This window comes from Chitinophaga sp. S165, from assembly GCF_003182155.1.
In the GTDB taxonomy this organism is placed as follows: domain Bacteria; phylum Bacteroidota; class Bacteroidia; order Chitinophagales; family Chitinophagaceae; genus Chitinophaga.
The window spans coordinates 461,372-519,042 of record NZ_QGTG01000004.1 but is presented as its reverse complement, the minus strand read 5'-3'; the positions used below and the strand labels follow the sequence as shown (position 1 = coordinate 519,042).

The following is a 57,671-nucleotide window of genomic DNA, read 5'->3' as shown; positions in this document are numbered from 1 at the left end:
TTCTTATCCAGGTGCATTGGCCGCAGGATCAGCGTACATAATGCCGGTGTGAGGGACAATGCCACGAATGCGGAGATCAGTACGGAGATCGCGATAGTGATCGCAAACTGTTGGTACAGACGACCTACGATACCCGGAATGAACCCTACCGGTACGAATACCGCGGCGAGGATCAGCGCGATGGCTATTACCGGTCCGGAGATCTCTTTCATCGCTGCGTAGGTAGCTTCTTTCGGCGACATCTGTTCATGGTCCATATTGTGCTGGACCGCCTCCACCACCACAATGGCGTCATCCACCACAATACCGATGGCCAGTACGAAACCGAACAGGGTCAGGGTATTAATGGTAAAGCCGAGTGGTATGAAGAAGATGAACGTAGCGATAATGGACACAGGAATTGCCAGTACCGGGATGATGGTTGCCCTCCAGCTTTGCAGGAAGAGGAATACCACGACAACCACCAGCGCCAGGGCTTCCAGCAGTGTTTCCACCACCTCATGAATAGATACCTCGATCACGGATACGGACTCGAACGGTACTACATACGCCACATCTTTAGGGAAAGTCTTCTTCAGCTGTTCCATGGTGGCATATACTGCTTCAGCAGTTTCGATCGCGTTACTACCCGGTGCCTGGTATACCAGCAGGTAGGAAGCTCTCTTACCATCCACGTATGAGTTATTGCTATAGCTGAATTTACCCAGGTTAATACGGGCAACGTCTTTCAGATATACAACAGCACCATCTTCCGGACGGGTTTTGATAATGATATTACCAAATTCTTCAGCAGTAACGAGACGGCCTTTCACAAAAATGGTATACTCATATGTCTGACCCACTTTCTGCGGAGGAGCACCTACAGTACCTGCAGAGATCTGCGCATTCTGCTCGGTGATAGCAGCTCTTACTTCCTCAGCTGTTACACCCATCTGGGCCAGCTTGTCAGGTTTCAGCCACACACGCATACTGAAGTCATCCGCACGGGTGAAGATATCACCCACACCTTTTGCACGCAGCAGGGCGTCTTTAATATATACGTTGGTATAGTTATCCAGGAAGGTTACATCGTGTGTACCGTTAGGAGAATACAGCGCCACCAGCATGAGGATACTGGGGTTACGTTTCCTTACGGTCAGACCTAAACGTTGTACCTCCTGAGGCAGGGTTGGCTGTGCAATACCCACACGGTTCTGCACATCCAGCGCCGCAATATTGATGTCCGTACCTACTTCAAAGTTCACAGTTAAGCTCATCGCTCCACTGTTGGTACTGTTACTGGTCATATAAGTCATACCAGGCGTACCGTTCACCTGTACTTCCACCGGAGTGGCAGTCGTTTGTTCAACGGTCTGCGCATCGGCGCCAATATAGGTACCGGTCACCTGTACGGTGGGAGGAGAAATTTCCGGGTACTGACCAACCGGAAGGGTTGTCATGGCCAGCAGCCCTACCAGTACCAGCACAACAGATATAACTATTGCGGTAACCGGTCTGCGTATAAAAGTATTTGCAATCATGTTTCTTCTTCTATTGATTCAAACTCAAACTGTTATCTATTTCTTGGCTGCATCAGGAGCCTTCTTTACGGTTGTGGTGTCAATCTTACCACCATCACGTAAACGGTTCAGACCTTCGGTTACGATCAGATCGCCCTGTTGTACACCGTCCAATACTACGATCCTGTCTCTCATACGAGGACCAAGATGTATTTTACGCTGCTCGGCAACTGTATCTTTCGCGATGAATACGAAGAATTCACCCATTTGCTCAACTACTGATTTGTAAGGAATGATCACGCGCTCGCCTGATTCATCGTTCAGCACCTGCATTACACCGCTCATACCTTCTTTCAGTTCACCCTTTGGATTGTTGAACTCAATACGCACTTTAATGGTAGCGGTCAGGTTATCCACACCACGGTCAATTACAGCAATACGGCCTGGTTCAGAATAAGCCTGACCATTAGGCAGCTGCAAACGGAATGTAGAATCGCCCGGAGTGATTGCTCTACCCTGTTTAGCAGAGAAACGGGCGATATCTGTTTCGTTCACCACGAAATCTACCGCGATCGGGTTCTCTGAAGACATTGTATTCAGCAGCGTGCTTCCCTGACTAACCTGGGCGCCCAGTTTCACCTGGGATATACCGATACGGCCAGTAAAAGGTGCTTTTATTATGGAGTAATCCAGATCTGTACGTGCTGCCAGCAAAGAGGCTTCAGCTGCGGCCAGCTGACTGCGGCTTACGTCCAGCGCTGCATCAGCGTTGTCGAGTGTCTGGCGGGCAATCGCATCCTGCTCTGCCAGTTTATGATAACGGTCTGCGTCTTTCTGTGCTTTGGTAAGATTAGCCTTTGCCTGGGCAATGCTTGCTTCTGCCTGACGGTAAGCGGCTTCATACTTACGACGATCTATTTCATAGAGTGGTTTTCCTTTCTGTACCACTTCACCTTCTTTGAAGAAAATGCCGGTAATATATCCTGTTACCTGTGCACGCAGTTCCACCTGATTCAGTGCCACCACAGTTGCGGGGTATTTATCGTAATAGACAGCGGTGCCCGTTACTGCCGGAACAACGCTTACCGGTGTAGGAGGCAATACCAGGGCTTGTTTCTGAGCCGGGCCTTTACAGGAAGCCAGGTAAAATAAGCCTGTAGCGCCAATGAGGAGAATGTGTTGCTTTGTTTTCATCTGAAAATATTTGTCCTTTCAATGACCAGGCTGATAGTCTGGCCAGTTTCCTTTTTAGTAGTTAGTTGATATTGTTCCTAATGCACGTTGCAGATCTATCTTACTTGACAGTACAGTGTACATCGCATTATAATAGTTCAGCTGCGCCGAGCGGAGATCTGTTTGTGCAGTGATCACCTCCAGGTAGGTTTTTACCCCCTCCCTGTATTGTAATTCAATAAGGCTGTACACTTCCTGGGCCAAGTCCACATTCTCCTTCATCACATAAAACTGGTTGAGATTAGCCTTATACGTAGCCATTGCCTGGGTATATTCAGTATTGATCTGGTTCCGCAGATTTTCTACATCCAGGTCTATACGTTTCACCTGTAACTCCGACTGACGGATATTATAGATACGCTTAGAGCCCTGGAAGATGGGTAGCGACAATTTCAAACCGATCTGTGAGCTTGGAAGGTTGTTGCTGTATAACTTTCCAAAATCGGGATGCAGATAAGAGAAGCTATAATTCGCAAAGGCTGACACGGTAGGCAGGAAACTCCACTTGTTATATTTCAGTTCCGCCTCCTGCAATACCTTCTGCGTTTGCAGTAACTGCATTTCTATCCTGTTGTCGTAAGCTACTGTAAGAAGGGTGTCCAGTTGTACGTTCTGAGCCATGGCAACAGTATCGTATACCAGGGGCAGCGATCCGGCAGTAGGATATCCCATCAACTGACGCAGATAAGCTTCACGGGCTTTCAGCTGCTCTTCCCCGGTCTTTTTCTGTGCACGGGTATTGTTCAGGGAGATGGTAGCCCGTTTATAATCGGTCTTATCCACCAATCCACCCTGGTATTGATTATAGGCATCTTTCAGGCTGCGTTCCAGGCGGGTAATGTCTTCAGTCAGCACATCGATCTGCCGCTGGGTCAGCAACAGGTCATAATAAGCCTTGGTTACGTTGGCCACGACATCTATCCGGTAGCTTTCTGTATTCTGTTTAGCCTGTTTACGAACATCATGGGCAGTTCTGCCAGCCAACAGGAGGTCGCGGTTAAACAGGTTCTGGTTCCATGTAAATAATGCGGCAGATGAATTTGCGACACCGATCTGGGCATAGTTACCATTAAAATAGGAAGTGGGTATCTTTAAATAATGGTACAGGTTGTAGTCCAACCCAACCTGAGGATACCAGTCTGCAAGCTTACCCTTAATGGTATATTCAGTGATATCTTCATCCAGTCTGGCCTGTTTTACAACGGGCTGATGGTTGAGCGCGTACTGAATGCAAGCCTGTAAGGTGGCCTGAGGAAGCAATGAATCGGAGACCTTTTGCGCATAAGAGGGTGCGTTGTACAGCACGGCACTTAGTACGGCGGTCAGATAAAATACTCTTTTCATAAAAGGTTTTGACAATCAGATTCTTCTTTACACCAATCGGCGGACATCGACGATATATGTCCGTTATATATTATAATAATGATTTCTTGATCTGATGCTAATGTGAATCTTAGTATAAGATGGGCACAGTTTAGCACATGCACAAACTGCAAACAGGTAGGTTCAGGTCGTTAACGGTAGATTACAATTCTTGGGATAAAAGCTGACAGACGGGTTAACTATAGCTCCTTTTGCGGGAAATTATAGTTAACCCTTCCCGTAATTGCACGGCAAAGATAATGACTCGCAGTTAGAAACATGTTACCACTGATGTAAATTTAAACAACAGTTTAACTTTATTTCATTGAGCGTCCACTGTGTATATGTTTTTCTGCATGGTAGGAGGATCTTACCAATGGTCCAGATTCTACATAATCAAGACCCATGTTATATCCTATTTCACGCAATTCTGCGAACTCGTCAGGATGAACAAAACGGACAACCGGTAAATGTTTCGGGGTAGGTTGAAGGTATTGTCCGAGTGTCACCACATCACATCCGTTATCGTACAGGTCCTGCATAGCCTGTACCACTTCTTCTTTAGTTTCACCAAGACCGAGCATGATACCGCTTTTGGTACGCATGCCTCCATCTTTGAGGCGGCGGATCACTTCCAGGCTGCGGTGGTATTTAGCCTGGATACGCACCTGTTTGGTGAGGCGTTCCACTGTTTCGAGGTTGTGGGATACTACTTCCGGCGCTACATCAATGATGCGCTGGAGGTTTTCCCATTGACCCCTGAAGTCAGGGATCAATGTTTCCATTGTCGTATCTGCATTCAGTGCTCTTACAGCTTTGATCGTATTGGCCCAGATGATAGAACCACCATCTTTCAGCTCATCCCTGTCTACGGAAGTGATCACTGCGTGTTTCACTTTCATAAGGTATATAGCCTCTGCAACACGTTGAGGCTCATCCCAATCCACTGCTTCCGGTCTGCCGGTGGCTACCGCACAGAAACCGCAGCTACGGGTACAAATATTTCCGAGGATCATAAAGGTAGCGGTGCCGGCTCCCCAGCATTCTCCCATATTAGGGCAATTCCCGCTCTCGCAGATCGTATGTAACTTATGTGTATCAACCAGGTTGCGTACCTGCTTATAACTCTCTCCTATTGGTAACTTCACTCGCAGCCAGTCAGGCTTTTTAGTCCTCGGAGCAGCTGTAGCAGGCGCTGTGCTGCATGGCGTTGCGGTTGTAATCGGTGTTTCTTCCATCTCTGATCCTTTCTTTAAGAACACAAATTTAATACTTCTGAACTATTTCTTATCCCACCGCTTTCCAAACTGAAGTGCTATGTATGCATTAAAGAAGAATTTTTTGGCGTCCTGCTCTATCATAATAGCTACATCCTTGGTGTAATATTCGGCATTAACACCTACTTCAAGGGCGCTTACCACCTCATTGAAGCGAGCCCAGTCAAACCGGAGGCCTGTTTTGGCGTGAACACCGGGAACGATGCTCAATTCTCCCCAGCCTTTGCCGAATCCAGCCCCACCTATAATTGACGCCCTGTTCAGGAATGCCTGATCATATAGTGGATCCTGACCATATTTAACCTGGATGCCTTGTTCGGTATTGGGATCTATAATATTAAGGTAATAGGGCTTCAACATGCCAACTGATACGCCACCATAGTAGATCGCGTTCACGAGTACCCCGTTTTTATTGCCTTTACCACCGATGAGCCTTTGTTGCCCAACGCCCAGTTTTACCTGGTAGAAATTATTTTGTTTACCGTATATGTAAGGTTTTTCTGAGTAGATAAATCCATAAGGGTCAACACCTTTTGGCTGTCCTGCTTTTTTATCTTCCTTAGGGTTCTTTTTTTCACCAAATTCAAGCTGAAAATAATTCACCTTGTTCCTGCTTTTCCGGTAACCCAGTTCAAAAAGTCCGGTCCAGCCATCCGTATTGATCCTGGCGCCCATTGAGAATTCTCTCTCATACAGGTTCTCACCCTCCTCCATTTGTTTGAACAATGAAATACGCTTCAGTTTCCGCTGTTCCCGCTGTTCTTTTTTGGACAGTCCGTCATTCTTTGAGTCCTGGGCATACAAACTACCCGCCGCTATAACCAGTAAAAGCAAGGATGAGTATAGTCTTTTCACCTGTATAGATTTGTTTTGTTAAGGGAGTATAGCCTCCGGGCTATACTATATAAACGTAAGGGGCATCATATTGGTATGCCTGCTGTTACAAACCTACACGTTTTTTCCGTCATGTGTAAATTTGTTTTTGTCTGTAAACCCACGTCCGTGTATATATAACGCCCTAAACCGGAAATGGTTACAGAATTGCGATCTGGCTGTTTTACACCCTGTCCGGAAGAAGGTATTATCCAGTTGTAACGCTTCTTTTGAAACCGGAATATGTGCTCTTTTATAGTATGCCAGAACGCAGCAGCCTGACGCCGACAGCACACCCGAGGCAGCGTTTCTCGTCACAATAGGCTTGTTTTAGCTGTAATAGCGCCTGGGTATCTCCTGCTGATTCCGAATTGATATTCAACGCATTCCAGCCCGAAATAACACGATTTTCCTCCGAGGCAAGCTCCCTCATGAAAGAGATGGCTTTCTCCTGGTAACGGCTATCCCCTCTCTCCCTTCCGTACAGGTACAGAAGTGGCAATACAGTATTGATCAGGATATTGTGGATAGCGCGGGTACCCGGCGCCTGTGTTCTGCTCACCGGTTTGCCAAACCGGTAATGCGTGTGCCAGTACTCGGAAGGCCGGACCTCCAATAGCCTCTCCAGGCCTACAACATCATTGGCTTCCAGTATCCGGGAGAACAGGTGGGTATTTTTGTTATACAGCGCAGCGAGAAACGCGATCTTCATACTTGGGAAAGAGGCTGGACGCATCCGCAGCCATTTAAAGTGTTGGGCTTCCAGCGGCGTGAGCTGGTATTTGTGCCTTAGATAGCTGTATTCCTGTTGAAGCCTTGTCGTATGATCGTCGGTAGCTATACCATCCAGCATTCCAGCCTGACCGAATAACAACACCTCCAGCCGGAACAGGTCTGATTGATGGCGAAGCACCAGCTTATAAGGCAATGACTGGGCTAACCGCAGGAAAACATCCCCATTTACAGGCATACCCGCCGCCCTGGCGATTGCACAGAAGCACACCTCTTCCCAGTCATATTGTGTTTGCAATAACCAGGATTTCAGGATATCGGCTTTTTGCTCCAGCCGCTCCACCAGGAGGCGGTCTTTCCATCCGGTCCAGATAAGCGCCGGTACGGTTGACACAGAGCCTGCACAAGGAACAAATGCCGCCGACCGGCGTAGCAATTCATAACGCTGCAACAACAGCTTCGGGATGCAATGCTGCAATTCAAGGACAGGGATACCATTAGTGGTACATCCTTCCATATCATGCTCAAACACGACATGCAGGATCACATTCCGGTATTGCAGATTGTACTGATGCCCATGCCGGAACCAGTCGGATGTTCTCATATGCAGCTCTACATTGCCTGCCCATAATGTTCCACCGATATGGAGCCGGGCGGCGGTAAAATCAGGTCCTGCATGCCGGTTATGCTGACCGGGATGATCGATGTGTACAGGCTCGCCTTCTAATGTTTTAAGGCCGGATTGCGTAAATAAGCGGAACTGCCAGATGTGTTGAAATAGCTCTTCTGCGAAAAGCGGATCAACATTCACAATGGTCATAAATGGTTGGTTAACAGAATGATCAAAGATTATTCAGAAAGGAACAAATTAGCAAAAAAACAAGTACGTGCAAAAAATTAAAAGTATCCTTTTTGGAAATTTGATGAAAGTACCTTTAACTTTGCACCCAGTTCTTACACATGACTTATCCAGAAAGGCGGAGGGACTTGGCCCTGCGATGCCTTAGCAACCAACCTGCAGTAATGCAGGGAAAGGTGCTAATTCCGGCCCCGGTTATACGATAACCGAGGGAAGATAAGTTGGCAGAGATTGATATTCATCGTAATAAAATACTTGAAGGCTCTTCCAACTACGGAAGGGCTTTTTTTATGCCCCTTAGGCTGGTTGTCATTGAAAGTATGAATGTCTGATTGAGCATTTGCCAACCAGGGTATGATAACAGTATAATTGCTTTGAAGATTGAAAATAGCTACTCAATTATTGCATAGTATCCCGGTGGATGAATTGACGGGCGCCATCTCCGTCCCCATCTACCAAACCTCCACTTTCGTGCAGGAATCTCCCGGGATCAACAAGGGATTTGAATTTTCCCGTGCCAATAATCCGACACGCAAAGTGCTGGAAAATATCATCTGCAGCCTGGAAGAAGGGCATGCAGGTTTTGCCTTCGCCAGTGGTATGGCAGCTATTGACGCTGTAATGAAACTGTTGAAAAGCGGCGATGAGATCATGGCAGTGGAAGACACCTATGGCGGTATTTTCCAGATGTTCCAGCATATGTTCGAACGCTTCGGCATCAAAGCAAATTTCGTTGATACCAGTAATACAGATAAAGTATTGGCAGCTATGACGCCCAATACAAAGATGATCTGGCTGGAATCTCCCACCAATCCTACCTTACGCGTATCAGATATCAAATCCATCAGCAAAATAGCTAAACAGCATAATGTATTGCTGGTAGTGGATAATACGCTGTGTACACCGCTGATACAGCAACCCATGCCTTTAGGCGCCGATATCGTGATACACAGCGCTACCAAATATCTTGCAGGTCATACAGACGTCATCGCAGGACTGGTAGTAGTGAATTCGAAAACACTGGCAGATCAGCTGCGCTTTAACCAGAACATTTCCGGTAGTATACTCAGCCCGTTTGAGGCCTGGCTGACCATCAGAGGTATTGAAACACTCTGTCTCCGGCTCGATAAACAATGTAGCAACGCTATGGCGATTGCAACCTGGCTGTCCACGCATCCTGCGGTGGATAAGGTTTATTACCCGGGACTGAGCACACATAAGAATCATCATATCGCGCGTAAACAACAAAAACAATACGGGGGACTTGTCAGCTTCTCTCTGAAGAGCGACAATATCAAGAATGCGATCCGTGTAGTAAACAGCACGAAATTATTCAAACTGGCCGAAAGCTTCGGCGGTGTAAAAAGTATGCTGGACCATCCGGCAACAATGACACATCGTAATATCCCGGAAGACTTCCGCAGGAAGACCGGCTTGCAGGATTCATGCATCCGCCTCTCCGTAGGTATTGAAGATGCAGAAGACCTGATCAATGATCTGAAACAAGCGTTGGACAAGCTGAACCTGCCCGCAGGAAAACAGATCACTGTATTGCAATAACTATCATTTATTAAAACATAATGCGGCTTGATCTATCAACCGGCCGCATCTAAAGGAGTACATAAGCACTAAGTATAGAACATGGAAAACAAGATCATTAATTTAGGCATTTTCGGATTTGGTTGTGTGGGACAAGGGTTATACGAGGTACTGAACAGAACAAAAGGTATCAATGCCCGCATCAAAAAGATATGTATCAAAGATCCTAACAAATCGCGTCCTATTGATGCAAGTTATTTTACTACCGATAAGAACGAAATCCTCAACGACCCTACTATTGACGTAGTCGTAGAGTTGATCAACGAAACAGAAGCAGCATTCGAAATAGTAAGCACTGCACTGCGTAATGGCAAAGCTGTTGTAAGCGCCAGCAAACGCATGATCGCAGAGAACTTGCCTGCATTATACCAGTTGCAGGTGGAAAATAAAGTTCCTTTCCTGTACGAGGCATCCAGCTGTGCAAGTATTCCTATCATCCGTAACCTGGAAGAATACTATGATAATGACCTGCTGAATGCTGTGGAAGGTATCTGCAATGGTTCTACCAATTACATCCTTACCAAAATATTCGAAGAGAACCTGAGCTTCGAAACTGCGCTGCAACAGGCACAGGATAAAGGTTTCGCAGAAACAGATCCTACCCTTGACATCGAAGGTTATGATCCTAAGTTCAAGATCGTGATCCTGTTGTTACATGCATTTGGTACGTTCGTAAAACCGGAAGAGGTATTCAACTATGGTATCCATCATCTGAATGATTTTGATATCCAGTTCGCCAAACAACGTAACTGTACCATTAAGCTGATCGGTAACTGCCGCAGGCAGAACGGGCATGTGAATGCATATGTATTACCGCATCTGATCAGGGAACATAACCTGCTGTACGATGTATACAACGAGTACAATGGTATCCTGCTGGAAAGCGCATTCACCGATAAACAGTTCTTTGTTGGTAAAGGCGCAGGTGGTACCGCTACCGGAAGTGCTGTATTATCAGACATCTCCGCTTTGCTGTACAACTACCGTTACGAGTACAAAAAGATCAAACAGTCTAATCAGCCTGCCTTTACAAATGATGTACAACTGAAAGTATATCTGCGTTACCGCACTGCGGACCAGGTACATCTGGCAGACTTCTATAACATCTCTGAAAAATACGAATCAGCTACCTATAGCTATGTTGTAGGTGTGATCAACCTGGAAAAGCTGAAAGAAGCAACCTGGTTAAAAAATAAGGATGTGAACCTGTTGGTACTGGGAGAAGATTCCGTACGCTAGTCTTCATTAATCAGCCATATAACGTGAGGGTATCAGTAGTACTGATACCCTCTTTATTTTTCTGGAAAAATCTAAAAAAGATGAAGCCGTAGTAGTTAGTTTCTTCCGGCGATAGCTTCCAAAGCTTCTACTACGTTGCTTACCGGTAATCCCATCACATTGTAGAAACAGCCATCGATACGATCTATACCCACCGCTCCTATCCATTCCTGTATAGCGTAAGCGCCGGCTTTATCATAAGGCTTGTAGTTATCTACATAGTACGTGATCTGTTCCGTAGTCAGTGGCTTGAAATGTACTTCGGTTTCTTTGGAGAAAAACTGTTCTTCGCCATGCTGTTTGATAACGACACCGGTGATCACACGGTGAACCCTCCCACTCAGGGCCGACAAGATACGGATAGCATCTTCCCTGTCTTTGGGCTTGCCGATGATAGTATCATCCAGCACCACAACTGTATCTGCTGTAATGATGATATCATCCGCAGCACACAGCTCCGCTACAGCGGCAGATTTCTGTCTGGCTATGTGAACAGGCACTTCGGGTATGGCCATATCAGCAGGAAAAGTTTCAGCAGTATCTACCACTTTCACTTCAAAAGGAATACCTGCCTGTTCCAGAAGTTGTTTTCTGCGCGGCGACTGCGAAGCCAGGATCACACGTTTTCCGGTATACATCAGAGGAATATTTTAAAGAAGATCATAGACAAGATACCTGTCAGCATCAGCCATTTTACTAAAGAACTGACTTTGTGATAATGCTCTGGTAAATGTGCCTTTTTCAACAATGTATAAATATAATAAGAAGGCGCCTGTACAAAAATTACCAGGTAGATAACAGCCGGCCACCAACCTATCAGCCCGATCCTTATTTCCACAAGTATCATCAGGACCTGTACTCCCAGCAGCAACATATAACAGATGCGTTTAGCCGGTTCCACTCCCCATACGATGGGGATAGTACGGCAACCGTCTTTACTGTCGCCGATCATATCTTCCAGGTCTTTTACGATCTCCCGCACCAGGGAAATGATAAACGCGAAGATGGCATATACGCTGATGATCTGGATCAGCTTTCTGCCTGCCGGAGAGAGGATAGCCTCGAAGCTTTCGTATATCTGCTTTTCGTAAAAGCCGACCACCACTACTGCCAGCGCTGTGAGTAAAGAGATCAGCACATTACCGATCAGGATCTGGCGCTTGAAGGAAGTGGAATAGAACCAGAGTATCAGTGAACAGATCACCTGGGTGAAACCCAGATAGATCTGACCGATACGCCAAGCCACGATAAAACCGATCGACACACCTGCCATATTAAATATTGTGTGCCAGGCCATGGCCCATCGGCGGTTGATGATCTTGTCAAGGACCATCTTTTCGGGTTTGTTAATAATATCTATGTTGATGTCGAAGTAGTCGTTGATGATGTTCCCTGCAGCCGCGATCAGTACGGTAGAAAGTGACAGCAGGAAAAAGGAAACCCAGGATAGGGACGGCCCTTCTCCGTTATACGCCAACACAGGCGCTACTACACAATATTGCAGCAGGAACTGGGTCAACGCTATGTAAATCAGATTCGGATATCGGACCAGCCTGAAAAAGGCAATCAGCAATTTCATAATTCAATAATTGCAGTAAATGTAATTCCACTTATATATAATACGGCCGCACCTGTTACCGGCTGGCGATCTCCTCGTCCATCATCCAGTGATCGTTCAGTTTGAGGACCTTTTCGATGATCTCCCGTACACAGCCATTGCCGCCGTTGATGGGCGACACATACCGGCAGATGCTCTTGATCTCGGGAGCGGCATCTGCAGGACATACCGGCAGGCCTACCAGCTGCATAGCCCTGTAATCAGGAATATCATCTCCCATAAATATGATCTCTTCCCAGCGCAGGTCATTTTCAAAGACATAGTCCTGCAACTTCTCCTGTTTATCCAGCACGCCTGTATAAATGTCTTTTATTCCCAGGCCCTGTAAGCGGCTCACTACACTTTCCGATCTTCCCCCCGAAATGATAGCAATACGGTAGCCCTTCTTAACTGCCAGTTGTAACGCATAGCCATCCCTGATATTCATCTTCCTTGACTGCTCACCGTTAGGTAGTAACTGTACAGTACCATCGGTCAGCACGCCATCAACATCAAATACAAAGGTGGAAATAGGTTTGAAAAGAGATAAAATGTTCATTGACGACAAAAATTAGATATCAGGAATTAAGGAATGAGAATCTGTGAGCTGTATAAGCCTCCGGTTTCCATGCTTAATTCCTGATTGAATTCGGCAAAAGTACCACAGATTTTTATATGTCAGCTGCGATGAAGATCATAAATACTATCTGACATGACCTGGTAGATCAATTTCAGGTAATCCTCATTTTCCAGCAAAGCACGGTGCCTGGACATGGTACTTTCATCGTTACGTACCGCCGGGCCAGTCTGAACAGCCTCGGGAGGAAATTTCTCCAGGCGGTCGAAGGTCTCCTTTATAATAGGTTGCAGTAACGTAAAATCCAGTCCCTCCTTTTCACAATAGCCTTTAGCCCTGGCTATCAGGTGGTTAGTGAAGTTATTACACAGTACGGCGGCCAGGTGCAACTGGAGGCGCTGATGTGAGTTAACTTCCTGAATGTCAGTACTTATACTTTGTGCTACCGACTTCAGCCTGCGCATTACCTCATCATTGGCAGCTTCCAGCAACAGTGGGATGGCAGGATAGTTCCGGATCTCCTTCCGGAGTGATTGTAACGGGTAAATTACGCCCGTATTGAGGGAAATTTTCTTAATGGCATCGAGGGGTACAGCTCCGGCAGTATGCACTACAAAACGTTTTCCCAGTCTCAGCTCGTCATTCAGTTCAGGGATAGCGGCATCATTGACGGCCATGATATACACATCTGCTTCCATATTAATGTCCAGCAGGTCGTCCGTACCGGTAGAATGCAGTGATTCCGCCAGCTCTACAGCGCTTTCCTTCCTGCGGCTGATCACCTGTAAGATCTGGTGACCGTGCAGCTTCAATAAATGACCAAAACAATGCGCGACATTCCCTGCGCCAATAATTACTATATCCATTCGGTTAAGGTTAAATATATATTATGGTGTATACCGGTTATTAGAAAGCAATGCGGAGGTATCGCACTCATATCTTTATATGGTTAGGCTACTTCCCGTTTCAGCAACGTTCTTATCCAGCAATTTAAGTATTAAACTGTTAATGGTTCATTTTTAATGATTTTATCAAAAATATTACATTTACCTTCAATGCGTTAAAACAGTCTTATTTTTTATTCTCAAGCTACTTTTATATACTTGCAAAATTCGTATTGGTATTTTTTATACGGAATTTTACGTATCTAGTAGCTCATAAAGACGGCATTCATGGCAAAAAATCTAGTAATTGTTGAGTCTCCGGCGAAAGCCAAGACTATCGAAAAGATACTGGGCAAAGACTTCGAGGTGAAGTCCTGCTTTGGTCACATCCGTGATCTGGAGAAGGACGATATGGGTATCGACATCCAAAACAACTTTAAACCTAAGTATACTGTACCTGAGGATAAAGAGAAGATAGTTAAGGAATTAAAGAAACTTGCGAAGGAAACTGACGAAGTTTGGTTAGCAACGGATGAGGACCGTGAGGGGGAAGCCATATCATGGCATTTATGTGAGGTACTGGGTCTTGATCCTGAAGTTACCAAGCGTATCGTTTTCCATGAAATTACCAAGCCTGCCATCGAAAAAGCCGTACAACAACCCCGCCTATTAGATATGAACCTGGTCAATGCCCAGCAGGCCAGACGTATTCTTGACAGAATTGTAGGTTTTGAATTATCGCCTGTGCTCTGGCGTAAGATGAGCATGCGTAATTCATTGTCTGCAGGCCGTGTGCAATCTGTAGCTGTGAGATTGATCGTTGAGCGGGAGCGTGAAATCAATACATTCAATGCCGTTAGCAGTTTTAGAGTAGAAGCTTTCTTTACTGCTAAAGATCTTCAGGGCAAAAATATTACTTTTAAGGCTGAAGGACCGACCCGTTTCAAAACTGCGGAAGATGCTGAAAAGTTCCTCCAGCAGTGTGTTGGCGCCGCTTATACGGTGAAGGACATACAGGTGAAACCCGGTAAGAAATCGCCGGCAGCCCCATTCACTACCTCTACCCTCCAGCAGGAAGCCAGCCGTAAACTGGGCTACAGCGTTTCCAAAACAATGTTGCTCGCCCAGAAGCTTTATGAGAGCGGTAAGATCACGTATATGCGTACTGACTCTGTGAACCTGTCAGATACAGCACTCGCAGATATTCAGAATGCTATCAATACGAACTACGGTCAGAAATATCATCAGCACCGTAAGTTTAAGAACAAAAATGAATCAGCACAGGAAGCGCACGAAGCCATCCGTCCTACCTATATGGAAAATGCGTCTGTTGACGACAGTGATACCAAAAAGCTCTATGAACTGATATGGAAACGTACCATAGCCAGCCAGATGAGCGATGCGGAACTGGAGAAGACCATTGCCAAAATAGACATCTCCACCAACCACGACGAACTGACTGCCAGTGGTGAAGTACTGAAGTTTGACGGATTCCTGAAAGTATATATGGAAGGTAAAGACGATGAAGATGTAAGTGATGAAGACGAAGATGATGGTTCTTTGCCGCCATTAGCAGTAAAACAGGTGCTCGACCTGAAAGAAATGAAAGCTACCGAACGCTTTACCCGTCCTGCCCCACGTTATACGGAGGCCAGCCTGGTAAAAAAACTGGAAGAACTGGGTATCGGACGCCCATCTACCTACGCTCCTACCATTACCACCGTTCAGAAACGTGGTTATGTAGAGAAACGTGATAAAGAAGGTATTAAGAGAGACTTCCGTATCATGACCCTGAAAGCTGACAAGATCACTAAGGTTACTGATACTGAAAATACAGGCGCTGAGAAATCCAAACTGTTCCCGACAGACCTCGGTATGATCGTGACAGACTTCCTGAACCAGTATTTTGGTTCCGTGATGGATTATGGATTTACAGCGAAGATCGAAGGCGAATTTGACGAAGTGGCGCACGGGAAAAAGATATGGAACAAAATGCTGAATGAGTTCTATACACCTTTCCATAAAGACGTGGAGAACACCCTGGAAAAGGCTGAAAGAGTGAAAGGCGAACGCCAGCTGGGTACTGATGCCGAAACCGGTAAACCGATCGTAGCACGTATGGGCCGTTATGGTCCGATGATCCAGATCGGTAAAGCGGAAGACGAAGAGAAGCCGAAGTTCGCAAAAATGAAGTCCACTCAAAGTATAGAAACTATTACTTTAGAGGAAGCAATGGAACTGTTCAAACTACCCCGCAACCTGGGTAAATTTGAAGACGAGGATGTACTGGTGAACATTGGAAGATTCGGTCCCTATGCAGCACATGATAAGAAGTTCTATTCCCTGAAAAAAGAAATGGACCCTTATACAGTGGAGTTAGATGAGATCGCGCCGCTGATAGTGGAAAAAAGAGCGGCTAAAGACGAACGTACGATAAAAATCTTCGAAAAAGAGAAGATCCAGATACTGAAAGGCCCCTACGGACCGTATATAAAACAGGGACTGAGAAACTATAAGATACCGAAAGAGAAAATTGACACCGCCGCCGATATAACACTGGAAGAAGCCAAAGCCATCATCGAAGATGTAAAGGCTAATCCTCCGAAGAAGAAGGCGCCACCGAGAAAGAAGAAGGCGGAATAAGTGAACACCTGTAGATTCATTTTATGCACGAGACCAAGGAAATAAATGCTTTGTTCCACCTGTTGGATGATCCTGATCAGGAGGTATATGATACTGTTGCCAACAAGATATTACTGTTTGGAAAAGAGATCATTCCTAACCTCGAGCACTTATGGGAAAACACGGTTGATGAATCTATCCAGGAAAGGATAGAACAGCTTATACACCGGGTGCATTATAAAGATCTGCAGGTATCCCTTCAACAGTGGAGTAAGGCGGAAACGCCCGACCTGCTTCAGGGTTCCATACTGGTAGCACAATACCAGTTTCCCGACATGCAGCCGAATAATGTTGTAGCCGAAATTGAAAGGATCAAACGGAACATCTGGCTGGAATTGAATAATTATCTTACGCCACTGGAACAGATCAATGTGCTGAACAGCATGATCTATAATTACTTCGGACTGAAAGGAGAAGAAGTAGCCTACGTACGTAAGAACCAGTTCTTCATTAACCAGGTCATAGAGTCCCGCAAAGGCAATCCGCTCACCAACGGCATCGTTTATCAGAGTCTTTGCGCTATGCTGGACCTGCCTGTATACGCTGTAAACATCCCCCGGCAGTTCATACTGGGTTATTTCGATACTTTCTATGATTTTACCGAAACGCCTAAACCTGACGACTACCGGATCCTGTTTTTCATAGATCCTATACAGGGTCAGATCTATTCACACCAGGATGTGGAAGGATACCTAAAGCGGATGTCTATTCCCCTGACACCATCCTATTATCAGCCGCAGTCTAACACAAGGATTATTCAGTTCCTGCTGGAAGAACTGCTGAAATGTTTCCAGGATGAAAAGGACGAATATAAGCGGGACGAGTTGAGAACGCTGATAAAGCAACTGGGAGATAAGGATAATATTGATTGAGCATTACCAATAACATTATAAAAAAGGCGGTCTGTTTAAAACAGACCGCCTTTTCATTTATACTTTAGTGTATGATTATTTGTTGGCTGGTTTACCCTGTAATTTAGGATAAGACAACGCGATCAGGTCATTCATCACATTTACCGCTTCATCCAGGTAGATATCTTTCTGTCTGAATTTCAACCAGTCTTTATTACGGGCCAGTTTCGCAGAATCAGCAGACAGTCTGTCCAGATCTACTTTAAGACTTGCGATGTTGAGTTCCTTTACTTTATCGTTCACGGCATCGTAACGTTTCAGGGCATTATTGTTAGTTTTCTGCTCTGTTTTGTACGTCTGCAGGTTCAGAGAGTAAGACTCCTGACCTTCCAGCTTTTTCAGGGTGCTGATGTTATCGTTCATCATCTTGAAAGCCTCGCTGGAAGCCATACGTTTTTCGCTATTCTTTTTCAGTGCTTCCACGGGAACTGGTTCGTACCACGGAGTGAAAGAAGCTTTCGGAATTTCATCCCATGCCAGTGCGTCATCGTCTTTACGTTCTGCCACTTCATAATATGGGTCCGGGAGCTGAATATCGGAAGCTACACCTTTCAGCTGGGTAGAACCACCGTTTGCGCGGTAGAACTTCTGCTGGGTCAGTTTAATAGCTCCCAGAGCGCCTATTTCTTTATTGGAGTAGAAGTCGTCCAGGTTCAGCATACGCTGTACAGTACCTTTACCGAAGGTATTGCTACCGATGATCACGGCACGTTTGTAATCCTGCATAGCAGCAGCCATGATCTCAGATGCGGAGGCGCTGTACTCATTCACCATAATGGCCAGCGGACCACCATACTGTACGCTCTTATCGCGGTCGCGGAGTATCATTGGATCACCACTGCGTGACTTCACCTGTACGATAGGGCCTTCCGGAATAAACAGGCCGGCCATCTGCACAACATCCTGCAGGGAACCACCACCATTGAAGCGCAGGTCAAGGATGATGCCCTCTACATTTTCTGCTTTCAGTTTAGTGATCTCTTTTGCTACGTCTTCAGCACAACGTGCGCCATTCCTGTCATTGAAGTCTGCGTAGAATTCAGGCAGGTAGATATAACCAAGTTTATGCTGACCGTTAATAATGGCTGATTTTGCGAAGGTGTCGTCAAGTACTACTTCGTCACGGGTGATGTCTATCACTTTTACCGTGCCGTCCACGCTCTTCACTGTCAGTTTAACAATGGAGCCTTTGCTACCACGGATAATCTTAACAGCATCTTCAACAGCGTAACCAGTAACGTCTACAGGTTCTTTATCGCCCTGTGCTACCTTGAGGATAGCATCGTTAGCTTTCAGACGGCCATCTTTCCAGCTGGCGCTACCTGTTACGACATTGGCAATCTTGATCTTGCCATCTTCTTCTTTTAACTGTGCACCGATACCAAAGAACTTACCGGCCATCTGCTCTTCAAAAGCCCTCTTTTCAGCGGGTGGGAAGAAATCAGTATGCGGGTCCATTGTGGTAGTGATGGCATTGATGAACATGCTGAAACGCTCATTATCGTCCTGCCTGTTTTTCAGACGGTCGAAATAACGGTCATATACTGTTTTAACTTTAGCCCTGGCTTCTGCTTCCAGGTCAGTATCGGTCTTTGCCTTTTCGGCTGGTTTATCCTTTGCGGCTTTATCGCGGGTTTCCTGCAACTCCGTAAATTTCTCCAGGGTACGGTACTTCAGTACTTTTCTCCAGGCTTCTCTACGCTCTTCCGCGTTTGCCGGGAAATCGACCTTGTCGGGGTCCAGCACTACCTTTTCATCTTTGCTGAAATCAAACGGTTTGGAAAGCAGCTCCGGATAAATGGAAGCGGCTTCGGTAACACGCTGTTTGATAATAGCATTAATGGCGTTAAAACAATCGAGTGGAGCACCCTGCAACTCGTCGTCGATATGCGTGGATACGGATTTAAGTCCGTCAACATCACTTTTCAGGAAAAACTTCTTTTCACTGTCCAGACTCTTCAGGTATTTATCGAAAACTTCTTTTGAGTAAGCATCATTAATTTCCTTCGGTTGGTAGTGTCCCTGAGTTAATATTTGTCCTACCAGGCCCATGATCACTTCGTATCTGCCTGGAGGATCTTCTTTATGCAGTTTGCTGAAAGCCAGAACCCCCATTGAGATCGTAAGCAGTGCAACTGGTATAATCACTTTCATTCTTCTCATAGAATCCAAAATTGAACGTCATCAAATATAGCATAAAATAGCCCATCCAACCAGAAGGGCAATTTGCTTTTAACAAAAGATTGAGAAACAGTGAGATGTAGCATAGTACGCAAGTAACTCGCATTTAACAGGTTGCCACATTTTACGGTTTACAGATGCTAAAACCAGACCAATTTCCGGAGGGGGACTTTATACATAAAAATAAACATCTTACGGGGATTTTACATTACCGTTTATCAGATTGGAATAGCAGGTAATGGGGCAAATTTTCTATTTTTGCGATGGCCATAAAAACTGCAAAGTGGAAAACCAGGAGACTACTACTATCAAGAACGACCCTTACGCATCGCTACGTTTACCAGAATTCAACTACTATCTCGTTATCCGTTTCGCAATGGTGTTTGCATTAGCTATGCAGTTCACCATTATAGAATGGAAAGTGAATGCACTGACGCATGATCCATTCGCATTGGGCCTGATAGGGCTGGCGGAGGTGATCCCGGCCGTGCTGGTGGCTCCTTTTGCCGGGCACATTGTGGACAAGCGTGAAAAGCGCGGTTTATTGATACTGGTTGTAATCGCCTATATTATCATGGGGCTGGGGTTATTCCTCCTTACCTGGGACAAAGCGGTGACCGGCATTTCTACACATTGGGTACTGAATATGATCTATTTGCTGGTATTCCTGGGTGGTGTGGCAAGGGCTTTTCTCAGCCCTGCAAACTTCTCTATGCTGGCGCTGATCGTGCCCCGGAATCTGTATGCCAATGGCTCTACCTGGAGCAGTAGCGCCTGGCAGATAGGCGGGATGGCGGGTCCGGCACTTGGTGGGCTCTTCATCTATCTTTTTGGTATTCACTGGTCTATGCTGATCGTAGTGGGCGTTTTCCTTGCCCCTTTATATAGCCTGATCAAAATCAAACCTAAACCTATTCACTATAAAGAACAGGGCGAAAGCTTCTTTGACGGTTTAACGAAAGGAATGCGTTTCGTATGGAAAACCAAGGTGGTATTGAATGCTATGGCGCTGGACATGTTTGCGGTATTGTTCGGGGGTGCGGTATCTATGCTGCCCATCTTTGCAACGGATGTACTGCATGTAGGGTCACTTGAATTTGGCTTTTTGCGGGCAGCGGTGGCGGTAGGTTCGCTCACCACTATGTTCATCCTGGCTTACAGACCCCTGGTCAATAACCCGGGACTTAAGCTATTGGCGGCCGTTTTCGGTTTCGGGCTGTGTATTATCGTATTCGGAGTTTCCACAAGTTTTGCCATCTCCTTCATCGCATTACTGATCAGCGGTGTACTGGACGGTATCAGTGTGATCATCCGACAGACCATTCTCCAGCTCAAAACGCCGGATGGCATGCGGGGACGCGTAGCAGCGGTAAGCTCCATGTTCGTAGGTTCTTCCAATGAGCTGGGTGCCTTCGAGAGCGGTCTTGCCGCCCGTTTGATGGGATTGGTACCGTCAGTCGTATTCGGCGGTTGTGTTACCCTGGGGGTAGTGATCACCACTTATATCATTTCGCCGGCTATGCGTAAGCTGGACCTGAAGCCTTAAGTGGCTATAGCTTTGTGATCTTTTTCAATCTCTCCAACACATAAAATACGGCCGGACAGATGGTACTATTCAGGTAAGTGATGTTCGGCCGCTTGATAAAATCGAAGCTGTCTGTGTAAGGATAGTTCTCACAATCACCCGGACGGGCGTCGTAAATGCTACAATAGTTATCAGCATCAAGGAATGGACATGGGCTGAATTTCACAACATAATCCCCGTCTTCATCCATGCGCAGATATTGGTCAATAAAGGCGGATTCCTTCATGCCCTTATACTTGGCAATGCGTTTGATATCGGGCATCTTAAATCTCGGGCTGATCGTTTTGCAGCAACCCGCACATTTCAGGCAGTCGATATGACTGAAAGCCTCATCGTGCAGTTCTGGCAGCAGCTTCTCCACTCCCCTTCCCCTTTTCGTTTGCAGTTTCTGCAGGAACTGCTTGTTAGTTTTCTGCTGCTCCTGGGCTTTCTGTTCCCAGTTTGTAAGTAATTCGTCCATCGGACTGCAAAGATAGGAATTAACAGATAGTTGACAGAACATCATGAGGCCTCCTGGCAATGCCTATGAACTTGGAATACCCTATCCGTATATAGAAGGGCATCACCTTACACGCTCATGACAATTGAGGTAAATTCCTTCCTGCATTTATCACCGCAATTTCTCCAACAACCGCACTGGTTTGGCCATTGCTGAAAAACGTTATAGCTTTGCACATTCTTTTCTAACATACCTGCTTTACATCATGAATCTTTTTGATATACAACAAACTGAATTTGTTGGCCGTCATATCGGGCCAAATGAAGCTGAGACCAATCATATGCTGGATACCATCGGAGTATCTTCCCTGGAAGAGCTGGTGAGCAAGACCGTACCGGGAGCTATCCGCATGCAGCATCCGCTGGCGGTACCAGCAGCGATGAGTGAGAGTGATTACCTGCGCCATCTGAAAGAGGTATCACTGAAGAATCATGTATTCCGTAATTATATCGGTCAGGGTTATTACGACACGATCACTCCCAGCGTGATCCTGCGTAATGTGTTTGAAAATCCAGGATGGTACACCCAGTACACTCCATACCAGGCTGAAATTGCACAAGGCCGCCTGGAAAGCCTGCTGAACTTCCAGACAATGGTAAGCGATCTGACAGGTCTTCCTATTGCGAATGCATCCCTGCTGGATGAAGCCAGTGCAGCTGCAGAAGCCATGGCCATGTTCTTCAGTGCGCTGAACAAAGATCATGATAAACTGAGCCGTCCGAAGTTCTTTGTAGACGCTCATACATTCCCGCAAACACTCGACGTTATATACACCCGCGCTACGCCACTGAACATTGAGGTAGTAGTAGGCAATTACAACACAGCAGCAATCGACGACACTTACTTCGGTGCACTGGTACAGTATCCGAACAGCATAGGTGGCGTAGAAGACTATCGCAGCTTTGTTGAAAGGGTTCATGCGGCAGGCGCTTATGTAGCAATGGCTACTGACCTGCTGGCGTTGACACTGCTGACACCTCCGGGTGAACTGGGTGCTGATGCTGCATTAGGTTCCGCACAGCGCTTTGGCGTACCATTAGGCTTCGGCGGTCCGCACGCTGCATTCTTCGCTGTCAAAGACGACTTCAAACGTTCTATCCCCGGCCGTATCATCGGTGTGAGCATCGATGCACAGGGCAACCGCGCATTGCGTATGGCGCTGCAGACCCGCGAGCAGCACATCAAACGTGAAAAAGCAACTTCTAATATCTGTACTGCACAGGCTCTGCTGGCTAATATGGCCGCTATGTACGCTGTTTATCATGGTCCTAAAGGGCTGAAGAACATCGCTACACGTGTAGCTATCCTGACCAATGCACTGGCTGAAAAGCTGAGAGCTAAAGGACTGGAACTAGCTGCTTCCTTCTTCTTCGACACGATCGAAGTACGTGTGAGCAACAGTGCTGCTATTAAGAATAAAGCAGAAGCGATCGGCATTAACTTCTTCTATCCTGAAGCTGGCCGCGTTGTCATCTCTCTCGATGAAACCGTAACCATCCAGGATGTGAACGATATACTCGGCATCTTCGAAGCAGGTAAATTAACCAGCAACAGTGCTGAACTGAAGGCTACCAGCGTTCCTGCCGGACTGGAAAGGAATTCTCCGTACCTGACCCACCCGGTATTCAACACACATCACAGCGAGTCTGAAATGATGCGTTATCTGAAACTGCTGGAAAACAAAGACCTTTCCCTGAACACATCAATGATATCACTGGGTAGCTGTACCATGAAACTGAACGCAGCTACAGAAATGATCCCATTAAGCTGGAGCCATTGGAGCAAAATGCACCCGTTTGCACCTAAATCCCAAACCGGCGGTTATCAGCAGATCGTGGATGAGCTGAGCGATTACCTGTGTAAAGTGACTGCTTTTGACGCCTGTAGCCTCCAGCCAAACAGTGGCGCCCAGGGCGAATATGCTGGTTTGCTGGTAATACGTGCATGGCATGAAAGCAGAGGCGAAGGGCACCGTAATGTGATGCTGATCCCTATTTCTGCACACGGTACTAACCCTGCATCTGCAGTAATGGCAGGTTTCAAGGTGGTAGTGGTGAAAGCGCTGGAGAATGGTTACATCGATGTAGCCGACCTGAAAGCGAAAGCTGCACAGTATTCACAGAACCTGGCAGGTATCATGATCACCTACCCTTCTACCTACGGTGTGTATGAAGAAAGTGTAAAAGACATTTGTGAAGCTGTACATGAACACGGTGGACAAGTATATATGGACGGCGCCAATATGAATGCACAGGTAGGTCTGACCGCTCCTGGTCTGATCGGTGCAGACGTTTGTCACCTGAACCTCCACAAGACATTCGCTATTCCTCACGGCGGCGGTGGTCCTGGCATGGGCCCCATCTGCGTGGCAAAACATCTGGCGCCTTTCCTGCCAGGTCACGTTAGCCTCGATACCAAAGCACATGCTAACGCAGTTTCTGCGGCCCCATATGGCTCCGCCAGCATCCTGCTGATCTCTTATGCATATATCCGCCTGCTGGGCACAGATGGCCTGAAAAAGGCATCCCAGTTCGCTATCCTGAACGCCAACTACATGAAGGCGCGTCTCGAAAAAGCATACGATATCCTGTACAATGGTGTTAACGGCACCTGTGCGCATGAATTCATCGTTGACCTGCGTCCATTCAAAGCCTCTGCAAGCGTAGAAGCAGAAGACGTAGCAAAACGTTTAATGGACTACGGTTTCCATGCGCCAACCCTCAGCTTCCCTGTACCAGGCACTATTATGATCGAGCCTACAGAAAGTGAGGATAAAGGTGAACTGGACCGCTTCTGCGACGCTATGCTGTCTATCCGCGAGGAAATTGCTGCAATTGAAAACGGCGCTGTTGACAAACAGCAGAACGTACTGAAACATGCGCCACATACACAGTTCGTAGTAACTGCCGATGACTGGACCCGTCCTTACACACGTCAGCAGGCAGCTTATCCGCTGGAATATGTGAAACTGAATAAGTTCTGGCCGTCTATCAGCCGTGTGAATAATACCCACGGAGACCGTAACCTGATCTGTACGTGTGAGCCAGTTAGCTCTTATGCAGAAGCAGAAGCGTAATAAGGAAATTTGAGCACTGAAAGATAAAGTCCTGTAGGTAATGCAGGCGTAAAATATAAGCGGCGGTATCGGAAGATATCGCCGCTTTTTTTTGTGATGATAACCCCGCCTCAAGAAAGCCTGGAAATTCGTACGTTTTAGTCACGGCAACGCCTATCCGCTTTTAACGTGGAACAGAAAGAAGGTATTTGTAAACAGTGAAGAGGCTTTTAGGTAAGCTGTAATTCCTTTACCGTTCGATTCCCTGGTAAATTTTTCGCTACCACAATGACCCTACCGCCTGCTGGCAGTGCAGTGGCTTTATAATGCCAGTCTACTCCATTCCAGCCCAAAAATGCACGCCCACTCTCAGTAACAACACCATCAGCGTCTACTACCTTTACCTCCACTTCTGCTACCCTAAACTCATTTTGGGTAGTCACTACAACCTGCTCACCTTCTAATCTGATATTCTGGACTTCAGGACTGCGATACGCATCCTTGACAGCTATATTATAGGCATTTTGCCCAGGCCCTGCCAGCGACTGATAGTAAGCCTTTATCTGCGGGTCTTCCATCATCAGCTGCGCCCGTGCTGAAGCAATGGTCATCTTAAGCCTTGCTTCCAGCTGCTTTTGCGTAGGCTTTTTCCTTGAAGGGCCGCGTTTCTTCGCCATAATGATCTGCCCATTCCGTTCATAGATCGTGATTTGTCTGCCCAGGGAACCCCGGACAAGTTGCATGAGGATATTGTCTTTAACAATGGCCATAAAAAGGTCGTTTTGAGGTTAGTGATATAAGTTTTCTATATCGTTCCTCAAAGGTACGTATAAGGATATTAAATCGTCATTAAAATATCATTTAAAGGGCACTTCAATATCGATTTGATATATAAATGACCTTTTGATATCCTTTTGATACCCTTTTAGTAGCCTTATATGAAGCTGATAGGAAGCCTATCAGAACACTGTAGAAGGATAACTGTGCTAAGTGAACTGCGATGCGGGAGGTAATGGGATATAGCACTTGTCTGATGGGGACGTTCTGAATATCTGCTAAACGCACCAATCGTCAGGTATTCAACCTGATCCCTCCTCCAAGTTTTCCGGCAATGGTATAAATCTTATCCAGTTTCTCCGGCTATGGTAATAAGTTTCAATCAACTTTGCCGCCGATATTCCAAGCCATGCCAACCATTATGCGTCTTCAAAACAAATTGATGATACCCAGGATTATTTATTGCCTTGCCATTACGATGATGCTTTGCAGTGCATGCGGTAAAGTATACGATCTCAATGGCATGGACTGGGAAGCTGACGTACCGCCAAGTGATTCAGCCTTTAACCGCGAAATACAGATACTCGACCTGGGCGCTCATTTGCCGGAAGGGCATGAACCATTGGACGACGAAGATCCTATGTTCTTTAGTCTCGAACGTTTTTCTTCCATTGGAATAGGATACAGAAGTACTGAGCGTTGGGATATTGCTTTCAGCGGTATGTTCCGTACTACCATCTCTGGCAATAACGGTACAAAAAGCGGCTTCGGTTATGGCACCTCTGCTATCGGAGGCATCGTTGTATTAGACGCCGCATTTGACGATGTAACTGAAATTCCGGACGACAGCCAGTTTAAATATCCCGGGCAAACAGGACTGGATGATCAGGGGGCTTTCGGGTCGCCACTGGGACATGTGGTGTATACATTCGGCGGTAATTTCCTGCGTCCCGACAAGATGAAAGATATTGATAACCCCGATCCTGCAGCACAGGCGGAAGTTGTCAAATACCAGCACATGATGTATTGTCTCTCGCAGGTAACGGTGGATACTTTTAAAAATGTACGTCAGTTAAGACCGCGGACCATCATCATCAAAACAGCCAAAGGCAACTATGCTAAAATGGAAACCCAAAGTATGTACCAGGGCATCTTGGATCCGATGGAAATGCGTAGAGATAAGAACATCAAAATGCCGGTGTACAGTTTCAGGTATGTACTTGCAAAAGCGGATGAACGGCGTTTCGGTTTCATGATCAATCGTCCAAAACTTACTATAAAGTTATAGCACCACACTTTACTCTGGATCAGGTTAATAAACAACATACAGAACTCTCCATACATGAATACGATGAAACAATCAGTAAACAGGTCCAGGCAATACTACGTGCTGGCAACCATGGTGATGATATTCACTTCGGTATTATCCTGCAAGAAAACAGAAGTGGTTCCTTACGAACGGACATCCAATAACACTATCCTGGAATATAAGGTTACCAATGCAGCCGATACTCTTTTCGGTGCGATCGATAACATCAGGAATACCATCACACTCTATATTCCCTACTATGTGGGTATTGACTATGTAGTGCCGGAGATCGTGATAGACAAAGATGCGAAGCTGTTAGATGCTGCCGGAAATGTCATCAATTTAGATGGTGGAATAGCACCTGTTCCACTTGATACTACAGGATATACTTATACTGTTTCCGGAAGTGACAGTACTAAACGTAAATACACCCTCGTCCTGCGGATTGCACCACATCCGGACAGTTTAAAAGTTGGCTACGTATTCACACAACCAGGCAGCACAGAGATAGACTACGATTCTTCTATAAGAAGGGCAGTATATGGTAGATTACCTATCTATGGTAACTTAGGTTCCACCAGCGCCAACGCAAAATTCACATTGACGAACAGGACTACCGGTCAGGTTTATACAGATATACTGAAAACATATGAAGTAACGCCGGGTGCAAATTATTACACCATGATGCTGGATATTTCTGCTGATGCTGATAGCGGATATTACAACGTAAAAATGGAACACCAGGGACGCACAGCGCAGTTACCTCCTATTCGCCTCGTATACAATAAACCTAAGTTCACGAATTTAAAATCCACATCTGTATATGCACCGGGCGACACTGTTACATTCGCAGTACAGGGGCGTAATACAAACGACACTCAGAACGGATCGCTCATTGGCCTTGACAGGGTATATATGAAATTCGTTAAGTCCGGGTTTAATTTCGGCGGCTCCTATCCTGCTACCTTCCCTGACGATCTGTTTGGACAGCAGCTGGGAATGAAGATCATCAGCAGTAGCCGTACAGAAGTAAAAGCTGTTTTCCCGGAACTTCCAGCCGGCGCTATCGGCTCTTATATATACTCCTTTACAATAGATTACCCGGGAATAGGTTTCTATTTCGATTTTAAGGATGAAACAGGCTGGGGAAAAGATAACATGCTTGCCACTATCGGCCGGATATTCACAATAACAGCGAAAAAATAAGTCCATAACAGATAAGATATGAATACCATGAAACGATTTTCACAACTCGTACCGGCGCTTTGTATAGGTGCATTTCTGTTACTGCAGGGCTGTAGCAAAACTGAATATGAGTATGAGAAACGCCCTTATAAAAATATTGAAACCTTTGCGCTGGTAGGCTATGCCGGCGACTCAATAAACGCTACTATCAATAACGGAGAAATCATCATCTATTGGGCGGCCGAAACAAACATTCCGGCTACGATCAAGCCCAATATAGTAGTCTCACCTTCAGCCACTATTTCGCCTGCATCAGGAACAGAAGTTGTTTTCAGCACGGCGACTATATATACAGTTACTGCGGAAGACGGATCTAAACAAACATACCGGCTGAAACCAGTGATCAATCACGCTGTACCACGCATTTCGCAAATAAGTCCTAATAACCTGCACTGGATCTCCGGCACTCAGGTGAACGTTAGCGGAGAATATTTCCTCTCCGGCGATACTGCCGATGTACATGTGTATGCGGAACGCCTGAGCGATGGTTTTGAATTTGACCTGCCAATAGACTACACAAAACTTACAATGACCAACATTGTTGCCAATCTTCCTGAATATTCTGATATCCTGGATACAGGTGTGCATAAGATCCGTGTAAAAATTGGCAATCGTATCTCTGATGAAAAACTGGTCAATATCCGCATGCCTGATATTGATTTCAGTGGCCTGTTACATCTTACTTTCGAAAATGCAGGTCAACAGGTTTCTGCCGGCGATAGTGTCACCCTCAAGTTCTGGGATGATTACAATGGGAATGTCAGCAAATGGTATGCGAAAAAGTTCACTAAGCTGGTGATTGAAAATTACCAATTTGAGGCAAATGCATTAATACAGACAGACAGTACGATCAAATTCAAAATACCTGATTATCCGATCGACAGACAACCAGCGAGCGTAATACTGTATCACATAAATCCATATTACGATCTGACATATCTGGCCAAGATATTGAGTTGGGATGCATGGCCAATAATTCCTGTAAAACAATAATGAAGAAGATATTTTACACAGCAGTAGCAGGTACCCTGCTACTTGCTGCGTGTTATAAACCGGAGGAAAACATTGTCAATTACGAAGACCAGCGAAGTACCGTAGTATATGATCTTCCGGGCGACACACTGGCTTCCGACGGATGGGAGAACAAATATGAAACAGGTGATACTTATATGCGCCTGCGTTATTACAACTCTTCATGGACTGACTCCATCCGTATTGTGCCGTGGAGAAATGAGAAGATCAATGCGGCAGTTGGTATAGACACCAACAGCGAAGAAGGTATTACATGGCTAACTTCTGCTGCATCACATCCTGTTAATCCCGCGGAGAACAATGCCTATAGTAACACTGCAGATGGAAAGGATTATATATTCCGCAGTGGCGCATGGTACCAGATGAATATAGATAGTTATACTCCTGAAAAAGACGGTATATCTGTTAACTGGCGAGGTTCTGCAAAACAACCTCCCATACATCCTGAAGCCAGCTGGGCCTATCATGATGGTGATAATCAACGTGTGTATGTCTATTCCGGTAAGGCATGGGCACTGCTGGTAAACAACGCTAATTACCGCAGCAATGTAGATTTCCTCCAGGTTCAATATAGCAAAAGCGGCAAGGAAACAGGCAGATATAACATGTTCCTGTTCCGCTTCAGTGATCATAGTCAGCAGTTCATTCGTGATGCGGCAGATTCTGCCCGTTATCTGAAAACGGATAAATGGGACATTGCTTTCACTGAAAACTTCAATGGCCTCATCTGGTTGAATAATGGCAGCTACAATAAGAACCCGGGATATGGCAGTCCTGTCACCAGCACATCCGTAATCATGTATACGTATGGCTATGAGTTTATGGATGAAGCACCGGCAGATAGTCTTTTTGACGCAGTACCTGCCTATAACATGCAAATGGGCTATTCATCAGAGTATGGAGAAGGTGTGAATGCATGGTATGAATACAGCACCACCACTCACGTAGCGCAGCCCTTCCCATACAGAGCATATTATTTGCGGCTACAGCACATTGACCCTGTTAGCGGCAAGAGCTCTTACAGATACGGCAAACTGCAAATGATCAGTATGTATAAAGGAGCACCGGAAGTAGTAACCGATCTCAATTGGCCTTCGCCTTATTTCACATTCCGCTATTTCATCCAGGAAGATGGGAGCCGTAATCTGAAAACAAGGAATTAAGCCTGTAAACTACTAATTGCAAATCATGAGAGTAATTATAATGCTTGTACTGTGCTTCACCGATATACTTCCATTGTGGGCGCAGGAGATCACATTACAGGGAAGGATCACCGACGCGGCAGGGAACAGTATGCCCGGCGTGATGGTAAGTATCCAACCGTCCGGAAAAACAGTAACCAGCAATGACCTGGGGCAATATCAGTTTACAGGATTAACAGCGGGTGTGGTCACCATCACATCACGGATCATGGGCTATAAGATGCACAAAGAAACATTCAGGGTATCTGCGTCCATGCACACCAAAGACATCCGGATGGAAACAGACAAGCGCGACCTGAAACAGGTAGATGTTGTTAGTCAGCGGGTAGCCAATGCAAATGCTGAAACATTGATAAAGATTGAAAACAGCATTATGCCTGTGACGATTATCGACCGTCGTACTATTGAGTTAATGGGCAGCCGCAGGCTCGATGAAGTATTGAAGGAACAAACAGGCATAGCGATCGTAAATGATATAGGAGGAGGCTCACGCTCTATTGGTGTGCAAATGCAAGGGTTCGGTAGTGAATACGTCATGGTACTGATAGATGGTCAGCCAATGATTGGACGCAACAGCGGTAATTTTGACCTCTCCCGCATCAGCGTGTCGAATATTGAACGCGTGGAAATAACCAAAGGAGCGGCTTCTAACTTATACGGCGGAGACGCATTGGGCGGTACTATCAACATCATTACGCGTCATATCGTTTCCGACCCGCAGGCAATGGCTGCCATCAGCTACGGCAGCAATGAAACAATAGATGCTACAGCGGAGGGAGAAACACCTTTCATGAATAAAAAAGGCAGTGTCTCAGTTAGCACCAACTACTATCATACAGGAGGTTTCAATACCAGTACCGGCACTATAAAAGGTACCACAGCCCCACCCTATGACAACTATGCGGCACAGGGACGTTTGCGCTACAGGTTTAATGAAAAGAACCTGTTGTCTGTAAGTGGCCGCTATGGTTTAAGGCGAAGTTTTATGACAAAAGATTATGGCGCAAGTTATATTACGAAAGATGTGCTGGATGAAAAAGACCTGAACCTGTCGGCTACATTCGATCACCGTTTTAATACCCGTTGGCGGAGTATGACCCGTTACTACTTTACCCGCTACGATGCTGACATGAGCATTGCTCTTACCCAGGGCGACAGCATTAGTCAAACGGCATTCGGACAAACACTTCACCGGCTGGAACAACAGGTATCATACACACTGAATGAGAAGCTGGACGTTGTGGGAGGTGCAGGAGGTAATATAGAACAGATAGATCAGAACATTCTGACAAACGTGAACAATATCAAATCATACTTTGCATATACACAAGCTAACTGGAAGATCACTTCTAAGCTGGAATCTACGCTCGGGCTTCGGTACGATCAGATTGTAGACTATGGCTGGCGTCTGGACCCCAGTATGGCCTTACAATATAAAATACTACCTGTATTGAGTTTAAAAGCCGCGTATGGAACAGGTTTTAAAGCTCCTGACATGAAGAAGTTATACCAGGTGTTTTACAATCCATCCTACAATTACATGGTAGTGGGTAGTGCTGTACTACGCAACATTGTGAATCAGATGATGGCTTCAGGACAGATCAGCAAATATGAACTGGAGCCGGTATACAATGAAATAAAAGGAAAAGCACTGGAAGCTGAGATGAGCAAGTCTTACAATCTCAGTCTCACCTGGGAAACACCGGGGAAAAATATAAGAGCAGAAGGTAGTGTGTTCTATCATGATATCACAAACCAGATCAATAATGTTTTAATAGGTACTGACATGAATGGCCGGGCACTTTATTCTTACCGAAATAATGCAAAGGCGTATTACAAAGGCGTGGAACTGTCTGTCAGATACACACCTGTTGCAAGTTTGAGTATCAGTGGTGGATATCAATACCTGGTTGCTAAAGATAAAACGGTAGAAGACGAGATCCGCGAGGGCGGGAAATATTATTCTCCACTGTTCGACCCTAAGACCGGTTATGTTAATTACACCCCTTCCGGCAAAGATTACTGGGGTATTGAAAACCGTTCCAGACATATGTACAATGTCCGTGTATTCTATACCTACCGCCCGTTGAATTTAAGCGCCAATGTGCGGGTTAATTACCGGGGTAAATATCCTTTCAGCGACAGGAACAATAATGGCTATATAGACCGCTTTGATACGTTTGTAAGAGGATATTATTTGCTGAATGCAGGCCTGGAGAAAAAGTTATTGGCAGATCATCAGTTATCGCTTCGTTTCAATGCAGAGAACCTGCTCAATTTTATTGATGCGAAAGTACCATCACAGCCCGGACGTGTTTTCTTTGTAGGTGCTGCTTACAATCTGCGTTGATCTGGTTGATCCGGAAGCTATTTCCTGATCTTACCTGGCCCTATGCCAAAGTGTTTTTTAAATGCACGGTTGAAATGAGATACATGTTTATACCCGATAAGATTAGTAACGACGGTAATGGAAACACCTGACTCCAGTAGCTCCTTCGCCTGATTCATTTTGATAAGATGGAGATAACCAAAAACGGTTGTGCCGAACACTTCTTTGAAGTGTCGCTTCAGATAGGCATCATTAGTCCCGACCTGGTGCGCCAGGTCTATCAATGAACATGGGCTTTGCAGGTTAGAAGCGATGATATCTCTTGCATGATGCATACGTTCAACATCAACAGAACGGAGTGCTCCCGGCTTTTCATCTCTTCCACGGCTTGTGGTGAAGCTTTGCTCGAAGGCATCCAGTTCAATGGACAGAAGCTCGCCTACCTTACTTTTGATGTATAGCTGTTTGTACCTTCCATCCAAAGGGCAATTGATCATTTTGTATAAAATGTTGTTGCTCTCGGTTTGCAGGAAGAGATTTGACTTGCTCATCGGGGTCGGTTCATTCCGCTCAATACTCTTGTGCAGCAGTGCATAAAAAGGATGTTCCTGGGGAAGATAATCAAGCATTAATTCAGGACTGATACCCAGCTCAAAGATCTCTAACCGTTCTCCGGGCTGCCAGTTAAGATGTACATGTTCTTTCGTTAAAAACAAGTAGTTATATTCTTTCTTTTTAAACGATGATAGTCGTTGCTTACCATTGTTCACTTCATAACTTTTGTTGCCGCTGATAGTATAGGTAAGCTGTATGAATGGGTTCGTATTTTCTATAATGACCTTTCCCGGTACAGTGGATGTTACGTTGTAATAACCAAGATTGATACCATCAGGAGAAGAGAGTTCATGTACAATCCCGTTATGGCCTGGCTTATTTACAGACCGGCGTCTTTCCTTTACCGGACTATTGTCCGCCTTGTATATATCAAAACTACAGAACATCATGGCCGGTTTTTTCTCTAAAAGCATGTCTTCCATTTGGCAGGGATAGATTTATCTGGGTTGACCAGTCAGATAATCACCACAATACTATGCGTTTTACCGTCATAGCATTTTACGCAATTGGGAAAATTTTACTTATTAAATCGTAACCCTCTTATTTACAACCATATATCAGAAGATGAAATTCCGTTAATGGTAATTTATTCCGTTAATGGTAAAGATGTTTTCAGATGAGGAAAATTTGAGTACCGGCGCTGCAATTTGTGCGTTGCCACACAATTCTGTATCTGCTGATTTGTCTTTTGTATGTAATATCCCGGAGTTTCTATAAAAAATCTTTTCCTGATTACCAAGATCTTAAGTCACACTAATACTAAGTTGACAGGATTCGCGTAAACATTATCATTATTTTAATAATATTTTATATAAATTAGATATAAGAAAAACCAATATACTTATGCAGGATTACTCTTTTATGACCACCGAAGAGATATTTCATCTTCAGGATGCGTTGAAAAAGAACACTAGGCAGATCTACAAATTCATTGCTATCGGCGTGTTTTTAGTGATTATCGCCGCTTTTGTACCTCAATTCTTTCTTGCCAAACGTCTCAGCGACGAAGAAATCAATCAGTCCTTGTTCTCCTATAAGAACGTGTGGTTCTGGGTTTGGCTAATGTCTTTTGTATTAGTGCTGATCTTTGCATTGATCAAGGTGACGGATGTACGTTACTATACGATCAAAAAGGATCTGACCAAATTAGAGAAAGGACAGATCCAGGTACCGCTGGAAATGATCTACCAGGGTAACAATGAGATGCAGACCAGCTTCATTGTAAAACAGGAAGGTGTACGGAAAAGAAAACGGTTGTTTTACTGGATGCGTGGCAGACTGGATGATTTCAAAGCCGGTCAGCAGGTAGAGATCGTATACGGGCGTTATTCCCGCGTGATCCTCGCTATCACCAAGCTTTAAATTCATCATAAACCAACCATATCTGCTGCATGTAGTGAACTATCAACCTCTATTTATAACAAGGGCCAATCTTCCAGAAGGTTGGCCTCTTTTTTTTATCTTTGACCGTATCTAGCTTGACTTCACATTACTACGGATATGAATATTGAACAATTCCGGGAATATTGTTTATCGTTGCCAGGCGTTACGGAAGAGTTTCCGTTCGGTGAAGAAACTCTTGTATACAAGGTAAAAGGTAAGATGTTCTCACTCACTAACGTTGATAGCTTTGACTCGATCAACCTGAAGTGCGATCCTGAAATAGCGGTTGAACTAAGGGAACGATATGACGGTGTTACACCCGGCTATCATATGAATAAGAAACATTGGAATACGGTAGACGTACATTCCAATATACCAAGCCGTTTGCTCTATCAGTGGATCAGAGACTCTTACGACCTGGTAGTAAAATCATTGCCCAAAAAAGACAGGGAGAGCCTGTCATCCTAAGAACACAGACAAACTGTCCAGACCTAACAAAATCATTAAAACGACTTATGAGAAAATTGCTATCGCTGATGATTGCAGCGTTATTCCTCCACGCTTCCTGCGTGAAAGGCATCAATCAGGACTCTGCATGGGTGCGTGAGAACTTCATCAAAAAAGAGGTGTACATCCCAATGCGTGATGGGGTAAAATTGTTCACCTCCATCTACATGCCGAAAGACAAATCGGAGAAACATCCCATCCTCATGTCCCGTACACCTTATTCGTGTGCGCCTTACGGAGAAGATAAATGGCTACCGCTGTGGGGCAGTCACTTTAATACGTACCTGCGCGAGGGCTATTATTTCGTTATGCAGGACGTGAGAGGCCGTTGGATGAGTGAGGGTACTTTCGTGGACGTACGGCCTTATAATCCCAATAAAAAGAACAAACAGGACATCGATGAAGCCAGTGATACCTACGACACGATCGACTGGCTGGTAAAGAACCTGGAAAACAATAACGGCAATGTGGGCGTATTGGGTATTTCTTATCCAGGCTTCTATTCTACTATGGCCGCGTTGAGCGGTCACCCGGCATTAAAGGCCGTTAGCCCACAAGCGCCGGTTACTGACTGGTTCATCGGAGACGACTTTCACCATAATGGCGCCTTTTTTATTACAGACGCCTTCGCATTCTATACCAGCTTTGGTAAACCAAGACCCAAACCTACTACAGTTGGCCCTACCGGTTTTGAGTACCACAATAATGACAACTACGACTTTTACCTCCGTACAGGAGCCGTAAAGAACTTCACCCGCTTAATGGGTGACAGCATTGCTTTCTGGAAGGATATCATGGCGCATCCTGACCTGGACAACTGGTGGAAAGCCCGTAACGTAAGGCAATTCCTGACCAGCGTACAACCGGCTATGCTGGAAGTAGGCGGTCTGTTCGATGCGGAAGACTGCTTCGGCGCCTGGAACACTTATAAAGCTATTGAAAAACAAAGCGGTAAAGCTAACAACCGTATTGTAATGGGGCCTTGGTATCACGGACAATGGTCTTCGAGAACAAACAATGGCTCTTCCCTGGGTAATGTACACTTTGGCAGTGCGACCTCCTATTGGTACCAGGAAAATGTAGAAGTACCTTTCTTCAACTACTACCTGAAAGGGAAAGGAACGGCGGACAGTATTGCCGAAGCCACTATCTTCTTCACGGGAGAAAATCGATGGCATAAATTGTCACAATGGCCACTGGCTAATATGCAGAACAAATCGCTGTATCTGCAGGCTAATGGTAAACTGGACTTCAGCAAACCGCTTAATGCGGGTAGCTTTACCGAATACGTAAGTGATCCTGCGAAACCGGTGCCATACACTGAAGATGTACATTTTAACCGTACCATCAACTACATGACGGACGATCAGCGCTTTGCTGCAAGACGTCCGGACGTGGCTGTATTTGAAACTTCGGTACTAACAGAAGACGTAACAGTGGCAGGTCCGCTGGTGGCCAAACTGGTGGTAAGTACCAGTGGTACTGACGCAGACTTTGTAGTGAAGCTGATCGACGTGTTCCCGAACGATTTCAAATATGAGCAGGAGGCCCCTAGCGATCACCGCAGGGTACCTTCCGCCACTTATCCGATGGGAGGTTATCAGATGCTGGTACGCGGCGAGATCATGCGTGGCAAGTATCGTAACAGCTTTGAAAAGCCTGAGGCCTTTAAGCCTAATACGCCTACTGACGTTAATTTTAATATGCCGGACATCGCTCATACTTTCAAAAAAGGGCATAAGATCATGGTACAGGTACAAAGCAGCTGGTTCCCACTGGTGGATAGGAATCCCCAGGTGTTTACCAACATCTATACCTGTGATGATAAAGATTTCCGCAAAGCAGACATCCGTATTTACCACGACGCTCAGCACGCTTCTCATATAGAGTTGCCGGTAATCAAATAGTTACTAACTTGCAGGCCATTCCTGCGGGGTGTCCTGCAGGAGTATTTTAGTACAGTTCAATAAACCATTATATGATCAGAAAAGCCCTATTACTTGGAATTTTGGGCGTGGCTACCCTTCCTGGTTACGCACAAAAGAAGAAGAAGAAATCCAAAAAAGATGAGGAAGTTCCGGTAGCTGTAGCACCGGCCCCTTTATTGCAAACAAAACTGGATACCATCAGTTATGCTATTGGCCTGGAATTTGGCAACATGCTGAAAACCCAGGGCCTCGACAGCGTTAAGACCGATATACTGGCAAAAGCGCTGAAAGAAGCTGTTAGCGGGGGCACACCATTAATAACAAAAGAACAAGGTAATATGAGTGTTAGTGATTATTTACAACAGTTAAAAGCTGAGAAAATGCAAAAAAACAAGGCTGCCGGCGAACAGTTCCTGGCGGAAAATAAAACCAAACCAGGCGTGGTTGCACTGCCTAGCGGTTTACAGTACCAGATTGTCACAGAAGGTACCGGTCCTAAACCAACCATCAATGACAAGGTAAAAACACACTATCATGGTACGTTGATAGACGGTACTGTTTTCGATAGTTCTGTAGAGAGAGGTCAGCCTATCTCCTTCCCTGTTAGCGGTGTTATCAAAGGCTGGACAGAAGCTTTACAGCTGATGCCTGTAGGTTCTAAATGGAAGTTGTTCATCCCTTCCGATCTGGCTTACGGCGACCGTCAGGCAGGTCCGAAAATCGGTCCTAACAGCACCCTGGTGTTTGAAGTAGAACTGATCGCGATTGAAAAATAGTTTTAGCTTAAAATAGAAAAAGGCGAATGAGTATCTCATTCGCCTTTTTTGTATCCTCTCAAGGGAGTAAAAGCTATTATTTAAACACTCTGCCGCTTCTTTGCTCGAGCAGCATAAAGTCAGCCAGGGCCATAGCTGCTACAGCTTCCAGCACTACCGGTACCCTCAGTGCGATACAGAGGTCGTGACGTCCTTTTACGCTGAAGCTTTCCACTTCACCGCTTTTTATATTGAGTGTGTGTTGTTCTTTAGGTGTGCTGGAGGTAGGCTTTACGGCCACACGGAATACCAGGGGATTACCGTTCGTGATACCTCCTACTACCCCACCAGCGTGGTTGGTAGCCGTTTTACCTGTTGCATCCAGGATGGCATCATTATGCTCTACTCCTTTCATGCGGGCAGCGGCAAAACCAGAACCGAACTCGATGCCCTTAATAGCGGGGATAGAGAATACGGCATGCGCGATAGTGGATTCCACAGAATCAAAGAAAGGCTCTCCGAGACCGATAGGCAATCCTTCAACAACACATTCCACGATACCACCTACGGAATCTTTAGCAGCAATTGCTGCTTCCAGTCCCTTTTCAGCATCAGGCAAACCACCTACTTCGATCAATGTAGCCTTTACGGAAATACCAGGCCCGAGGATCTTTTTAGCGATCACACCAGCTGCAACCAAGTTCAGGGTCAGACGACCGCTGAAATGACCTCCGCCACGATAATCTTCAAAGCCACCATATTTGTGGGTAGCCACAAAGTCTGCATGACCGGGACGGGGAAACTCACGCAGTTTCTCATAGTCAGTACTGCGGGTATTGTTGTTCTCAAATAATATTGTAATAGGAGCACCTGTTGTGCGATCGTTAAATACACCGGATTTGATGTAAGGCAGATCCTCTTCCTTACGGGGTGTGGTACCCTTGGCACCGGCTTTACGTCTTTCCAGGTCAGGCAGGAAATCTTCCTGTGTAAGCGGAATACCGGCAGGAATACCATCAATATTCACGCCTACGCTGGCGCCATGCGATTCTCCAAAAACATTCACCCGGAATAATCTACCAAAGCTGTTCATGCTGTTTGTGTATTTTTTCAGCGCTGACTAAAAGAGACGATCTATCCTTTTTAGTTAGCCCTGCTTCTATTAATGCGTCAGGCTTACTGATCCCTGCTTTTTTACTATACCACCGATCTTCTCCAAATGTTCATAGAACTCAGGATATGATTTGTTAATGGCTTCTGCATCTTCGATGATCACCGGCGCATCTGCTGTAAGAGCAGCTACTGCACAGGCCATCGCGATACGATGGTCATTGTGGGAACTTACAACGGCTCCTTTAATGCCAGTGCCGCCGTGTACCAACATCTCATCGCCGTGCAGATCAATGGTGATACCCATTTTACCAAATTCCTCCTGCAAGGTCTTGCCACGGTCACTTTCTTTATGCGCCAGTCTGTTCACACCAATGATCTTTGTAGTGCCTTCGCAATTAGCAGCAAGGGCTACCAACGGAGGAAACAGGTCAGGACAGTCAGTTGCATCGAAGTCGAAAGCCTGCAGTTTATTTTTCTCCACGATCACAGTAAAGACACCTGGCAACAATGATGCACCTGCTTTTTCAAGGGCCTCCAGGATGGCTTTATCTGATTGTGCAGATTGTGTATTTAGATGATGTACTTCTGCTTTACCGGCTACAGCCGCAGCTACCAGCAGGAACGCAGCACCACTCCAGTCTCCTTCCACTGTATATTCACCGGCCTTGTAAGCCTGGCGTTTACCAAAGTGGAATTTTTCAAAGTTCTCTTCTTTTACCTGTACACCAAACTGCTCCATCAGTTGCAGTGTTAGTGCGATGTAAGGTTTGCTTTTCAGATCTTTTACGGTGATGGTCACATCTTCCGCTACTGCACCATATGCCATCAGCAGACCGGTGAGGAACTGGGAGCTCAGTGAGCCATCAATGGTGATGTTCTTAGCTTTCAGCGGACCTTGTATGTTCAATGGGAGTTTCCCTTCACGGGTGGTGCATTTTACATCCAGTTGAGGCAATACTGCTTCAAAGAAGTCCATCGGGCGGGTAGTGAGACTACCATGTCCGTTGATGGTAATTGCCTGATCTGAGAGGGCCGCAATAGGCGTGAACATGCGGATACCGAGACCGGACTCCCCGCAATTGATCTCTTTATTTTCAGCAGCAGGATAGATCCCTTTGCTTATAATTTCAACATGGTCCTCATTACGTTTGATAACGGCACCCAGTTTTCCGGCCACATCCAACGCAGCCAGGCAGTCATTGCTCAGACCGGGATTGCGGATAATGCTGGTACCATTGCTCAGCAGCGCTGCCGCAACAGCACGTTGCATAGCACTTTTGGATGGATTGGCGGTCACTGTACCACTGATAGCGCCGGGTGATATTGTTACTTGCATAATTTTTAGTTTTATAGTTCATCCAGCATTTGCTTCAGTTCTGCAATAGGCACAGGCTGTGTAGTAGCCTTCCCTATTTCTTCGAGCAGTACAAAATGAATCGCATCTTTTTCCCGCTTCTTATCCAGCTTGAAGATGTTGAACACTTCTTCCTTGTTAGAGGTCAGCGTAACCGGCAACTGGTAATCATTAATGAGGCGGATCAACCTGTTGGTCTGATCAACAGGCAATCCTTTCAGCTTTTCTGAGATCTTGGCGGCAGCTACCATACCGATGGCCACTGCCCTGCCATGTGCAATGTTCTCGATCTTCTCCACAGCATGTCCGAGCGTATGGCCAAAGTTAAGCCAGCGTCTTGACGCAGTCTCAAATTCATCTTCCAGCACTACTTTGGTTTTCAGTTCCACAGAACGTTCCACCAGGTATTCCAGTACGGCCACATCGCGCTGCATAGCTTTATCACGGTTGTCTTCCAGGTAGGTGAACAGGCTGGCATCGAGAATGCACGCATACTTGATGATCTCCGCAAAGCCGTTGTGCCATTCTTCTGCCGGCATTGTCAGCGGCAGTGAATAATCAAACAGAATGAACTCCGGCTGGCGGATGGTACCCAGCATGTTCTTATGTTTACCATGGTTGATACCGTTCTTGCCACCAATAGACGCATCCACCTGTGCCAGCAAAGTAGTAGGAACAAAACCTACTGGCATGCCCCGCATGTAAATGCTGGCCGCATAGCCGGTCAGGTCAGTGGTCATACCACCGCCAATACCTATCAGCATGGTTTTGCGGTCTGCTTCCAGTTCGATCAGACCATTGATGATCTGCTCAAGGACTTCACCGCTTTTGTTCTCTTCTCCATCCGGGATCACCAGCTTTCGCCAGCCAGCCAATTTTTGCCCGTGGTGTTGATCCACATTCTCATCCACTACCAGTACTGTTCTGGATGGATCGGCATAATTGCCCAGCTGTTGCAGGCTTTCTCCCAGATAATATTTCGTATTACTATGCTGGAACTGGTAAGATAACGTTCTCATATTTTGTATTAAGTCTATTTGTCTTCGTTCATCACTCTGTTCTGCCTGTTGATGGATTCCAGGTGTACTGCATCAAAGTATTTCAGGATGAAATCTTTTGTCAGGCCCAGTTTCTCACCCTTAGAGATACCGCGTTGCAGGATCTCGTTCCAGCGGTTAGTTTGCAGGATGGTCACATTGTTCTCTTTCTTGTAGATACCGATCTTCTCAGCGATCTTCATACGGTTGCCCAGCAGCAGCATGATCTCATCATCGATCTGGTTGATCTGACCACGGAGTTTATCCAGCGCAGAGTTGAATTCTTTCTGATCTGTGCGCTCATGACGCCAGGTGATACCATCCAAAATTTCTGCCAGTCTTTCAGGAGTAACCTGTTGTTTCGCATCGCTCCATGCTTTGTCAGGATCGATGTGTGATTCCAGCATCAGACCATCGTAATCCAGGTCAACCGCTTCCTGAGAAACTTCCTGCAGAATATCGCGGCGGCCGCTGATGTGGCTAGGATCACAGATCATTGGCAGTTCAGGCATACGACGTTTCATTTCGATAGGCAGGTGCCACATCGGAGCGTTACGGTATTCAGTATTGCCATAGCTGGAGAATCCACGGTGGATCAGACCAATCTTGGTGATGCCTGAGTTGCGTACACGTTCTACAGCACCGATCCACAGTTCGAGGTCAGGATTGATCGGGTTTTTGATCAGAACAGTCGTATCCACACCTTTCAGTGCGTCAGCAACTTCCTGTACGGAGAACGGATTCACAGTAGTACGGGCGCCGATCCAGAGGATATCTACACCATGCTGCAGAGCTTCTTCAACCTGTTTAGCAGTTGCAACTTCTACAGCCAGTGGAAGACCGGTCAGTTCCTTTGCCTTCTGCAGCCATGGTAAACCGGTAACACCGATACCTTCGAAAGAACCCGGACGGGTACGTGGCTTCCAGATACCTGCACGTAATACGTCTACTTTACCTGTTTTAGCCAGTCTCAGAGCTGTGTCCAATACCTGTTCTTCGGTTTCTGCGCTGCAGGGACCGGAAATGATCAGCGGTTTCTTATCTGAAGCCGGATCAGAGAATTTTGTTTTAGCGAGAATCTGTTCCATCGTTTTGACGCTTTTCAGACCATAGACGATAGTCGTCCATAATCCAGTGATTGTTTGTTTTCTTGTTTCTGTCCGACTATCGGTTAGTGATCCATTTTCAGTTTCCCGGCAAATGAGTCACTACACGGCGACCGGCTATTTTAATATTTTCCTGATCTTATTTGATTTCTGGATCAGTTTATAGAATGTTTCGTAGTCTTCATTCTCCAGCAACTGCCTCATTTGCTGTAACTGGTGGATATGTTCATCCAGTACGTCCAGCACATTATGACGGTTATGCTTGAAGATAGGCACCCACATATCAGGCGAGCTTTTTGCCAGCCTTACGGTAGATTCAAAACCACCACTGGCCAGTTCAAATATGCGGCCCTGTTCTTTTTCTTTCTCCAGCACTGTTAGCGCCAGGGCAAAAGAAGTGATATGGGAGATGTGAGATACATAGGCAGTGTGCAGGTCATGCTCTTCCGCATTCATATACACAAGACGCATCTGCAGTTTGTCTACCATATTTTCAATGAGCTCCAGTGCATCTTCAGCACTGTTCTTCACATCGCATAACACCATGGTCTTTTGCGTGAAGAGGTTTTTTATAGCTGCTTCCGGACCGGAATACTCCGTGCCGGCCATCGGGTGGGCAGCTACAAAGCGCCCCCTGTTGGGATGTCCGGCAACGAGTTGTAATATTTTTTGTTTTGTAGAACCTACGTCCATGATCACATGTTCGGGTCCTGCTTTATCAAGTACGGAGGGCATGATCTGCAGCATACCGTCTACCGGAATAGCCAGTATGATAAGCTGTGAACGTTGCATCGCGTCTTCCAGAGTAGCACCTTCGTCAATGATCTTCAGTTCCTGTGCTTTCTTCAGATTACTTTCGTTCTGGTCCACACCAATTATCCAGTTAGCCACGCCTTTTTCTTTAAGGCTGATGGCCAGTGATCCACCTATTAATCCTGTTCCTACTATAGTTGCGATCATGACTGTTACTGCTTAAATTTTGTTTTTATCCTATCCAGCACTTCATCAAATACTTTTTCGTCCTTACATAAACTAACCCTGATGTAACCGTTGCCATTGCTGCCGAAAATACCACCGGGAGTAATGAAGACCTGAGCTTTCTGCAGGATCTCGTCTGTCAGCGAGAAACCGTCTTTGGCAGAAGAAGGGATCTTCGCCCATACGAACAGCCCTACCTGGTCTTTATCGAATGTGCAGTTTAACAGTTCCAGCAGTTCAAACACCTTCTTGCGGCGGCCTTCATAGATGCCATTCAGTTCAGCATACCATTCAGGACCTAATTCCAGTGCTTTTACTGCAGCCATCTGGAGCGGCTGGAACATGCCGGAGTCCATGTTACTCTTGAAGCGCAGTACTTCGTTGATCCATTCCTGCTTTCCTACCAGCATACCTACACGCCAGCCAGCCATGTTGGAAGATTTACTGAGGGAGTTCAGTTCCAATACCACTTCCCTGGCGCCAGGCGTTTGTAACAGGCTTTGTGGCTGCTTGTTCAGGATGAAGCTATACGGATTATCATGACAAATTAAGATATTATGTTGTTGCGCAAATGCTACCAGTTCACGGGCAAACTCTTCATTGAAGCGGGCGCCGGTAGGCATATGCGGGTAGTTCACCCACATCAGTTTCACTTTGCTCAGATCACGTTTTGCCAGTGCGTCCAGGTCAGGTAGCCAGCCGTTCTTTTCTTCCAGGTCATAATCTACCACGGTGGCGCCACTCAGGTTAACGGCAGAACGGTAGGTAGGGTAACCGGGATTAGGCAACAGGGCTTCATCTCCTTCCTGCAGGTAGGTCATGCAGATGTGCATGATACCTTCTTTTGAACCTATCAGCGGCAGCACTTCTTTTTCAGGGTCCAGGGACACGCCATAGAAGCGTTGGTAGAAGTCGGCCATTGCTTTGCGCAGTGCCGGAATACCTTTATAACCCTGGTAAGCATGCGTGTCAGGTTTCTGTGCATATTCATGCAAAGTGGCAATAACGGAAGCATGCGGAGGCAGATCCGGACTACCGATGCCAAGATTGATCACTTTCGCTCCTGCTTTGTTCATCTCGTCTATTTCTCTAAGCTTTTTAGAGAAGTAGTATTCTTCCGTTTGTTGCAGCCTTTTTGCTACCTGTAAATTCATAGTGCTCTTTTTTCCGCGTTCTGATGTATGTTATGATTAGTGTGTGTTTCCTTTTTTATAGATGCCCAGCACTTTGATATCTTCTGTAAGCGGTTCGATCTTGCTGATGCTCTTTTCAAAGTGACTCAGGTTTTCAAATTCGAAGTCCGCGTGAAAGTAATAGTTCCACTCTTTGGTAGGCATTGGAAAAGACTGGATCTTACTCAGGTTGATCCCTGCCTGTGCTACCTGTGTCAGTACCTTTGCCAGACTGCCACGATCGTGGGAGGTCTGGAAGTATACTGATGCTTTGTTAGCGTCAGGCGCAGGTGTTACTCCGTTAGGAGAGATTACCAGGAAACGGGTATAGTTATTTTTGATGGTATGGATATTTGGAGCGATGATTTCCAGGCCATATATCTCTGCCGCCAGTTTACCTGCGATAGCAGCAGTACTTTTGAGTTTTTTCTGCTGTACGTGCTTTGCACTAAGGGCCGTATCTTCTGTTTCTACCAGTTTCATATGAGGATGTTTCTCCAGGAAGTCCGTACACTGGAGTAACGCCATATGATGCGAGTGTACTTCACGTATATCCTCCAGGGTTTGGCCCGGTAATACCATCAGGTGCTGTTTGATCTGAAGATACACTTCCCCGATCACATGCAGGCCTGAATTCTTTAATAAGGTATAGTTCGGAAGAATGCTTCCGGCAATGGAATTTTCAATAGCCATTACGCCAGCGTCAGCATCTTTCTGTTTGCTTACCTTTTTAACAAGTTCCGGAAAGGATGCGCAACATTCGATTTCAATACCCTTGCCATAGTATCCTTCTGCTGCTATCTGATGAAAACATCCTTCAAAACCCTGAATTGCGATACGCATTTTTTAATGTTTGATTTTTTTTTGGTTTGTAGTTGCTGTAGCAACTACCGAATAAAACGAAAAAGGGCCCCGGTGGAGCCGGGACCCTTTTTATTTGCAATTATGTTGGAGTGCAGTTATTACAAAAGAGTCCCGGCCTTTACGACGTAAAAGAAGTAAAAGAAAAAGTAAAAGAAATAAAGGCTGAAACGCTGTAACATAAAGCTGATATTATCAAAAAAAAGAAGGCCTCCCGTTCAGGAGGCCTTTTTGTTAGTTTCTTTATATTTAAGTACTACAAACGACCTCCCTATTCCTGGTACCAGAAAAAGTAGAAACCATAAAAGTAACCAAAGGTTGTTTGCTGTATCATATTTGCTTAATTGCCTGACAAAAATACATCAGGATTTGAATTGTCCAAGCACCTTTGTCAAAAATTATAATCTATCTAATAAAATAGCTCATTTCTGACATTTTTTTCAGTATCAGAGAGCTACAAGCAGGCTTAACAAAAAAAACCGCTCCGTTTTGAAACGGAGCGGTCATATAAAAGCCTTTTATTTGCTTACCAATATAATTATTTTTTGGTAGAGTCAACAGCAGCTTTAGCTGAATCAACAACAGCAGCAGCAGAATCAACTGTAGTTGCAGCTGAATCAACTGTAGCAGCAGCTGAATCGATAGTAGCAGCAGCTGCTGTAGTATCTTCTGCTGGAGTTGAAGAACCACTACCGCAAGAAGCTGCGAATACACCAAGAGCTAAAGCTAAGAAACCAATTTTCAGAGCGTTTTTCATTTTGACTATTTTTTAGGTTTTTGAAATATTATTTATCCTTTATACCGGGTTTTAAAAAAGGTAACCCAGATTTTTAAATTTTTTTTTTCTTCCCTCTTTTTCTACCCTTTTTCTATTTCCGGCAGGATATTTTCATATATACGCAGCTAACTATATATGAAATCGGCTCATTTACGCATCTATAGCAAAACAGATGATCAGGCTGATTTGGGATTTGGATTTTTTTTCTGCTACTTTGGGTTACCAAACGCCATTTAATAGTATTAATAAGTGAAGCATAATCAGAACATAGAACGGGATCGTGAATTACTGCTGGGTTTAACCAGGAATGATGACAGGGCGCTGGCAACCATCTATACGGAGAATTATCCTTCTATATTAAGAATGGTTTTACAGTACAATGGGTCTGAGGATGATGCAAAAGATCTTTTCCAGGAAGCAATGATCGTACTATATGAGAAAGCTCAGAAAGGGGAATTCGATCTGTACAGCAAGTTAAAGACCTTCCTCTATGCGGTGTGCCGTCATCTGTGGTTAAAGAAATTGCAGACCGGTAGTTGGCAACTGGCCCTCCCTGATGAACTGAGTGAAGTGTTACCGGCCGACGATACCAATACAATGGCCGAACATGAGGAGAAAGACCACCAGTTCAGAGTGATGGAAAAGACAATGGGCAGTATGGGAGAACCTTGTAAAACGATCCTGGAGGACTATTATATCAGGAAACTGTCTATGCAGGACATTGCTGAGAAATTTGGTTATACCAACTCAGAAAATGCCAAGAATCAGAAGTATAAGTGCCTGATGCGACTAAAGAAACTATTTTTTGAACAATATAAATTTTAGGACCTGACAGGTGTAAGACCTGACAGATCTGTAAAAGCGGTTACAGGCGATGAACGACTTTACATTAATACGTGATATTGAACGCTACCTGGAGGGCGAAATGAGTGAGCAGGAAAGAACTGCTTTCGAAGCGCTGCGCCAGTCCAATCCGGCGGTCAATGAGCAGGTGCTGGCCCACCGGCAGCTCATTCAACAGCTGGAACAATTTGGGCACAGGGTAGCATTACAGGAAAAGATGGACCAGATCCATGCTTCCATGGCTGTTAATGATGTCCTATCCGTCTCGCAGGCCCCCGCACAGAAAAAAGTATTCACTATCAGCAGAAGGCTGGTAACTAATATGGCGGCAGCGGCCTGTATAGCCCTGGTCACTTCTCTGACAACTATGGCGCTGATGCAAAATGCCAGCCGCCAGAAGACCACCGCTCAATATGAGGATGTAAGACGTGTGCTGAACAATATCCAGCGCTCTCAGAACGCCCTCATCAACGACATGAACAATAAGAAGAAAGCACCAGCCAACCCTGGCACTTATGGTGGTACCGGCTTCGCCATCTCCAATAATGGATATGTAGTAACCAACTACCATGTCATAGCAGGTGCTGACTCTATTTATATCCAGAATACAAAAGGAGAAGCATTTAAAGCTGCGAGTGTATTTGAGGACATTTCAAGCGACCTCGCTATCCTCAAGATCACCGACAGCACCTTTAAAGGTCAGCCGCTCCCCTATTCCCTGAAACCGCAACGCGCCCTCCGTGGAGAAGCTGTCTTCACCCTGGGTTATCCTCGTGATGAGATTGTTTACGGTGAAGGTTATATCAGCGCTCAAACCGGTTTTAATGGCGATAGCGCTGCTTACCAGGTATCCATCCCCGTAAATCCAGGTAACAGTGGCGCTCCGCTGATGGATAGTAAAGGCGATGTAGTAGGTATTGTTACAGGCAAGCAGACCACTTCCGACGGTATTGCTTTTGCTGTTAAATCAGCGCACCTGAAACGCCTGCTGGAAGAAATGCCTAAAGATAAGCTTCCTAAAAAAGAATGGAACCATAAGAACAGACTGGAAGGAATGAGCCGTGTGGAACAAGTGAAAAGACTGGAAGACTTCGTTTATATGGTGAAAGTTTATAACTAAAAGAATATTTTTTCTATTGGCCTCTGCATGCAAACGGCCACTCTGGAAACAGGGTGGCCGTTGCTCTTTTATATTTGTTATATCTTATTTCTTCTTCCATTCCCGGTACTTATCCGTTATCCAGTAAATCAGGTCCTCCTGCTGCATTACCCTTATCGAATTATAATCAGGATAATTCTCCTTCATGAATATCATGAGCGAGTCTCCTGTCAGACTGGTCACTTTACTAACGAATTGAGGCGTATATCGGGAGTCGATATATCTTTCCTCTTCTGCTCTTGCAAAGATCTTCTTAAACTCCCTTTTTCGTTTCTCAGACTTGGAATACCGCGTAAACGGGCTAAATACGATACCTGCCCCTACAGGAGTACTTCCACCGGCTAATGGCATGTCCCTTTTGTCCAGGATATAACCAAACTGTTCCCTTCTGGCCAATGAGTCAATCTGATAAGGAGTGTATTGCGTACCTATTTCCACACTGCGGAGCTGCTTGGCTTCCACCGTCAGGGTAATATTCCTGGTCTCTGTCCCGCTGGACTGGGTTACCACCACACTGTCCGATTTATAACCAAGAAATGAAAATACCACCACATCCCTGGGGCTGGCTGCTATTTTGTAAAAACCTCCTTTATCAGAATAGGTCCTACGGCCTGTGCTTTTATTGGTAATACTGGCGTAAGGCAAAACCAGCTTGTTCTCCTTATCCATGATGCTTCCTGTCAATGTAACCTGCGCCTGGGCCTTTATTACCCCCAACAGGCTGCTACAGCAAAGCAGGAGTAACCCTGTGATGATTCTTTTCATTATCTGATGGATTAAAATCTACAGGCAATATCCTAAAAAATTAACGAAAAAATCCTCCCGGTGGTGGGAGGATTCGCATGATATCTAAAATAATAGACTCACCTGGAGCCTCTTATTATCTGTAAGAGGATGGCTACGATTGCAATTACAAGGAGAATATGGATCAATCCACCTGCTGAATATACAAAAAAGCCCAGCAACCAGCCGATAATCAGTATGACGGCGATGAGATATAACAGACTTCCCATTTTATGCAGATTTTAAGAGTTTAATAACTTCATCACGTGTCTTACCTAATTTCTGCTGGAGTTTACCTATTAAACGGTCTTCCTGTCCTTCTTCGTACAGAAGATCATCGTCTGTAAGGTCGGCGTATTGCTGTTTAATCTTGCCCTTCAACTCATTCCATTTTCCTTTGAGTTCTAAAGTATCCATAACATAATCTTTTTCGGGTGAAACAATACAGGTAAAGTTCCAAAGACTATGCCAAGCGATGCCAGAATATTACCAGCTAATAGCAGAAATGGCGGTTGTAAAGACCCTGCTTTCCGCCGCTGGAAGGAATATAAGACCAATTTCGTTATTAAAGGCATTAGGCGCCCCACTCAGGTTCTCAATAGCGATACTCCTGCGATGTGGGGGTATGTAGATCTGCAGAACGGGATAACTGTGATCAGGATAAAATGTAATAGCAATATGCTTCTTTGGGTCTCTTAGTGTACATGACGATGTATGTTGGCTCAGGTCCAGCAAAAAACTGTTATCCAGCGGAATACCTTCCAGCGGCGTCGCTTCCTGGAACCTGGTATACGGCAGCACACCACCTGTAGGTATCAGCTGCGCATTAAATTCCACTATTTGTCCTGATGCAAACTGCAGCTCCATATCATCTATAGGCGTGCCTGTTGTGAAATAAGGATGCCATCCGTCCATTAATGGTATGGTTTCAGATGAACGGTTAAGGATAGTAGTGGTCAGTTGCAGACGTATGCCCGGCTGCAAACTATACTGCACCTCACAGTCATAAGGGAATGGGTATCCATCATCGGCCCCATTGTATTGATAACGCAATGTTACTGTCGCCGACTTTTCATCGGCATGCGTCTTTTCCACAGTAAATGCTACATCATATAGCAGCCCATGTATACAGCTTCCCGGCTTAACGGCTTTCTGCACGGTGTACTGCTTTCCCTCCCATTTATATTCACCACCTGGCATACGGCACGCAAAGGGACTGAGTTTAGCACTTTTAAAATACTCCGCCATATTGCTTTTATAGTCTTCCAGGTTGACATAATTATCAATGATGTTCAGCAGGGTTTCCTGGTAGGGTATATTGAATGCATGCAGCATAGCGCCATATGCAGGAACAATTTCCACCTGCGCACCGCTGTCATTGTCTTTCAGAGCAACAATATCAAAACCATCCCGGTGAAAGGTCTCTATAGAAAACATGGCTATAAGTTTATTATGGTGTATGGCAAGTTACAAAAAGAAAGCTGCCCCATTTTAAATGAGACAGCTTCCTTTTTCAATTTCAACAAACTAATTTATGATCAGATGTACTGGTTGATGATATTCTCCAGCCACTCCTGTTTACCACTGATCAGTTTAGGCTCGCCATTGCTGATAGCGAAACTGCGCAGGTCTTCCAACGTCAGTTTGCCCTCTTCGAATTCCTTGCCTTTACCGCTGTCGAAAGAAGCGTAACGGTCTATACGGAATTGCTTATACGGAGATTGTTCCAGCACTTTTTCTGCAATAACGGCAGCACGTGCGAAAGAATCAATACCACCGATATGCGCATGGAAGATATCTTCCAGGTCAGTTGAGTTACGGCGTGTCTTCGCATCGAAGTTCACACCACCGCCGCTGAAGCCACCTGCTTCCAGGATCACCAGCATGAATTCAACCATGTCGTTCAGGTTCATCGGGAACTGGTCAGTATCCCATCCGTTCTGAGCATCTCCACGGTTAGCATCGATGCTGCCCAGCATACCTGCATCTGCAGCTACCTGCAGTTCATGCTGGAAAGTATGGCCAGCCAGGGTGGCATGGTTTACTTCCAGGTTCAGTTTAAAGTCTTTATCCAGTCCGTAGTGACGCAGGAAACCTATTACAGTTGCCGCATCATAATCGTACTGGTGTTTGGTAGGCTCACAAGGTTTAGGTTCAATGAAGAACGTACCTTTAAAGCCCTGTTTACGTGCATAGTCTTTTGCTACTGTCAGGAAGCGGGCCAGGTGCTCCTGCTCGCGCTTCATGTTGGTATTCAGCAGCGTCATATAACCTTCACGGCCACCCCAGAATACATAGTTTTCACCACCCAGTGCAATAGTGGCATCCAGGGAGTTTTTTACCTGTGTACCTGCGTAGGCCAGTACGCCAAAGTCTGGATTAGTGGAAGCGCCGTTCATGTAACGTGGATTGCTGAATACATTAGCAGTACCCCACAGTAATTTCACACCGCTGGCTTTCTGCTTTTCTTTTGCATAATCCACGATCTGCTGCATACGGCTTTCGTATTCGCTGATCGTAGCGCCTTCATCTACCAGGTCCACGTCGTGGAAACAATAGTAAGGCACACCCAGTTTGGTGAAGAATTCAAAAGCAGCATCCATTTTGTCTTTTGCGCTCTGCACCGCATCGGTAGCCGTCAGCCATGGAAAGGCTTTGGTGCCGGGGCCGAACGGATCTCCACCGGTGCCGCAGAAGGTGTGCCAGTAGGATACCGCAAAGCGGAATAATTCCTTCATGGTCTTGCCACCGATCTTTCTATTCTCATCATACCATTTGTATGCAAATGGATTAGTTGACTGAGGACCTTCGTAGGCGATCTTTCCAATGCCTTTGAAGTACTCCTGATTCCCTAAAGTGATACTCATTTTCTTTCTTTTTTTGAATCCAAAACGTGTGTATGTGTCGTGTAACTGTTATGTGTGATGCAGTTACTTAATAATGTGCTGTAGTCCTTCCAGCCATTGGCTGTATATGCCGGCATATTGTTGCTGAAGCCCCGCATCCGGTTCTATCGTGGCGAGACATTCCATTCCACGGAAAGCTTCCTGCTCATTGTACAGACCTGCGCCTATACCTGCTGCCCTGGCGGCGCCCTGCGCGCCGTCTGTATTATACAGTTCGATCACGACATTGGCCGTATTGGCAAATACTTCCCTGAAAAGTGGACTGAGGAACATATTAGCTTGTCCTGCCCTCACACGATGGATCTGCAGCCCCATGTCTGTCATGATATCCATACCGTATTTCAGACCGAACACGATGCCCTCCTGTGCTGCACGCAGCAGGTGTTCGCGACCATGAATATTGAAGTTCAGTCCATTGAAAACAGCGCCAACTTCCTTATTAGCCAGGATGCGTTCCGCTCCGTTTCCGAATGGATAGATGTGCAGTCCCTTTGAACCTGCAGGCGCCTGACCCGCAAGTGTGTTCATTTCTGCATACTCAAGCTTGCCGGTCATTTGCCGTAACCAGCTATTGAGGATACCAGTACCGTTCAGGCACATCAGCACCCCATTGCGTTGGGCTTCAGGGGTATCATTTACGTGCACGAAGGTGTTCACACGGCTTTCCTGGTCGAAGGCAATATGGTCGTGCACTGCATAAACGACACCGGAAGTACCTGCTGTGGTAGCAGCTTCTCCGGGCTTCAGTACATTCAGGGAGAATGCATTATTGGGCTGATCGCCGGCACGATAGGTTACAGGCGTACCTGCAGCAATACCCAAAAGCGCTGCTGCTTTTTCAGTTACTTTACCTTGTAACCCGAATGTAGGCACTACGGCCGACAACAGGCTTTCATCAATATTATAATGTTTCAGTAATACAGGCGATACCTGGCGGCCACTAAAGTCCCAGAAGATCCCTTCCGACAAACCTGAAATAGTGGTTGCCGCCTCCCCTGTCAGCCGCATAGCGATAAAATCGCCGGGTAACATGATCTTATGAATGCGCTTATAGATCTCCGGCTCATACTGCTGTACCCAGCGTAGCTTGGAAGCAGTAAAGTTACCGGGAGAGTTAAGCAGGTATTGCAGTGACCAATTCTGCCCCAGGGTGTTGAAGGCCTCATTGCCTATTTCCACAGCCCGGCTGTCACACCAGATGATGGAGGGACGTAAAACCTGCTGGTCTTTATCCACACACACCAATCCGTGCATCTGATAAGCTATACCAATACCGGCAACCGCACCCCCGTCAAAAGGGTGCAGTTGTTGTAATTTTTTTGTTGCGTTCTGTACTTCCTGCCACCACATTTCGGGATCCTGTTCGGCCCATCCCGCTACAGGTGCATGCATAGGCATTTCCTGTGCAGGACTGATAGCCGTAGCCAGGCATTTCCCCGTTTCCACTTCAAGCAATGCCGCTTTCACCGAGGAGGAGCCGATGTCATATCCTATCGTATATCTCATATAGCAATCTTCTTCTGTTTCTGATGGTTAATTTGTTCCTGTTAGCGACTATTACCAGAAAATGGTATACAGTGCTGTCAGGATACCGCAAATGATCAATGCAATAACAGTGAACCCTAAAGATGGTTTGAACATAGAAGCGTCCACTTCCAGTGCATGTGATCCGCTTGTTTTCAGATCGCCGGTTGTGCCGACAAGTGATTTAGAAGGAGCTGGCGACATCAGGGAGATGATAGCCATACCAACTACACACACAACGAATACGATACCCATACGATCGAGGAACGGAATTTCATATACGCCTTCCGCATTCGGTACTGCCCAACCCAGGTCATACAGGGAAGAAAGATCAGCCCAATTTGGCAGGAACTTCAGGAAGATGGACATCGCAAAACCACCTATCATTGCAAACAACGCTGCATTGGCGGTAGTTCGTTTCCAGAAGAAGCCCAGTATGAACATGGCGAAAATACCCGGAGATACGAAACCGGTGTATTCCTGTATGAACTGGAATCCACCTTTTTTATCGATACCCAGGAACGGAGAAATGATGATAGCCAGGATCATAGCAACTACTACTACGATACGACCCACATTAACAATCTCTTTTTCACCTGCTGATTTGTTGAAGATCTCTTTATAAATATCGAGAGAGAAGATAGTAGAGATACTGTTCGCTTTACCTGCCAGAGATGCTACCACCGCTGCGGTCAGCGCTGCAAACGCCAGCCCTTTCATACCTGCAGGCAGCAGGTTCATCAGAACAGGATAAGCATTATCAGGAGTCAGTTCACCAGCTTTTACCATCTCTTGCTGGAACATACCCTGTGAGTGCAGTACGTAAGCTGCAATACCAGGCAATACCACGATCACAGGCATCAGCAGTTTCAGGAAACCTGCGAAGAGCAGACCACTACGTGCAGTTTTCAGGTCAGCCCCCAATGCACGCTGTGTAATATATTGGTTACAACCCCAGTAGTTCAGGTTCACGATCCACATACCGCCTACCAGCACTGTGAGGCCCGGCAGATCAAGATAATGCGGATTGTCTTTCTTCAGGATCATGTGGAAGTGGTCACTTGCATGTTCCGTCATCAGGGAGAATCCTTTCAGTACGCCTGTTTCACCAAAGTGCTCAGACACGAGGCTTAATGCCAGGTAAGTAGTTACCAGACCACCCAGTATCAGGAAGAACACCTGGATCACGTCCGTATAACCGATCACCTTCATACCACCCAGGGTAATAAAGATGGCGAACAACGCAATAAGACTCATACACACATAGAAGTTAATACCCGAGATGGTATTTACTGCAAGTGCACCGAGATACAGGATTGAAGTCAGGTTCACTACCACATATAATAAGAGCCAGAAAACGGCCATAATGGTACTTACTGTTTTATTATACCGCGTCAGCAGGAATTGCGGCATGGTATAGATCTTATTCTTAAGATAGATAGGTAAGAAAAAGACCGCCACAATAATAAGGGTCGCAGCAGCCATCCACTCATAAGTGGAGATAGCCAGACCAATATTGAATCCGGAGCCTGCCATCCCGATAAACTGCTCCGCAGAAATATTGGATGCGATCAGAGAGGCGCCAATAGCCCACCAGGTAAGGGAACCTTCCGCCAGGAAGAAATCTTTGGAATCAGTTGTTGCTCGTTTTTTCTTTCGATAGATATAGAGACCGTAGCCGGCAACAATCACGAAATACACTAAGAAAACAACATAATCGAGGAATTGTAAGCTCTTTTGCATAAAAAAACGTGGTAATAAATAAATTAGGAATCAATATAGTAACATTTTAATTAAACGTAAAATTTACGTTTAATTTTTTTCACCCTTGTTGGACATATTTCTGTTTTTCATTTTACTATTCAGTCAGGAACGCGGAGATCTGTTCTCCTACGGCGGAACCTATTGCGACGCCCATACCGCCCATCCGGACACCGAGCACTATGTTGTGGGTATGGTATCGGATCAATGGCTGGCGGGTTTTTCCAAAAGCCATGATACCGGTCCAACGGTCAGTTATCATAACGGAATGTCCTGGTAAGATAATATTGTGCAACCGGTTTTCCAATTGCTGTTGTATCTCCGGATTAAGATCAAAACTTGTTGTGGTTTCTTTTTCAAAGTCAAGATTACGGCCACCGCCGAATAATACCCTTCCGTCCAGTTCACGGAAATAATAATACCCTTCATCCATATGGAAAACGCCCTTAAAGGCAAGGCCGGGGATCACATTGGTCATTAACACCTGTCCCCTGCCAGGGCGTAAATCCAGCTCCGGTAATAATTGCCGGGCAAAGGCATTGGTACACACAGCTATTCTTCTGGCCATGAAAGCGATCTCCTCTCCACCAGCCGTGGGTACAGTGACACGTACGCCAGTCTGCAGGTCTTCGAAGTGCTTCACCGCACAACCGGTCTTTATTTCTACTCCTTTTGAAATGGCGATGTCTATCAGGCATCGCATCATCTTGCCGGTATGCAGCTCGCCTTCATAGTTATTGCTGATCAGCGCTTTTACATACGTCTTATTAAAGCCAAATCCGTCAATCTTATCGTTAACCAATGTAAAGGCTTCGCCACCAAGCAGTGGTCTTAAAATGTTATTTATACTATCTATTTGCGAAAGGGCGTGCTCTTCCTGTATGCCTATCAGTTCATAACTGCCTGCTTCTCTGTACTGCATAGCCTCATCTCCGATCCGGCGGCGTAGTAGCTGCAAACCCTTACGACGCATCTGCAGCAGGTCCAGCACCTCTTTACGAGGCATGTTGTTGAAATCGGACAACAGCTCCGTCAGACTACCTATACATGCAAAACCCGCATTCTTTGTACTGGCGCCTGTAGGCAGAATATCCCTTTCCAGCACCAGCACCCTGGCCGCCGGCAGCTTGTCTTTCAGACTGATAGCAGCAGAAAGCCCCACTATACCACTGCCGACAATGATATAATCATATTGCAAAAGGCTTTGTTTCTCCCAGTAGCTGAGCATACCGATCCGATTTGGCTATTTTAGCCTGTTTTCAAACGTAGGAATTCGACTTGTATTTCGTCAAATGTACTCTTTTTATAGATGTCAAGGTGACATTAATTGTATTCCAATCCCCTTACCCTTCTATCTACACCGTCAGTACTATTTTCCCCTTCCCATGTCCCTCTTCCAGTAACTGGTGTGCACGGACGATCTCCGTCAACGGGAATGTTTCATCTACCTGTACTTTCAAACGGTTGTTACTAAGCAGGAATGCCAGTTGTTCCATCCTTTCGCCGGAAGGCCTTACAGACATCCACTTCACATCCACTCCTTTCTCCTTTGCTTTTGCGATCACCGCAGGATCATCTTTATACATGCTGGGCAACGATACCAATACTCCACCTCGTTGCAACACATCGATAGAGCGGAGTGCCGTTTCACCTCCCATACCGTCTAGCACCACATCCACGTTTTCCACCACGTCTTCAAAACGCTGGGTCTTATAGTCGATCAGCTGGTCTGCTCCCAGCTGTTCAAGGAAAGGATGATTAACTGCCGACGCCGTCCCTGCTACAAAGCAATGTTTCCACTTCGCCAGTTGAACAGCGATATGACCAACTCCACCTGCAGCCGCTTGTATCAGCACTCTTTGTCCCCAGGTAATACCACCCTGATCAAACAAGGCCTCCCAAGCGGTAAGCCCTGCCAGTGGTGTACCGGCTGCTACTTCATATGATATATCTTTAGGAATAATGGCAAACTCATCTTCCTGTACTACCGCATACTCTGCGTATGCATTAGCCGGGTTCGGAAAATTACTCATACCGAATATACGGTCGCCAGTAAAGAACTTGCTTACGCCTTCTCCGACACTCACTACCTCACCGGCTATATCCCAACCAAGTATGGCAGGTAATGTCTGATAGGAAGCATATCCTTTACCAGAACGGGTTTTGAAGTCTACAGGGTTCAATCCGATCGCCTTTACTTTAACAAGTACCTGTCCTGCCGCTGGCAGTGGTACCGGTACCTTCTCAATCCTGAAAGCAGTGGCTGGCCCAAACTCGGGTAAAACAGCCGCCTGCATAAAATTACTCATGCGTAGATATTTAGACCTTCAAATTAGGATAAAAAAGGGAATTGCGGATACATACAGAAAGGGCATCATGTTTTATAACTAAAACATAATGCCCCTTTAAAAATTGGTTGATATCAGGACTTTAGACGAGGTAACCGAACAGGTTATCGTCTTTATTGAGTTCGGTAAAATGAATATTATACTTCCGGAAGTTAGCCAGCAGGATATCGTAATCTTCTTTCC

General features: G+C 45.8%; 49 protein-coding genes and 1 riboswitch (2 of these 50 running past the window's edge). Of the genes, 17 read left to right on the top strand and 32 right to left on the bottom strand.

Annotated elements, in window-relative coordinates:
• The 6 genes from C7475_RS19355 to C7475_RS19330 form a co-directional block, all read right to left on the bottom strand.
• Nucleotides 1–1,520, bottom strand: partial view of an efflux RND transporter permease subunit gene (locus tag C7475_RS19355; RefSeq protein WP_110055028.1) — the 5' end (the start) only. 1,654 nt of this gene lie to the left of the window's left edge; the window shows 1,520 of its 3,174 coding nt (coding positions 1–1,520); its start codon is at nucleotides 1,518–1,520; its stop codon lies beyond the left edge, outside the window.
• A gap of 36 nt (nucleotides 1,521–1,556) precedes the next feature.
• Complete coding sequence (locus tag C7475_RS19350; protein WP_110055027.1) at nucleotides 1,557–2,693, bottom strand: efflux RND transporter periplasmic adaptor subunit; 1,137 nt, start codon at nucleotides 2,691–2,693, stop codon at nucleotides 1,557–1,559.
• A 54-nt stretch (nucleotides 2,694–2,747) separates the two neighbouring features.
• Nucleotides 2,748–4,076: a TolC family protein gene (locus C7475_RS19345; RefSeq protein WP_110055026.1), complete on the bottom strand. Its 1,329-nt coding sequence runs from the start codon at nucleotides 4,074–4,076 to the stop codon at nucleotides 2,748–2,750.
• Between the two features lie 335 nt (nucleotides 4,077–4,411).
• Nucleotides 4,412–5,332 carry a lipoyl synthase gene (gene lipA / locus C7475_RS19340; protein WP_233259898.1) on the bottom strand — a complete coding sequence of 307 codons (921 nt, stop codon included), beginning with the start codon at nucleotides 5,330–5,332 and terminating at the stop codon, nucleotides 4,412–4,414.
• Between the two features lie 42 nt (nucleotides 5,333–5,374).
• Complete coding sequence (locus C7475_RS19335; protein WP_146217598.1) at nucleotides 5,375–6,226, bottom strand: hypothetical protein; 852 nt, start codon at nucleotides 6,224–6,226, stop codon at nucleotides 5,375–5,377.
• A 271-nt stretch (nucleotides 6,227–6,497) separates the two neighbouring features.
• Entirely contained in the window at nucleotides 6,498–7,796 is a 1,299-nt protein-coding gene (locus tag C7475_RS19330) for a DUF2851 family protein (RefSeq protein ID WP_110055024.1), read from the bottom strand.
• A gap of 142 nt (nucleotides 7,797–7,938) precedes the next feature.
• Nucleotides 7,939–8,058: riboswitch (SAM riboswitch) on the top strand.
• Between the two features lie 158 nt (nucleotides 8,059–8,216).
• On the opposite strand from C7475_RS19330, the gene C7475_RS19325 reads away from it, so the two are divergent.
• Both C7475_RS19325 and C7475_RS19320 read left to right on the top strand, forming a co-directional pair.
• Entirely contained in the window at nucleotides 8,217–9,395 is a 1,179-nt protein-coding gene (locus C7475_RS19325; protein ID WP_110055023.1) for a PLP-dependent aspartate aminotransferase family protein, read from the top strand.
• A gap of 81 nt (nucleotides 9,396–9,476) precedes the next feature.
• A complete protein-coding gene (locus tag C7475_RS19320; RefSeq protein ID WP_110055022.1) occupies nucleotides 9,477–10,673 on the top strand; it encodes a homoserine dehydrogenase in 1,197 nt (398 codons plus the stop codon).
• Nucleotides 10,674–10,768: 95 nt separating this feature from the next.
• Here C7475_RS19320 and C7475_RS19315 read toward each other — a convergent pair whose 3' ends face one another.
• The 4 genes from C7475_RS19315 to C7475_RS19300 all read right to left on the bottom strand — a co-directional run bounded on the left by C7475_RS19315 (nucleotide 10,769) and on the right by C7475_RS19300 (nucleotide 13,752).
• Entirely contained in the window at nucleotides 10,769–11,350 is a 582-nt protein-coding gene (locus C7475_RS19315) for a nucleoside triphosphate pyrophosphatase (protein ID WP_110055021.1), read from the bottom strand.
• Entirely contained in the window at nucleotides 11,350–12,291 is a 942-nt protein-coding gene (locus C7475_RS19310; protein WP_110055020.1) for a geranylgeranylglycerol-phosphate geranylgeranyltransferase, read from the bottom strand. The genes C7475_RS19315 and C7475_RS19310 overlap by 1 nt, the downstream gene beginning before the upstream one ends.
• Before the next feature lie 55 nt (nucleotides 12,292–12,346).
• On the bottom strand, nucleotides 12,347–12,868 hold the full coding sequence (locus tag C7475_RS19305) for an HAD family hydrolase (protein ID WP_110055019.1): 522 nt from the start codon (nucleotides 12,866–12,868) through the stop codon (nucleotides 12,347–12,349).
• Between the two features lie 119 nt (nucleotides 12,869–12,987).
• Entirely contained in the window at nucleotides 12,988–13,752 is a 765-nt protein-coding gene (locus C7475_RS19300; RefSeq protein WP_110055018.1) for a Rossmann-like and DUF2520 domain-containing protein, read from the bottom strand.
• Nucleotides 13,753–14,058: 306 nt separating this feature from the next.
• On the opposite strand from C7475_RS19300, the gene topA reads away from it, so the two are divergent.
• A complete protein-coding gene (topA, locus tag C7475_RS19295; RefSeq protein WP_110055017.1) occupies nucleotides 14,059–16,413 on the top strand; it encodes a type I DNA topoisomerase in 2,355 nt (784 codons plus the stop codon).
• Nucleotides 16,414–16,436: 23 nt separating this feature from the next.
• Nucleotides 16,437–17,324 carry a transglutaminase-like domain-containing protein gene (locus C7475_RS19290; protein ID WP_110055016.1) on the top strand — a complete coding sequence of 296 codons (888 nt, stop codon included), beginning with the start codon at nucleotides 16,437–16,439 and terminating at the stop codon, nucleotides 17,322–17,324.
• Nucleotides 17,325–17,399: 75 nt separating this feature from the next.
• Here the strand turns inward: C7475_RS19290 and C7475_RS19285 are convergent, their stop codons facing one another.
• A complete protein-coding gene (locus C7475_RS19285) occupies nucleotides 17,400–19,526 on the bottom strand; it encodes a carboxy terminal-processing peptidase (RefSeq protein ID WP_110055015.1) in 2,127 nt (708 codons plus the stop codon).
• A 301-nt stretch (nucleotides 19,527–19,827) separates the two neighbouring features.
• Between C7475_RS19285 and C7475_RS19280 the strand changes: the two genes are divergently transcribed.
• Entirely contained in the window at nucleotides 19,828–21,090 is a 1,263-nt protein-coding gene (locus tag C7475_RS19280; RefSeq protein ID WP_110055064.1) for an MFS transporter, read from the top strand.
• Nucleotides 21,091–21,094: 4 nt separating this feature from the next.
• Here C7475_RS19280 and C7475_RS19275 read toward each other — a convergent pair whose 3' ends face one another.
• On the bottom strand, nucleotides 21,095–21,589 hold the full coding sequence (locus C7475_RS19275; RefSeq protein ID WP_110055014.1) for a YkgJ family cysteine cluster protein: 495 nt from the start codon (nucleotides 21,587–21,589) through the stop codon (nucleotides 21,095–21,097).
• Between the two features lie 244 nt (nucleotides 21,590–21,833).
• Between C7475_RS19275 and gcvP the strand changes: the two genes are divergently transcribed.
• Nucleotides 21,834–24,704, top strand: a complete 2,871-nt coding sequence (gene gcvP / locus C7475_RS19270; protein WP_110055063.1) for an aminomethyl-transferring glycine dehydrogenase — start codon at nucleotides 21,834–21,836, stop codon at nucleotides 24,702–24,704.
• 209 nt (nucleotides 24,705–24,913) lie between these two features.
• Here the strand turns inward: gcvP and C7475_RS19265 are convergent, their stop codons facing one another.
• A complete protein-coding gene (locus tag C7475_RS19265; protein ID WP_110055013.1) occupies nucleotides 24,914–25,453 on the bottom strand; it encodes a hypothetical protein in 540 nt (179 codons plus the stop codon).
• Nucleotides 25,454–25,902: 449 nt separating this feature from the next.
• Here C7475_RS19265 and C7475_RS19260 point away from each other — a divergent pair, with 449 nt between their 5' ends.
• The 5 genes from C7475_RS19260 to C7475_RS19240 all read left to right on the top strand — a co-directional run bounded on the left by C7475_RS19260 (nucleotide 25,903) and on the right by C7475_RS19240 (nucleotide 32,598).
• Complete coding sequence (locus C7475_RS19260; RefSeq protein WP_110055012.1) at nucleotides 25,903–26,748, top strand: HmuY family protein; 846 nt, start codon at nucleotides 25,903–25,905, stop codon at nucleotides 26,746–26,748.
• A gap of 63 nt (nucleotides 26,749–26,811) precedes the next feature.
• Entirely contained in the window at nucleotides 26,812–27,975 is a 1,164-nt protein-coding gene (locus C7475_RS19255; protein ID WP_146217597.1) for a hypothetical protein, read from the top strand.
• A gap of 27 nt (nucleotides 27,976–28,002) precedes the next feature.
• The gene (locus tag C7475_RS19250) at nucleotides 28,003–29,007 is read left to right on the top strand and encodes an IPT/TIG domain-containing protein (RefSeq protein WP_146217596.1); all 1,005 of its coding nucleotides are present in this window, start codon (nucleotides 28,003–28,005) and stop codon (nucleotides 29,005–29,007) included.
• The gene (locus tag C7475_RS19245; RefSeq protein ID WP_110055009.1) at nucleotides 29,007–30,209 is read left to right on the top strand and encodes a hypothetical protein; all 1,203 of its coding nucleotides are present in this window, start codon (nucleotides 29,007–29,009) and stop codon (nucleotides 30,207–30,209) included. Before C7475_RS19250 ends, C7475_RS19245 begins: the two co-directional genes overlap by 1 nt.
• Nucleotides 30,210–30,234: 25 nt before the next feature.
• Nucleotides 30,235–32,598 (top strand): TonB-dependent receptor, encoded by a 2,364-nt coding sequence (locus tag C7475_RS19240; protein WP_110055008.1) that lies wholly within the window; start codon nucleotides 30,235–30,237, stop codon nucleotides 32,596–32,598.
• Between the two features lie 17 nt (nucleotides 32,599–32,615).
• On the opposite strand, the gene C7475_RS19235 is transcribed toward C7475_RS19240, so the two are convergent.
• A complete protein-coding gene (locus C7475_RS19235; protein WP_158286549.1) occupies nucleotides 32,616–33,605 on the bottom strand; it encodes a helix-turn-helix transcriptional regulator in 990 nt (329 codons plus the stop codon).
• Between the two features lie 430 nt (nucleotides 33,606–34,035).
• On the opposite strand from C7475_RS19235, the gene C7475_RS19230 reads away from it, so the two are divergent.
• The 4 genes from C7475_RS19230 to C7475_RS19215 all read left to right on the top strand — a co-directional run bounded on the left by C7475_RS19230 (nucleotide 34,036) and on the right by C7475_RS19215 (nucleotide 37,786).
• Nucleotides 34,036–34,554: a hypothetical protein gene (locus tag C7475_RS19230; RefSeq protein ID WP_110055006.1), complete on the top strand. Its 519-nt coding sequence runs from the start codon at nucleotides 34,036–34,038 to the stop codon at nucleotides 34,552–34,554.
• A 138-nt stretch (nucleotides 34,555–34,692) separates the two neighbouring features.
• Complete coding sequence (locus C7475_RS19225) at nucleotides 34,693–35,043, top strand: MmcQ/YjbR family DNA-binding protein (protein ID WP_110055005.1); 351 nt, start codon at nucleotides 34,693–34,695, stop codon at nucleotides 35,041–35,043.
• A 47-nt stretch (nucleotides 35,044–35,090) separates the two neighbouring features.
• Nucleotides 35,091–36,989, top strand: coding sequence for a CocE/NonD family hydrolase (locus tag C7475_RS19220; RefSeq protein WP_110055004.1), 1,899 nt, complete (start codon nucleotides 35,091–35,093; stop codon nucleotides 36,987–36,989).
• A gap of 71 nt (nucleotides 36,990–37,060) precedes the next feature.
• Nucleotides 37,061–37,786, top strand: a complete 726-nt coding sequence (locus C7475_RS19215; protein WP_199236257.1) for an FKBP-type peptidyl-prolyl cis-trans isomerase — start codon at nucleotides 37,061–37,063, stop codon at nucleotides 37,784–37,786.
• Between the two features lie 76 nt (nucleotides 37,787–37,862).
• Here the strand turns inward: C7475_RS19215 and C7475_RS19210 are convergent, their stop codons facing one another.
• The 8 genes from C7475_RS19210 to C7475_RS19175 form a co-directional block, all read right to left on the bottom strand.
• Complete coding sequence (locus C7475_RS19210) at nucleotides 37,863–38,858, bottom strand: chorismate synthase (RefSeq protein ID WP_110055003.1); 996 nt, start codon at nucleotides 38,856–38,858, stop codon at nucleotides 37,863–37,865.
• A 69-nt stretch (nucleotides 38,859–38,927) separates the two neighbouring features.
• Entirely contained in the window at nucleotides 38,928–40,214 is a 1,287-nt protein-coding gene (gene aroA, locus C7475_RS19205) for a 3-phosphoshikimate 1-carboxyvinyltransferase (RefSeq protein ID WP_110055002.1), read from the bottom strand.
• Nucleotides 40,215–40,225: 11 nt separating this feature from the next.
• A complete protein-coding gene (gene aroB / locus C7475_RS19200) occupies nucleotides 40,226–41,251 on the bottom strand; it encodes a 3-dehydroquinate synthase (protein WP_110055001.1) in 1,026 nt (341 codons plus the stop codon).
• Between the two features lie 14 nt (nucleotides 41,252–41,265).
• Nucleotides 41,266–42,357, bottom strand: coding sequence for a chorismate mutase (locus C7475_RS19195; RefSeq protein WP_110055000.1), 1,092 nt, complete (start codon nucleotides 42,355–42,357; stop codon nucleotides 41,266–41,268).
• 135 nt (nucleotides 42,358–42,492) lie between these two features.
• Entirely contained in the window at nucleotides 42,493–43,335 is an 843-nt protein-coding gene (locus C7475_RS19190; protein ID WP_110054999.1) for a prephenate dehydrogenase, read from the bottom strand.
• A gap of 5 nt (nucleotides 43,336–43,340) precedes the next feature.
• Entirely contained in the window at nucleotides 43,341–44,507 is a 1,167-nt protein-coding gene (locus C7475_RS19185; RefSeq protein WP_110054998.1) for a pyridoxal phosphate-dependent aminotransferase, read from the bottom strand.
• Nucleotides 44,508–44,543: 36 nt separating this feature from the next.
• Nucleotides 44,544–45,368 carry a prephenate dehydratase gene (locus C7475_RS19180; protein WP_110054997.1) on the bottom strand — a complete coding sequence of 275 codons (825 nt, stop codon included), beginning with the start codon at nucleotides 45,366–45,368 and terminating at the stop codon, nucleotides 44,544–44,546.
• Nucleotides 45,369–45,924: 556 nt separating this feature from the next.
• A complete protein-coding gene (locus C7475_RS19175) occupies nucleotides 45,925–46,143 on the bottom strand; it encodes a hypothetical protein (protein WP_110054996.1) in 219 nt (72 codons plus the stop codon).
• 270 nt (nucleotides 46,144–46,413) lie between these two features.
• Between C7475_RS19175 and C7475_RS19170 the strand changes: the two genes are divergently transcribed.
• Together C7475_RS19170 and C7475_RS19165 are read left to right on the top strand one after the other, a co-directional pair.
• Nucleotides 46,414–46,989, top strand: coding sequence for an RNA polymerase sigma factor (locus tag C7475_RS19170; RefSeq protein ID WP_110054995.1), 576 nt, complete (start codon nucleotides 46,414–46,416; stop codon nucleotides 46,987–46,989).
• 49 nt (nucleotides 46,990–47,038) lie between these two features.
• Nucleotides 47,039–48,127, top strand: a complete 1,089-nt coding sequence (locus tag C7475_RS19165; protein WP_110054994.1) for a S1C family serine protease — start codon at nucleotides 47,039–47,041, stop codon at nucleotides 48,125–48,127.
• 84 nt (nucleotides 48,128–48,211) lie between these two features.
• On the opposite strand, the gene C7475_RS19160 is transcribed toward C7475_RS19165, so the two are convergent.
• From C7475_RS19160 to ilvA, 10 genes are all read right to left on the bottom strand, one after another.
• On the bottom strand, nucleotides 48,212–48,931 hold the full coding sequence (locus C7475_RS19160) for a carboxypeptidase-like regulatory domain-containing protein (protein ID WP_110054993.1): 720 nt from the start codon (nucleotides 48,929–48,931) through the stop codon (nucleotides 48,212–48,214).
• Nucleotides 48,932–49,029: 98 nt separating this feature from the next.
• Nucleotides 49,030–49,179, bottom strand: a complete 150-nt coding sequence (locus C7475_RS19155) for a lmo0937 family membrane protein (protein ID WP_110054992.1) — start codon at nucleotides 49,177–49,179, stop codon at nucleotides 49,030–49,032.
• Nucleotide 49,180: 1 nt separating this feature from the next.
• Nucleotides 49,181–49,366, bottom strand: coding sequence for a CsbD family protein (locus C7475_RS19150; protein WP_110054991.1), 186 nt, complete (start codon nucleotides 49,364–49,366; stop codon nucleotides 49,181–49,183).
• A gap of 69 nt (nucleotides 49,367–49,435) precedes the next feature.
• Nucleotides 49,436–50,386 carry an aldose 1-epimerase gene (locus tag C7475_RS19145; protein ID WP_110054990.1) on the bottom strand — a complete coding sequence of 317 codons (951 nt, stop codon included), beginning with the start codon at nucleotides 50,384–50,386 and terminating at the stop codon, nucleotides 49,436–49,438.
• 101 nt (nucleotides 50,387–50,487) lie between these two features.
• Entirely contained in the window at nucleotides 50,488–51,816 is a 1,329-nt protein-coding gene (xylA, locus tag C7475_RS19140; protein WP_110054989.1) for a xylose isomerase, read from the bottom strand.
• A 63-nt stretch (nucleotides 51,817–51,879) separates the two neighbouring features.
• Nucleotides 51,880–53,361 carry a xylulokinase gene (locus C7475_RS19135; RefSeq protein ID WP_110054988.1) on the bottom strand — a complete coding sequence of 494 codons (1,482 nt, stop codon included), beginning with the start codon at nucleotides 53,359–53,361 and terminating at the stop codon, nucleotides 51,880–51,882.
• 51 nt (nucleotides 53,362–53,412) lie between these two features.
• The gene (locus C7475_RS19130; protein WP_110054987.1) at nucleotides 53,413–55,122 is read right to left on the bottom strand and encodes a sodium/sugar symporter; all 1,710 of its coding nucleotides are present in this window, start codon (nucleotides 55,120–55,122) and stop codon (nucleotides 53,413–53,415) included.
• 115 nt (nucleotides 55,123–55,237) lie between these two features.
• The gene (locus C7475_RS19125) at nucleotides 55,238–56,368 is read right to left on the bottom strand and encodes an FAD-binding oxidoreductase (RefSeq protein ID WP_110054986.1); all 1,131 of its coding nucleotides are present in this window, start codon (nucleotides 56,366–56,368) and stop codon (nucleotides 55,238–55,240) included.
• A gap of 127 nt (nucleotides 56,369–56,495) precedes the next feature.
• A complete protein-coding gene (locus tag C7475_RS19120) occupies nucleotides 56,496–57,449 on the bottom strand; it encodes an NADP-dependent oxidoreductase (protein ID WP_110054985.1) in 954 nt (317 codons plus the stop codon).
• Between the two features lie 121 nt (nucleotides 57,450–57,570).
• Nucleotides 57,571–57,671, bottom strand: partial view of a threonine ammonia-lyase IlvA gene (ilvA, locus tag C7475_RS19115; protein ID WP_110054984.1) — the end only. 1,156 nt of this gene lie beyond the right edge of the window; only the last 101 of its 1,257 coding nucleotides appear in the window; its start codon lies off the right edge, out of view; it ends in the stop codon at nucleotides 57,571–57,573.

Excerpts from the sequence above, each read along its gene's own strand:
- C7475_RS19125 (WP_110054986.1), bottom strand. The coding sequence starts at position 56,368 with ATGCTCAGCTACTGGGAGAAACAAAGCCTTTTGCAATATGATTATATC.
- C7475_RS19305 (WP_110055019.1), bottom strand. The coding sequence starts at position 12,868 with ATGAACATTTTATCTCTTTTCAAACCTATTTCCACCTTTGTATTTGAT.
- C7475_RS19185 (WP_110054998.1), bottom strand. The coding sequence starts at position 44,507 with ATGAATTTACAGGTAGCAAAAAGGCTGCAACAAACGGAAGAATACTAC.
- C7475_RS19310 (WP_110055020.1), bottom strand. The coding sequence starts at position 12,291 with ATGAAATTGCTGATTGCCTTTTTCAGGCTGGTCCGATATCCGAATCTG.
- C7475_RS19300 (WP_110055018.1), bottom strand. The coding sequence starts at position 13,752 with ATGGATATAGTAATTATTGGCGCAGGGAATGTCGCGCATTGTTTTGGT.
- C7475_RS19245 (WP_110055009.1), top strand. The coding sequence starts at position 29,007 with ATGAAGAAGATATTTTACACAGCAGTAGCAGGTACCCTGCTACTTGCT.
- C7475_RS19135 (WP_110054988.1), bottom strand. The coding sequence starts at position 53,361 with ATGAGATATACGATAGGATATGACATCGGCTCCTCCTCGGTGAAAGCG.
- C7475_RS19350 (WP_110055027.1), bottom strand. The coding sequence starts at position 2,693 with ATGAAAACAAAGCAACACATTCTCCTCATTGGCGCTACAGGCTTATTT.
- C7475_RS19160 (WP_110054993.1), bottom strand. The coding sequence starts at position 48,931 with ATGAAAAGAATCATCACAGGGTTACTCCTGCTTTGCTGTAGCAGCCTG.
- C7475_RS19345 (WP_110055026.1), bottom strand. The coding sequence starts at position 4,076 with ATGAAAAGAGTATTTTATCTGACCGCCGTACTAAGTGCCGTGCTGTAC.
- C7475_RS19240 (WP_110055008.1), top strand. The coding sequence starts at position 30,235 with ATGAGAGTAATTATAATGCTTGTACTGTGCTTCACCGATATACTTCCA.
- C7475_RS19180 (WP_110054997.1), bottom strand. The coding sequence starts at position 45,368 with ATGCGTATCGCAATTCAGGGTTTTGAAGGATGTTTTCATCAGATAGCA.
- C7475_RS19155 (WP_110054992.1), bottom strand. The coding sequence starts at position 49,179 with ATGGGAAGTCTGTTATATCTCATCGCCGTCATACTGATTATCGGCTGG.
- C7475_RS19215 (WP_199236257.1), top strand. The coding sequence starts at position 37,061 with ATGATCAGAAAAGCCCTATTACTTGGAATTTTGGGCGTGGCTACCCTT.
- C7475_RS19175 (WP_110054996.1), bottom strand. The coding sequence starts at position 46,143 with ATGAAAAACGCTCTGAAAATTGGTTTCTTAGCTTTAGCTCTTGGTGTA.
- C7475_RS19150 (WP_110054991.1), bottom strand. The coding sequence starts at position 49,366 with ATGGATACTTTAGAACTCAAAGGAAAATGGAATGAGTTGAAGGGCAAG.
- aroA (WP_110055002.1), bottom strand. The coding sequence starts at position 40,214 with ATGCAAGTAACAATATCACCCGGCGCTATCAGTGGTACAGTGACCGCC.
- aroB (WP_110055001.1), bottom strand. The coding sequence starts at position 41,251 with ATGAGAACGTTATCTTACCAGTTCCAGCATAGTAATACGAAATATTAT.
- C7475_RS19285 (WP_110055015.1), bottom strand. The coding sequence starts at position 19,526 with ATGAGAAGAATGAAAGTGATTATACCAGTTGCACTGCTTACGATCTCA.
- topA (WP_110055017.1), top strand. The coding sequence starts at position 14,059 with ATGGCAAAAAATCTAGTAATTGTTGAGTCTCCGGCGAAAGCCAAGACT.
- lipA (WP_233259898.1), bottom strand. The coding sequence starts at position 5,332 with ATGGAAGAAACACCGATTACAACCGCAACGCCATGCAGCACAGCGCCT.
- C7475_RS19250 (WP_146217596.1), top strand. The coding sequence starts at position 28,003 with ATGAAACGATTTTCACAACTCGTACCGGCGCTTTGTATAGGTGCATTT.
- C7475_RS19230 (WP_110055006.1), top strand. The coding sequence starts at position 34,036 with ATGCAGGATTACTCTTTTATGACCACCGAAGAGATATTTCATCTTCAG.
- C7475_RS19120 (WP_110054985.1), bottom strand. The coding sequence starts at position 57,449 with ATGAGTAATTTTATGCAGGCGGCTGTTTTACCCGAGTTTGGGCCAGCC.
- C7475_RS19145 (WP_110054990.1), bottom strand. The coding sequence starts at position 50,386 with ATGTTTTCTATAGAGACCTTTCACCGGGATGGTTTTGATATTGTTGCT.
- gcvP (WP_110055063.1), top strand. The coding sequence starts at position 21,834 with ATGAATCTTTTTGATATACAACAAACTGAATTTGTTGGCCGTCATATC.
- C7475_RS19315 (WP_110055021.1), bottom strand. The coding sequence starts at position 11,350 with ATGTATACCGGAAAACGTGTGATCCTGGCTTCGCAGTCGCCGCGCAGA.
- C7475_RS19255 (WP_146217597.1), top strand. The coding sequence starts at position 26,812 with ATGAAACAATCAGTAAACAGGTCCAGGCAATACTACGTGCTGGCAACC.
- C7475_RS19195 (WP_110055000.1), bottom strand. The coding sequence starts at position 42,357 with ATGGAACAGATTCTCGCTAAAACAAAATTCTCTGATCCGGCTTCAGAT.
- C7475_RS19210 (WP_110055003.1), bottom strand. The coding sequence starts at position 38,858 with ATGAACAGCTTTGGTAGATTATTCCGGGTGAATGTTTTTGGAGAATCG.
- C7475_RS19190 (WP_110054999.1), bottom strand. The coding sequence starts at position 43,335 with ATGATCGCAACTATAGTAGGAACAGGATTAATAGGTGGATCACTGGCC.
- C7475_RS19330 (WP_110055024.1), bottom strand. The coding sequence starts at position 7,796 with ATGACCATTGTGAATGTTGATCCGCTTTTCGCAGAAGAGCTATTTCAA.
- C7475_RS19225 (WP_110055005.1), top strand. The coding sequence starts at position 34,693 with ATGAATATTGAACAATTCCGGGAATATTGTTTATCGTTGCCAGGCGTT.
- C7475_RS19260 (WP_110055012.1), top strand. The coding sequence starts at position 25,903 with ATGATACCCAGGATTATTTATTGCCTTGCCATTACGATGATGCTTTGC.
- C7475_RS19165 (WP_110054994.1), top strand. The coding sequence starts at position 47,039 with ATGAACGACTTTACATTAATACGTGATATTGAACGCTACCTGGAGGGC.
- C7475_RS19320 (WP_110055022.1), top strand. The coding sequence starts at position 9,477 with ATGGAAAACAAGATCATTAATTTAGGCATTTTCGGATTTGGTTGTGTG.
- xylA (WP_110054989.1), bottom strand. The coding sequence starts at position 51,816 with ATGAGTATCACTTTAGGGAATCAGGAGTACTTCAAAGGCATTGGAAAG.
- C7475_RS19265 (WP_110055013.1), bottom strand. The coding sequence starts at position 25,453 with ATGGCCATTGTTAAAGACAATATCCTCATGCAACTTGTCCGGGGTTCC.
- C7475_RS19220 (WP_110055004.1), top strand. The coding sequence starts at position 35,091 with ATGAGAAAATTGCTATCGCTGATGATTGCAGCGTTATTCCTCCACGCT.
- C7475_RS19235 (WP_158286549.1), bottom strand. The coding sequence starts at position 33,605 with ATGCTTTTAGAGAAAAAACCGGCCATGATGTTCTGTAGTTTTGATATA.
- C7475_RS19275 (WP_110055014.1), bottom strand. The coding sequence starts at position 21,589 with ATGGACGAATTACTTACAAACTGGGAACAGAAAGCCCAGGAGCAGCAG.
- C7475_RS19130 (WP_110054987.1), bottom strand. The coding sequence starts at position 55,122 with ATGCAAAAGAGCTTACAATTCCTCGATTATGTTGTTTTCTTAGTGTAT.
- C7475_RS19290 (WP_110055016.1), top strand. The coding sequence starts at position 16,437 with ATGCACGAGACCAAGGAAATAAATGCTTTGTTCCACCTGTTGGATGAT.